The sequence below is a fragment of the Microcoleus sp. B4-D4 genome, assembly GCF_036705185.1.
Classification (GTDB): Bacteria; Cyanobacteriota; Cyanobacteriia; order Cyanobacteriales; family Microcoleaceae; genus Microcoleus.
In genome coordinates this window covers 4,715-62,385 of the sequence record NZ_JAUBTX010000012.1, presented here as the reverse complement: position 1 = coordinate 62,385, position 57,671 = coordinate 4,715, and the positions used below count along the sequence as shown (strand labels likewise).

Genomic DNA, 57,671 nt, shown 5'->3' with positions numbered 1-57,671 from the left:
AACATGAGAGTAAAAGTTGAACCCTTGCCAAACTCGCTATTCACCGTAATTTCTCCCCCCAATATCTCAGAGTATTTCTGTGCTATTGCCAAACCCAAACCCGTACCTCCGTACTTGCGAGTAGTCGAAGCATCAGCTTGTGTAAAAGGTTGAAATAACTTTTGTAGCTGTTCGGGAGTTATCCCAATTCCCGTATCCGTACACTTAAAAATAAACCGTTCAGCATCCCAACTATTCTCATCATTTTTAATTTTTTCCACGCTGAGTGTAATTGTCCCTTTTTCGGTAAACTTAGCGGCGTTGCTGAGCAAGTTAAACAAAATTTGAGTAAATTTAATTTTATCGGATTGCAATTCGCCAATATCATTAGGGCACTCAATATTCAAACGATTGGTGTTTCGTAAAAATAGCGGTTGAACAGTTTTGGCGATATCTTGAACTGCGTCGAACAGGTCAAAAGTTGTCAATTCAAGTTCCGCGTGACCGGCTTCTATTTTCGATAAATCCAGAATATCATTAATCAATCCCAGTAAATGATTGCCTGCATTATGAATTCTTGTTAAATCAGAAATAAAATTTTCTTCGCCCAAATCTAAAGCATCTTCTTGCAAAATTTCGCTGTAACCGATAATTGCATTTAGAGGAGTTCGCAGTTCGTGGCTCATGTTAGCTAAAAACTGACTTTTCGCCAAATTAGCTGCTTCTGCTGCTTCCTTTGCCTTGTACAGTTCTGCCTCGGCTTGCAAGCGGTCGGTCACGTCGTGAGCCATGACTAATTCAGCATTTTTGCTATCAAATATCAAGGCATAAGAAGTAATTTCTACGTCAATAATTGTGCCGTCTTTTTTCTGGTGCTGCCACAGGCTGGTAAAGTCAATATCGGCATCTACTTGGGATATATTTTGTAGCAATCTTGGCAGTTCTTGGGGAGGATAAATGTCGGCAACGGTCATGTCGAGAAATTCTTCGCGAGTGTAGCCGTAGTGGTGGATAGCTGCTTGATTGACGGCTATAAATTCGAGGGTTTCTAAGTCGTAAACCCACATGGGATGGGGGTTGTATCTAAACAAAAGTTTGTAGCGTTCTTCGGAGGCTCGCAGTTCGGCTTCGGCTTGTTTGCGCTCGGTAATGTCGCGGACAACAGTGCAAATAATCTCGCGGCCTCCGTAGGAAATCACGCTGGCGCTGACTTCTACGTCCACGCAGGAACCGTCTCGGCGCTGGTAGAGAACTTCGCCCATTTTGAATTTTTTGTCGGTCAGCAGGGACTCGATATTGCTGTCAATTAAATCTTGGGAGTAGGCGGTGATATCGTAAATAGTCAGTTGCGATATTGCTTCCAGGCTGTAATCGAGCAAGTTTCTAAATGCTGTATTGGCTTCTAAAAGCCGTTTGGTTTGAGCGTCCCACAGGAAAATACAATCTGTAGCTTGCTCGACTACGGCTCGGTAGCGGGCTTTTTCTTCTAGTTGTTCGTTTTCGGCACTGGCGATCGCCCCGAGCATTCCATTGATAGTATGGGCAAGGTCGGACAACTCGTCTTCGCCCGTCACCTGCAGCCGCATCGAGAGGTCTTGGCTGCTGCTGACACGGTTCACTGATGAAGCCAAACCGCTCAACCGAGACAGCACCAGATACTCTAGCAACAGCAGAGTGCAGCCGACAAACCCAATGCCCGCTAACGTTACAGACACCAGCAGGTACAACAAACTAATTTGACCTTGGCGGTAGATTTCTCTGGGTATATCAACTCGCAGCAGCAGTGCGGGTCGATCGTAAATATCCCGGATCAGGGCGTAACCTGCCATCAAATCTTCGCTGACACGGCGCACCAAAATCGGTTTTTTCCCCGACAGTTTCTCCCGCGCTTCCACAAAGTCAGCAGGTAACTGAGCCTCATTAACGGTGCGTACAATCAGAGGCAAGCGAGTAATTTTAGAAATCCTGGCAATTGCCGCAGCATCCAAATTGCGCCCGAATATCAGCGTGCCTCGAATCGGGCCAGTGTTTTTTGTAGTGACAATTGGTCGGGAAGCAATCAGTATCGGCCCTGACGGTAGCAGCAGAATACCAGTGAGGCTGCTTTTGATGTTGGGGTGCTGCAACAGCGGGTCGCTGAGAGAAATGCGCTTTTTTAATGCTTCTGGAACAGGGGTTAGTTTCACCTTTTGGCTGTCGAAACCCGTACCGTAAACTATTTTGCCCGAAGTATTGACAAATAGGGCTATATTAACTCTCACATTAGCCAGTCCTTCGGGAATCAAATTGGAGGCGATAAATTCTTTGTTACCGTTTTGGATGAAAGCGTAGTTGTCGTCCCAGGCTGACCAGTCGGCAAAGCGCAAGTTGAAATCATCGGCGGTTTGGCCGAACACGTTGAGCGCTCCCTTGACAACTTGTGTGGCTTCTTGTTCTTCTGCTTTGACAAGGCTGCTCAAAAGGATGCTTGAGGAGGCGGCATATAGAATGCTAGTCAGCCCAGCGATGGTAATGCCAACTATTGATAGTGTTTTTCGACGCAGTTTCATCTTGCCGAGTGTGTGGTGTCTGTCTAAAATTCAGGGTTCGGGAGCAATTTTCTTGCTGTTTCCTGAACCCTGACGGATGGCGCGGTGCAGTCTGCCGTCCAAGAGTGTTGTAGTTTGACTGTGCGTCAGACGCCTACATTTTCTCCGGTATTTCCTGTTTTTTGTCTGACGCACCCTAGCAATGCCTTCTTAAGCAGTATACAGCTAACATCCGCTGACTTCCGGCATGGCGATCGAGCCTGGTTTGTCGCGAAACAATATCTTAGCCAAACGGGAAAATATTCTCAGAAAAAAGGTTGGGTTTAGGTTCTGGCCTTCAAAAAATGCGCCTTATTTCGCTTCGCTGTAGTCAATGGAGCAAAAAAATTGCGCTTGGATTCGTTAAATAAGCCTGATTTCTGACAAAAATAACAGGTTCGATCGCGAAGCATTTAGGAATAAACTGGGTTTCGAGATTGTTTTTGCTGCAGGCAGATTGGTGCTTCGTTCTAGTTTTAATAGCACTTCCTCAAACAATGCAACAAATCGATACCGCGATCCAAATCTTTAGAAAAATAGTATTATTTTCCCCACACTTGCTGTTTGTGAGCTTTCTTGCAAATACCCAAAATTCGCCGGTCGTTGTCGCTAGGGGCGGAAAGTTGCTGATAATGTTGCAGGTTGACGGAGTAGGGAGAGCTAGTGCCGTCGTAACTGTCCACTACTGTTAAATTTAACCGAGTTCGGTCTACATTGCCGTAAAAACAGTAAAAATCAGACTGAGGCAGGTAAAAAGCCCCAATTACTTTACTCTGTCTCATTTCAAAGACAAAATATTCTTTTTTAATTTCATCTGGCTTGTTGGACTGGCCGTAGAGGTAAACACCGTCTGCTAAACCTGTGAATGCTGTATCTGGGTGGGGATTGGCGGGGGATTGCGAGATGGAAACGCCGGATTTGATTTCCCAGTGTCGGAATTCGCGCAGGGCGAATCCGATGCTGAAGTTACCGGGCGAGAGGGCCAGGGCGATCGCCAGACCTTGTACACCGCTTGTTAATATAAAATAAGTTAAAACCACTGGCTAGCCCCAAATTTTTAAATAAGTAATTGGACAGAATTAATTACACACTGATTTTTTGCTGATTCTTTACTAGGCAAGGCTTGTAGCCCAGAGTTTTGTGTAATTAATTGTGTCTTACTACTTAGCTGCCTCGAAGCAAGTCTTGTAACAGTTTCAAAAGCTGGTATAGAAACCGGGTATTTGGCTTAACGCGGGCTATTAACTTGAAGTCTCGATCGCCCGCCCGGTTCCTGAACTCTCATCTAAAATTAGTTTTAATAAATTTTGTTTGCGATCGCCCGATCGGGCGATCGACCTTTCAAATAAAAACATCATTACCAGCAGCACCAATACGAAAAAAGAGTTGAGATTTTGGTAAAATTCTCAACTCTTTAAGTCACTAACTAGCCAAATATTCTCTGACTTGAGATTGGCGCCGCCGCAGGTGGGCGAGGGCTTGATGTTCTAGCTGCCGCACCCGTTCCCGGCTGAGATTGAGCCGTTCTCCCACTTTTGCCAGCGACATTTCGGTGCCGTCTTCCAAACCGAAGCGCAGAACGATCACATCTCGCTGCTGCGGGGTAAGTTCTGAGATCAATGTATTCAGGTCTTGCCGCAGCAATTCCGAGGTAATGTAGTTGTCTGGAGATGCAGTTTCGTCTTCTAATAGTTCTTGCAGTTCTGTATCTTGGTTGTCTCCAACCCGCAAGTCCAAAGAGACTGGATGTCTTGCCATCAGCAGGTATTCCCGAATTTGGGAAGGGTGCAGTTCCAAGGCGGAGGCAATTTCTGCAGGGGAAGGAGAACGACCCAACTGCTGGGTGAGTTCCCGCTGCACTTTTTTAATTTTGTTGAGTTTTTCGGTGATGTGAATTGGTAATCGAATGGTGCGGGCGTGTTGGGCGATCGCGCGGGTGATTGCTTGGCGAATCCACCAGTAGGCGTAGGTAGAAAATTTGTATCCCCGCATCGGGTCAAATTTTTCTACTCCTCGTTCTAAACCGAGGGTGCCTTCTTGAATTAAATCCAAGAATTCCATGTTACGTTTCTGGTATTTTTTGGCGATCGCCACTACTAAGCGCAAATTCGCTTCAATCATCTTTTGCTTGGCGCGCCGCCCCGACTGCAAGATCCTGTTCAGTTCAGCTTCTGTCAACTCAATTTCGGCAGCCCACTCTTGCTGAGTGAGTTCCCGCTGCCATTCTTTAGCCAGTGCTTGTTTGGCTTCGATTAATTTCATCATTTGCTGTACCTGCTTGCCGAAAATAATCTCTTCTTCTCGGGTTAGCAGGGGTACTCGACCGATCTCGTGCAGATAGGTACGAACCGTATCCGTTGAGGAGTATGGCCGACTGCTTGTGCGATCGGCTTTCACTGTTTTGGTTTTAGGGGTTGTAGTGGACATGGGTGAGTTTTGCACTCCTTGTAACAACAGATAAAAAGTTGGTGATACCCTGTCCCACTCTTGTAAGTGGGATCGAGACTGCTACAGAGGGGATATTACCCCCTCCTGTTTATCGGTGACGATCGGTAGAAGCTTGTTGTTTGGGATTAATTTTGTGCTTGATTGTCTAGTAATCCCCGTCGATTTTCCGTAAATTGCTAGCTTTAACAGCTTGTTCCGGCGAAGTGAATTTAAGTTTACTTTACTCAATATTATTCCAAATTTTGAGAGTCGTAAAGGGTAAAAACCTCTGTCTTAAGGTCAAGATTCTACATTTTTCCTTAAGGTTTTCAATTCCTTGCTAGTTTTAACTGCAACTCAACTTCACAATACTCATGCAAACCTACTCATACAAACAGACTCATGCAATTCGAGGGCTTTTTTTGCTCTCTGTTCTATCATCGCTTGAATTTTTCTCCCTGCCTAGATGCTGGGATGCGAGATAACCGAACCCGATCGCCGTATTCGCTGCACTTACCATTTAAAATATTTCTTGACATTTATTATAAAGCATGATATGCAAATTATGCTGTGAGCGAGTAAGATGTGTGACATGACTCCGACTAGAAAAAGTGGCTGTTGGGCATTTAAATTGTAAATTTCAATGCCATATTCCCCTCTCCCAATCTCCCTCTCTCCCAATCTCCCCCTCTCCCCCTCTCCCAATCTCCCCCTCTCCCCCTCTCCCCCTCTCCCCCTCATAGGCACATAATTCTTGAGGGCGATCGCAGCTTAAAAGCTGGCTTGGATCCCACCAGCCCTATTTTTTTGCTTCAAGGGAATTTCAATGCAAAACTCCGCTCCCTCTCCCGGTACACCAACAGGGCGAATCAACCCCTGATGTTTCAAAACAATAATCTGGTAACTGATCGAGAGCCCCAAGCCTGTACCCTGACCTACAGGTTTTGTGGTAAAAAAGGGGTCAAACATTCGATCGCCAACTTCTTTACTAAATCCCGGCCCGTTATCGGAAATTAACACTCTGGCGCGATCGTCCGCCGGCAAAAGTTCCGTGCGAATCCGAATCTGAGGGCCCTCCTGCTTCTGGCTTTCTAAAGCATCTACCGCATTGCCAAGTAGATTGACAAACACCTGATTGAGCTGTCCTGGATAACATTCTATAAGTGGCAGAGGGCCATATTCTTTAATCACTTCAATTTCCGAGCGGCCATTATTTGCCTTGAGGCGATGTTGCAGTATTAGCAGGGTACTATCTAGCCCTTCGTGAATATCGACAAACTTCATTTCCGCTTCGTCTAGGCGAGAAAAATTACGCAGCGACAGCACGATATTATGAATTCTGTCACCACCCACCCGCATGGAAGAACAAAGCTTAGGCAAGTCTTCATCTAAAAAATCCAATTCAATTTCATCTGCATAAGCTTCAATTTCCGGTGCAGGATTGGGATTGTATTTTTGATACAGCTTGATCAGTTGCAACAATTCTTGAATGCGATCGCTAGCGTAGTCGAGATTACCGACAATAAAGTTGATGGGATTGTTAATTTCATGAGCTACACCAGCCACAAGTTCACCCAAGCTAGACATTTTAGCGCTTTGGATCAGTTGCGCTTGGGTTTGCTGCAATTCTTGGAGAGTTTTTTTGAGTTGTTGAGTTTGAGCCATAGCATTCGCCGCCTGTTCTGCTTCCTGTAATGCCGATCGCAATTGAGCTCGCTGTTTAGTTAATTTATCAGTGAGTTTTTTAGCATCCGCTAAGGCAGTTTTCTTTCCTTGCAACAATAAAAGCAAATCCACTACCCGATCGTGAAGAGCAAAATCGTTAATTGTCAGCCCCAGCGGGGTTAGATCCGCTAAGTCTTCGATCCAAGGAGAACCGAGGAAAAAGATAATTTCTGGATTTTCCGCCGGCACCATCTGCCCTTTGAGTAAGATTTTGCTGTGCAGGTATTCGATCAGAAACATCGACTCACACTTTTCTCGAATCACGTCAAATTCTACGGGAATCTTGGGGCGTTCGATCCGAAAGTGTTCCTTCAGGGAACTTCCTAAAGATAATTCCGGGCAAATCCTAGCTAAAACATCTCCCAAATGGATAATTTCAGTCTCCCGTTTCCGAAATACTAAATGAAATGGAAAAGCCTTTGCAAATATCAAAGGAGGAGAACTGAATGCAGGGGGAACCATAATATAGCTTTTCGAGGGAAAGATGAGGTAAGATTGGAGATTTTAGATTGGGGGATTGGGGGATTGAGGGATTGAGGGCTCTATCTGTCAATACCTCATTTTTGTGAAAACTGCTATAGCTCTTCGAGGAAAAGATGAGGTATGAGTGGAGATTTTAGATTGGGGAATTGGAGGATTGGGGGATTGGGGAATTGAGCAATTGTTAATTAATTCATGAATATCTCATGCTTGCGATCGAGGCTATAGCTTCAGTTAGATTTGTAGTGGATGGAGAACACGTCGCTATCTGCACCCTGAGTGCGATCGCTTGTTTGCTCAATTTCTACCTCTGTTTGGAATCGGCACGCCAAGCCTTTCAACAGCCCCTTCACCATTGGTGCCAACCCTTGCCGGTGAGAGTAATAGTGAAGTTCCATACTATTTTCGGAGTTGTCAGTACACCGAAACGAAGGCGGTTGAAGCTGGGGAAAATTCAACCCGACGCGGGCGTGGAGATTGTCGAGGTTGCCCAGAAACTCCCGCAGGTTATCTCCCGCGAGATCGAGGATTTGGGCGTAGCCTTCGGAAGCGGTATAGATTACCCAATATTCCCCGAAAGCCTGTAAAACCTCGTCTGGGCTCATTCCTAGCACTTCGCTTGCGGAGTGTACGAGTCGGTGAGTCAGATCGTCTGGATAAGCTTCCATTGTCATGAAAAAGTCAATGTCTACATCTGCTTTCTCTTTGATGGTTTCCCAAGTCTCTTCTCCGAAGCGAGAGCAAACCATTTCTTCGATCGCTTTGTTAACTAAACCGTACATTCACTGATCCTGCTCGTTATAGTTGTGTTTGTTTATACTGGGAATTCAACAGACTGGAATTTGAATATTTGCTACTTTCAAACTTGCGATCGCGCCGCAAAGCCACCCTATATTGTATCAAAAAATATATGGAATGTTGCAAAATTCCCTGACAATCGATTGTGACAGCCGAGAATGTCACAAGCCACTAATATAACTTAAACTCTGATTTGGGGTTTTCGTAAAGTTAGAGACGATCGCTCTTTCCTAATCCTAGCTGCTAAAAAATATTCAAATCCTTAGAACTTGCGTTTAAATGCCTAAATTTTATCTATCTTAAATTGTGGAAATTGAGGAGCGAGGATAGGAGGGGTGTAGATACGGGCTTCCTAGATGAGGGCTAATGTTATTGAACTGTCGATCGCCACACTTTCTCATTGATAATTCAATAGGCTTGGATTAAGATTGTCATTGCGAAGTACGAAGCAAATAAGAATGTCTTTTGTTCAGGGATTTTCCCTGTTGGAATCTCTTATACCAAGCCTATGGATTTATAATTCAGGCAAAAACTAGCTATTTCCTTCATGATTAGCGGGAGCCAATTTTTAGCGATTGGGATTAATTTACACTAAAAGTTACGTAATTCCTCCAATTAATCTAGGAGTTGTCAACCTAAAATCCCAGATCCATTTTAGCAGATTCCGCCTCTGCAAACACCTGTTCGTCCGGCATTTCTTGCCAGTCAATATCCCCGATTTCCCTGTAGAATTGCTCGTCGTAAGGACGAGTCTGCACGACTACGGGCATGGGTACGGCGTGCCCCAAAACTAATGCTTGCTGTTTCGAGTCTAGTTTCGACAAAACCGATCGCAAACTTTGGCCTCCTGAAACGCCGGTAAAGATAGCATCGATGTCTTTATCGTCGTTTAGCAAAGCTGTGATCCGGGTGCCGACTTGCGACATCACCTCGCCGTCGATACCGGAGGGACGCTGGTCTACAATTAGCAGGGTGACGAAGTATTTTCGCATTTCGCGGGCGATCGTACCGAAAATAGTCGATCGCACGATCGCCGGATCGAGAAAGCGGTGAGCCTCCTCAATAGTAATCACCAACGGCTGCGGGCGATCGCACGGATTCTTACTCTGCAAAAACTTCTCTGCTTTCTTCACGTAAGATGCGTGAATGCGGCGAGTAATCACATTTGCCGCCAACATATACGACAGCAAATCCGAGTGCGAACCAAACTCAATTACTACATTTTTCCCACTATCCAAACACTGCAAAACTTCAGTTACATAATTTTTAGGACAGCGTTGGCGAATGTATTTCAAATCATTTAAACGTTCTAATTTGCGCTGCAAAGCCATAATCGAAGATTTATTTCCCCGCTTTTCTTCGCAAAACATTTGGATGTCTTCATTCGTCATGTCCAACAACTTATTTATCCAGCCGCTTCCCAATTCGTTACGCAAAATAATTGCATTTTCGATACTAGCTTCCGACAAATTTAACTCCCGCTGCACCAGCGAGATATCTTCCACTTCAATTTGATCGAAACTCAAAAACAACTCTTGAGCGTCACGAACTCCCCGACGTTTTGTAGATTCTGGATCTAGCGTATAAATCTGAATTTTATCGGGAAACAACTGCCGCAAACCTTTAACAGTGCTAAATTGTTTTCCTTCGGAAACCGCTTCCCACCCGTACTCCGAGTGCATATCAAAAATTAGATTGACAGCAGCTTGCTTGCGAATAATTCCCGACAAAACCAAGCGCGTCAGAAAAGATTTACCCGTTCCCGACTTCCCAAAAACTCCGTTGCTGCGTTCCACAAATCGGTCTAAATCCAAGCACACAGGAACGTCCATGTCAATCGGTTTGCCGATCGCAAAATTGCGGCGGTACGGGTCATCTTCCCAGCCAAAAACCGCTCTAAAATCGCTTTCTTTGGCATCAAACACCTGGGAAAAGTGGCTGGGAATAGTTTTGACCGGCAGCAGTTCCATATCTGCCCCGCTTTGCGCCTCAAAAGAACCCAAATTGCCTAACGCCGCCGCCTTTTCAGGGAATCCCTTGCTTTTGGGATCGAAGATTGCTTGAGATTTTTCTTTTTCTGCACTCAGCATTAACATCGGCGAAAGCTCGATCGTACCGTAGGTGCTGCTACCTGCGAGCACTGCGATCAAAAAATCGTCGTTGGGGTTAGGAGGGTTGGATAAAATGCGTCCGCTGGATGTTCCCAGAGACACGTCAGTTAGCATACAGAAAAAGTGCGATCGCACCCCCCGCACTACTAAAAATTTCCCCACCCTCATATCTTCCACCGAAACATCAGCGTGCAGTCGCACTTCTAATCCCTTACTGAGGGAACCTTGAATCACAGAGCCTAACGGTTTGTCATTAGTCATTAGTTATTAGTTATTAGTTATTAGTTATTAGTTATTGGTTATTGTTTATTGGTTATTGGTTATTGGTTATTGGTTATTAGCTGATGTTATTTGGCGGCAGTTTTTGTCTTACAATAATTACTGGTTAAGTGTTACATGATGTTTTTTGTCCGCCTTTTTGAATTTACAGCTATTAGTTGTTAACTGCTAAGGCTAAGGAGCGAAAACTTAATAACTTAAGCACCTCCTACAGTCCTCCCGAAGCCGCGAGATAGAAGGAGGCAGAGCCTCCGCACCTGCATTACCAGGCAGAGCCTGGTAACGAGCAATACGAGCAATTAAGTTATTAAATTTTCATTCCTAACTAATGACCAATGACTAACAACTAACAACTAACAACTAACAACTAATGACTACTGACTAATGACTACTGACTACTGACTGCTGACTAATTACCATTCCGATTCTAATGACGGTTCAAAACAACTCGGACTCAGCTCTACATCGGTCAAATCTGTTTCGCTCAAATAAGCGTCGGTCAAAGATACGCCCTTCAAATGTGCACCTTTGAGGTTAGCACCTTTCAGGTTAGCACCTCTGAGATTAACTCGGAATAAATGAGCGTCGCTCAAGTCTACCTCAGTTAAATCTGCTCCCTCCAAATTTACTCTCATCAAATCTGCTTTTCTGAGGTCTGCTTCGTTTAACTTAGCGCCGCTGAGGTCGGCTTTTGTTAAGTCTACACCTCTCAAGTCTGCCCCGCTCAAATTAGCGAACAGCAAAGTAGCTCCGGTGAAATCTGTCCCCCTCAAATCGGCGTCGCTTAAATTAGCGCCGCTGAGGTCTGCCCTTGTTAAGTCTACACCCCGGAGGTCTGCAGAACTCAAGTTTACTTGGTGCAAAATGGCGCTGCTTAAATCGGCTCCTCTTAAATCTGTTCCCTCCAAGTTGGCACCTTTGAGGTAAGCTTTTTTTAAGCTGGCTCTGCTGAGGTCTGTATTTTTGAGATTGACCGAACTTAAGTTAGAATTGCTCAAATTAGCTCCGCTTAAATCCGATCCGTTTAAGTCGGCTCCGGTTAAGTTTACCCCTTGCAGCGATACATTGGGAGCAATTAAATAAGCTCCGCCGAGACGGAGGTCAATTCCTTCTGAAAACAATGTTTGGTTGCTGTAAACAGCTTTTTCTAAAATGGTAGAGATCAAACTGGCTTCCCTCAAATCTGCTCCGCTGAGGTTGGCTCCTGCTAAGTTTGCCCGATCAAGCTTTGCTCCAAATAAAATAGCTTTGTATAAGTTTGTCCGCCGCAAATCGGCTCCCTTTAAATCCGCTTCAGTCAAATCTACCATAATCAGATTTAATCCTGGGAGCGACGCATTGGGAGCCAGCAAAAATGCTCCCATTGCGGCTGGATTGATATCGTCAGGAAAAATTGTCCGGTTGTTGTATACGGCTTTGTCTAAAATCGCGCCGGTCATCTGAGCACCGCGCAAATCGGCTCCGCTGAGGTTGGTTCTGGTTAAGTTGGCTTGGAGGAGATTTGCTCCAACTAAATTGGCCTTGATCAAACTTGCGCCTTTGAGGTTGGCTTGATGGAGTTCGGCTCCTACCAGAGTAGCTTCTCGGAGGACAGCACCGGTCAAATCGGCTTTGGTGAGGTTGGCTACATTGAGCAGTGACTCAGTTAAATCGGCCCCACTGAGATTTGCGCCGGTCATATCTGCTTCGATCAGGTCTGCATACCTGAGAATAGCGCCTTTGAGGTTGGTTTCTCGGAGGTCAGTGCCTCTAAGGTTGGCTCCTCGGAATTCCGCACCGCTAAGGTTGGTGCCTTTAAGCGCTTGTCCCCGGAGGTCGAGCCGGTGCAGAAAGTCACCAACGTTCATGTCCATCTCAAATTCGCTCTCTTTAAATGCTGAACCTAGCTTGACATTCCCAGGCCTGAATCGGGAATAGCCGAAAAACTATAAATTGTTTGGGGTTGAAGCTTGGCGCAGGCGGACGCGACTTGTGCTAGGGGGAAGGTTTCTCGATCGATCCCTACTTGCAGGGTTTTGAGCGGGTCTCCACCGGAGGAAACCAGGAATTCTAATGTTTGCAAATTGGGATCTTTGCTGATGGATTGAAGAATTTGCCCGATCGCCTTGACATAAGGATGGTTTTGGTCTTTGTACCAGTCCGGGGCTGCGAGTCCGGCTTGATCGAAGCCGAGGTGAACGATCAGAGAGCCTTCTCCAAACAAAGCTACGCCCACCGGCCGCGCTTCTTCTTTCAGCACCAAATCTTGGCTGGCCGCCAATTCCCGTAGTTTTTCCAAGTGTCCGTACCGATTTTGGATGGCAGAATCTTCCTCTTTTCCATCTTCCCTCGAACCTCTTCCTTCTTCCTTCTTCCTTCTTCCTTCTTCCCTCGAACCTCTTCCTTCTTCCTTCGCTTCGTTCCACTGAATCGCCACTGTTACTAAATAAGTTTGCAGCAGCATATGACCGAGTTTTTCGGCTTTTGTTGCCAAATAAATCGAGTTGTAATCTGTGGCTTCTATCAGTAACGGGACGCGATCGGCTACTTCTATGCCGTAACCTTTCAAACCAGCAATTTTGCGAGGGTTGTTGGTAATCAATCGAATTTTTTTCACCCCCAAATCGTTGAGCATTTGCGCTCCAATGCCGTAGTTGCGAAGATCGGCAGGAAAGCCCAACCGCTCGTTAGCTTCTACGGTATCGTATCCCAAATCTTGCAGCGAGTAAGCTTTTAGTTTATTGACCAATCCAATGCCCCTACCTTCTTGGCGCAAGTAAACTACGACACCAGAACCAACATTTTCGATCATTTTCAGCGCTGCTTGTAGCTGCATCCGACAGTCGCAGCGCAGTGAACCCAAAGCATCGCCGGTCAGACATTCCGAATGCACTCGCACCATCACGGGTTTGTCCTTAAATTCTGCGGGGTCGCCCTTGACAATAGCAACGTGTTCTGAATCGTCTTGAGTGTCGCGGTAGGCATAAATCATGAAATTGCCGAATTCTGTGGGCAATTTGGCGACTGTTTCGCGGCGGACAAACCGATCGTACTTGAGTCGGTAGCTAATTAAGTCAGCAATGCTGATGATTTTGAGGTTGTAGGTTTTAGCGTACTCGATTAATTCCGGCAACCTCGCCATCGAACCGTCGGGGTTTTGAATTTCGCAGATGACGCCGCTGGGATAGAGGCCCGCGAGTCTGGCGAGGTCAACCGAGGCCTCGGTGTGGCCGGCGCGTTTGAGAACGCCACCGTCGATCGCCCGCAGCGGGAAAATGTGACCGGGACGGCGCAAGTCTTGAGGTTTAGTGTCCGGGTGAATCGCAACTTGGATGGTGCGGGCGCGGTCTTCGGCGGAGATGCCGGTACTGACGCCGTTAACTGCATCGATGCTGACAGTGAAGGCTGTTTGATTGTTGTCCGTGTTTTTGCTGACCATCAGGGGCAGTTCCAGGCGATCGAGCCTGTCGCCGCTCAAGGCCAGACAAATCAAACCCCGGGCGTTCACTGCCATAAAATTGATATTGTCGGGAGTGGCGAATTGGGCGGCACAAATCACGTCGCCTTCGTTTTCGCGATTTTCGTCATCGACTACTACCACCATCCGGCCTGCTTTCATGTCTGCGAGGGCGCTGTCGATTGAATCAAATTGAAATTGAGTTGAGGTGTTGTTGTAGGACACTGAGAGTTCAAGCTATAAACAGTATTGTTATCGAAATAGAATGTATGTTTGATTGTAACCTTTTGTTTCCGGCGCGGTCGTTGCCGGAGCTAAATTAATTTAGCACCATTTTATCGCTTACATACTATAAACATTGCTATTTGTCAATCAAAAAATGACCCAAGTATTTCATCAGGTCAACTAATATCGCGAAGATTTTAGACAAACCGTACTTGCAAGCTCCTAATTGCCTAATTTGCAATACACCTTTTTCACTCACAAATTATCTAAAATTATTTGCGTCGATCGGGGTCAATCTGCCTTTAATCGGCGCTTGATGTATTAATCGAGGACTTATGCAATACAAATTTAATATCGATTGTCTTGATGCTAAAACCGCAGATAATTGCAGATAAACACAGATAACTTTGAGATTGTTTTTGACTGAATGGAAAAAAACTAATGTTTCCCGACACAACCCTAGCGGTGGGAAGATTTAACGCTATAGCAGTTCGATCGCGTGGTGAGGTATGCCCTATGCCCTGTTTGGCCAATCCCTCCGCTTCGCTCCGCCCAATGCCCTGTTTGGCCAATGCCCAATCCCGGATAGTACCTCATACCAGAGCACAGAAAGACTATAAATCAATTGCCGCAGGTCAAGTGTAGTGGGACAATATTGAAATCCGTTCCCATTGTCGCCATCATGAATAACTGGCCCAAGTTTCTTCCCTATCCTGCATCATGGGCAAAAGGGTTTGCCTTAAGCATTGGCTTTTGGCTGATTATTTGGGTGCTGCTGCCTAGATATTATTACTACTACTACAGATTTAACACAGCGTACTGGCGCAGCATCAGCAATTCTGATTTTGAAGGTGCGATCGCCTTTGCTTGGTTGTGTCAGATACCGTTATTTGCTTTCTACCATTGGGGCTTAAGTAAATTTGCTGAGTGGGTGGAAATCCGCCGCCACAGTCACTCGCCGACAGCAACAGTATCGGCTTGGCTGCACTGGAGGGAAGGCATTATCGCATTTGCTACGCTGCCTGCTGCTATTGTTATGGGAATTCCGGCGATCGCCCTTTTCATGGTGCCGATGGGAAATTCTTCGGGCGCGCTGGTTGCTTTAATTCTAGGAAGCGCGATCGCATCTACTTATTTGTATCACTTTCGCTTTGCCAATCGAATCAAAATTCTGGTCAAATTCCTCGGAATTTTCTATAGCTATTTGCTAAAGATATTGGAAATCCTGTTTGTGCCAATTCTGACTGGTACTCCGTTTTTTTTACTAACTATTGTCACGGCCGAAATGGTGCCAATAAAGCTACTGCCGCTGACAACTTTTCTGTTAGTTGTTTGCGTATTTTGGAGCGGTATAGTTGGATATGCAGTTTGGCATCATTGGTCGGCGCATTTGCTTAATTGGGCTGCGACATGGTGGCCCGCTGACTCTCCCGGTTACAGTCACATTCAAGCTAGAAAAAGTTGGAAACACAATCAAACAGCAGCGATTCAATCTTTTGTTCGCCATACAACGAGTTGGCATTTAGCTGCTAATGATGCTACCTATCTAATTTATTTCAATCTGATCGCGATCGTATTTGGTGCGATCGGTTATCGGATGTTTGGAGAACCTTCAGAATGGTTAAAAGCAGAAGAACAGATTTTAGGATATATCGTGGCGCTAGTTTGGGTTGTGCTGTGGCATTTCTGGGGTTCGCGTCGCGAAGTAGACATTGCTAGGGGTCAGCCATCAGTTAAAACTTCAGCTAAAAGCCGATCGTCCAATGCTAATTTATCCGATCCAGATCCAGTTGAAGTCGAACTCAACCAGCTTGCAGCCGAGTTGGGCAATACTCGGATGAGGCCTGTCAGAAAGTCAACTTCACCACCTCAAAAGCGATCGTCACCAACGAAAAAGCCCAAACCAGAACAGGCTCAATGGTACGTATTCCGCAGCGGTAAAGCCGAGGGGCCTTATACGAAAAAGCAATTGCGAGATGTGCAGAAGATTACCGATCGCACCAAAGTACGGCTGGGCGCAGCCGAGTGGCAGCGCGCGGGTGAACTTCCAGAATTAGCGACATATCTCACTCTAAAATAAAGCGCGTGACAGTTCGTAGTGCGGACTTCAGTCCGCTCCATTTCGCGGACTAAAGTCCAATACGGTTCACTTAAGAAAGATCCCCCCTAACCCCCCTTAAAAAGGGGAGTAGGGGGTGGGACAAGAATACCCTCAAAGTCCCCCTTCTTAAGGGGGATGCGAGGGGGATCTCCGGGGCATAAATATGTTAAGTGAACCGTATTGGACTAAAGTCCGCACTACGAACCAATCTGAAGAAATATCCTTGATTGCGAGTAATTAACCAAATTTGGTATAACAAAAAAAACTAATCAGCGATGACCGACGAGAATTAATTAGAATTGGGAGTTGAGTCATAACCAACAGCGCATTTCCCCTGTTGAGTGGGGTTGGGAGTTGGGTTAATTGCTACTTTAGAAACGGCATCTTTTTCCTGAATCCATCCGATTTCTCCCGCTTGCAGTTTGGCGGTTTCTACTGCAACTGTTGGCTTAATATCCGGCGAAGGCGAGGGACTGGCCGCAGCGGGAGATGGACTGATTGTTGGTTGGGAAACAGTAGAGAAATCTTTATTTGATTTTGGTTTGGGAGAGTTCGACGGCACTATTGCAGGAAGCGAACAAACTTTTAATTCCAGCCAATTACCTTGAGGCGTAAGCTGTTTGTTTGTCACCTGCAAAACGCTGCCTGCAGGGACTGTTCCTTTGACAGTCAACTCACCGATTGCCGATCGCAAATCCAAGCGATCGCCCGAAGCGCCCAATTCCCCACTACCAGAATTTTTGAGTTCTACAAAGGAGCCTTTTTCTAAATAATTGAGTTCAGAAGATACTGGTTGAACAGTTTTCTCCGGCTCGCTTCGAGCATTAATTAAACCGCGTTTACCGAAAATCGACTCCCCGGCAGTATCGATCGCCCGACCCACCGGAGGAATGAAAAAATAAGCAAATACACCTCCCAAACCTAACAAAAAAACTATTTTTACTAACAGCGAAAATAGACTTTTGCCTCTGTCTGGCGGCTGTATTAACTGCGTTTTTAGTTGAGAATTAGCCTCGATCAGGGCTGTGCTGCCGGTCAAATCGGTTGGCATATCTTCGGCGTCGGGCATTAGTTCGATCGGCACATCTAAAGGTGCGACAGACAATTCTGTCAAAGTATTGCCATTGTCCTTCAAATGTGCTTGACAGTGAATTAAAGCCACGGTGACGTTATCGTGACCGTTTTTGGTATTAGCAATCTCGATCAGTCGATCGCGCGCCTTCGCCACATTAATGCTACCGTCGAGAATTGGCAAAATTTCCGCTTCCCAACATTCCTCAACCCGGTCTTTATCGCTCAAACCGTCGGAGCACAGCAGAAAAACGCAATCCTCATCCACCGGAAATCGCTGCACTGTCGGGTGCAGAGTGTTGGAGGAAGTAATGCCCAAAGCTTGAATCAGAGCGCCGGCGGCGACTTGTTCCAAAGCATCGCGGTATAGCGAGTAACCCAAACGCACCTCACGACAAGCTACATCGTCATCGAGAGTAACTTGATAGCAGCCGGTGCGGGTAATCCAGTAAGCCCGACTGTCTCCGACGTGGGCGACGTAGACTTCGTGAATGTGAGCTAAACCCATGACTAGGGTAGTGCCCATTCGCTGGCGGCCTTGGCGGTTTTCGCTGTCGTTGCGACTGGCTATCTTGTCGTTAGCGGCACAGGCGGCCCGTTCGAGCTTGGAAGTCAGGCTCAGCGGGTCCCAATTAGCTTGATGCAGGGGAAGAAGCTGCAATTTTTCCTGAAGTACAGCAATCGCCAATTCCGAAGCGACTTCGCCGCCGTCTTGTCCGCCGATACCGTCGCAGACGATCGCGCAAGCCGACACGCCCGGGAGTCCGGCAAATACCGTACCGTCCGGCGGATAGCAAGCATCTTCGTTATGAGCCCGGGCTCGGCCCACATCTGTGCCCGTAGCAATCTCAATGTGACGATCGTAAAATCGGCCGGATTTTGCCAGAGCTTTATCCAACTGGCCCATGAGTTGTTCGCCTTGGCGCACTTGACCGGCGACCATTTGCTGGCAAAGTTGCCTCAAAAAATTGGCAATCGTGGGGTCAGCATCATCGATCCACTGCTGCCACAATTTGCCCAACTGCGACAAATTAGGCGGTTTGCGATCGGGCTGCAATTCCAGAAACCTGACTAACTGGCCCGACACCAGCAACAGTTCGGGAGTCAGCAGGGTGGAAGCCACGCCCTGAGCCATACAAGGCTGCCACAACTTGGCAATTTGCCACAGCCAATTGAGCTGTCGCATGGCGGAGGCTCCTTTCCAGGAGTCTGCCAATTCCGGCATTAAAGATTCCGTCACCTTCACAATAGGCGCGTTTTCCAGCAGCCAGATATCTCCTGAGAGTTTGCTCGTCTGGGACGATATCAGCCCGTATACTTGAGGTACGTGCAACTGATAGGCAAACAATCTCAAATAAGGAACGATCGCGCTCGGAATCTCTTCGGGCAGTTCCGGCAACTGTTCGGGTTGAGTATCGACAAGAAGCCGATCGCGCTTGACCAAATAGCGACCTCCGATTAGATCGCCTGGTTTACACGCTTTGATCCCTTCACCTACAGCCCACAGGTAGTGTTTTGGCATAGAGTTTTGCATAAGGGTTCCTGACGCCTTTGGGCCGTGCCGATCTGAACTATTTTAGCCCTTGAATCTCGACAGGTTGATATGTGGCGATTATATGACACTCCCGTTTTTTGTGCAGAGGGAGATTCTTAAGACTTTGCAGTCCTAATTTCTTGGTTTTTTTGGTTCCCAGGCTCATCACTTTTGCACTTTTGTGTGCGCGGCGATATTTTCTGAAAATTTTTTAGTTTTGACTTTCGCTTTGTACTCAAAGCAACAGTCTACCATTTTGTTGACCCCCGGATAAATCTGGCGATCGGCTTTCAGGAATCGACGCTGGCGCGACACCAGCCCAGGTCAGGATATTGCTGAGACTGACAGCCGACGAAGCAATCGCAGCCCTCAAGCTAACTGAGATTTTAGACGAACTCTGATGCTAGGATGCAGATATAGGCTTTTGAAATCTCATATGAGTTACTATGCGGCAAACCGGGCATTGGCCAAACAGGGCATACCTCACTACGCGATCGAACCGCTATACGTAGAAATACCCTGAGCTTTTAGGTATAAATAAACATATATTCTCGGTTTGGTCGATCGGGCGATCGGTGCCTTGTAGCCGAGCGCGGGCAAGTCAAGTTAAATTTAACCTGAGCCTGAGACGCATACAATCCCGCCCAGATTCATCCGTGGAATCAATTTCTAAGCGAAAATCTAAAATCTAAAATCTAAAATCTAAAATCAACTGACCGACAATCAGTAAGCTGTTAAATTTTTAACCATGCCCCTACATGAGTCCAGCGCCTTTGGCGATAATTTACGCGATCCGAAGCTGCTACCTCCTGTTGAGGTAGACGAAATGCTGACTAGGATTCAGCATTCTCACGGTTTTTATTACAAAGTGATGAATCTTGAAGTTTGGGCGCTGGTGGAAACCTTGGATCAGATGTTTCCCGGCGCTTGGGGTCAGTTTATGACTAACCGCCAACTTGCAGTAAAGCAGTTTTTGGCTCGCGATCCCAATTGTGCGATCGATCCGAATGACAGTGGGAAAGACGCAGAAACCAAGGGAACTGAAGAATAAGGATCGGGAAATTCGGCGTAATCGCAGCAGTGCGGGAATGGGATTGTCAAGAATTTAACGGCTCAATGTTGAGGTTCGAGGGGAGAAAGAAGAGGAAATAGGGATGATTTTTCCGATCGGACTCTCTCCCACTCTTCCCTCTCCCCCAATCGCTATTGCACCCTTTCCCCCTCTCCGACTTTCCCCTTAGAGGTGAATTTTGGCATCAACACGGGGAAGTCCCATGCTGTAGTTGACAGCGCGGCTGTTGAGGTTGTAGCTGATTTGGCCTTTCTGTAAGAACGATCGCACCAAATGCTCCAATTCCGAACCAATCCGGCGGAGGTTGTACTCTGTCAAGTCTTCGCCCTCGTAAGCATCTACGAGTTGGTCGAATTTGGCATATACCTGCTTGACTGACTCGTCGTTCCAGTTTAGTTCGTTGTCCGGGTCAATGTCGATCGTCAAAAGGTCATTGCTGGGTACGAGTTCGTTGTCTTCGAGGATGGCGGTATAAATGCGAATATGGCGGGTTGTGGACTTGAGCTGCATGAGTTCTTATGTGTAAAGATTTTTTCCTGAACTTATTGTAATGGCTAGGAGAGACGCGGGGAACTGGGGAAAAGGAAGAGTAAACCGCGAAGAGGCGTAGGGCGCGTTAGGAAGTAAGGGAAAAATGGGCGAAGGGCGATCATCAATTTCTCGGAATCCCGAAATCTTTGAGTTGTTCCGCCGTCCAATTCTTGTAATATTCAGTGTTTTCTAAAGCATCAGAAGCTGGCTTCAGCTTAGAATTTACTTGCACAGTGAAGCCGGGATACGGCATCCTCCTAGTATAAAGCCCATCAATATTAAAATCTTCTTCGGGATGAGTGTGAAAAGCTAGCAATCCCAACTCAGAAATCTGAGTGTTTAATTTGTCCATCAATTCTTGAGTTTGTGGCGCAGTAATCGCAGTTTTATCGGGATTAATCACTACCATTATTTCAAATTCGGAATTAGCAAATTCATGAATCGATTTCATGATAGTAGAATCTGTATCAAACTGAATCAGCGCTGAAAACCGCTCGATTTTGAATAAAATTTGATTGGCCAAGCGTGCTTTTTTAGCGAAGGGACAAATCGGTAAATCGCTGAAAACTGGATGCGGTAACTCGACAAACTCCGTCATCCATCTGAGGGTAGATTCTATAATTTCCGTGTCAGATTCATTCATCTCAAATCTATAATATTGGACATTTAACCCTAATTATACTCAAACTCACAGCGCTTAAATTTAGTACGCACCAGGCCAGAAACCGGGTTTTTTCGAGATATTGCGTTTGGGCGCGCCGATGCGGGCAAAAACCCGGTTTCTCCGAGTCGCAGCCCTTAAATCCAGTACGCGCTGGGCCAGAAACCGGGTTTTTTGCGACAATATTTGGTTTCCTTGCGCGATCGATAAAAAACCCGGTTTCTCGGAATCACAGCGCTTAAATCCAGAAATATAAGGACTGAAGTCCTTAGTACAAAAATCGCACTTCCATTTATTCGTGAGTTGTGCCGTCTGGCATAATTGCACCTGCGAGTTTAGCACTTGTCATATTTGCTCCAACCCAGTTGGCATCTTTCAGGTTAGCTTTCTCTAAGTTTGCATAACTCAAATTTGCTCCGCACAGGTTTGCTGAAGTTAAGTTTACTCCACTCAAGTTAGCATTTTGAAAGCTAACTCCAGACAGGTTTAAGCCTGCCAAGTTTTGACCGCTCAGATTAGCTTGAGCAAGACTAGATCCGATCAAGCTTACCGCTTTCAAATTTACGTTTTTCAGGTTTGCTCCATCAAGGTTTACAGCAACTAAACTTACCCCATTCAGCTTGACACCCCTTAGATCAGCATAAGATAGGTTAACTTTAGTTACTTTGGCTTGACTTAAATCTGCTCCTATCAAATTAGCGTTATTTAAATTTGCCTGAGTTAGGTTGGCACTGCTTAAATTGGCTGTAGTCAAGTTCGCACTATGCAATTGTGTCTCGCTCAATTTTGCTTGACTTAAATTTGCTTGAATGAGTCTTGCATAATTCAAATTTGCCTTAGTTAAGTTTGCACCACTAAAATTAGCTTGAATTAAATCGGCTTGTTGCAGGTTTGTGGATTTCAAGTTTGCCCCTTGCAGGTTAGCTCCAATCAAGTTTGCCTTCACTAGGTTGGCATTACTAAGGTTGGCATTGCTCAGGTTTGCTTGACTGAAACTAATGGGATATTCCAAAGTTTTGCCGCTCAAATCCACTCCTGCTAAGTTGATTCCTGTAAAATCCCGTTCTCCCTGGTTATACCGCCGTAAAAATTCCTCAGCAGTGATAGCAAATTCCTGATTCTTTGAAACAGAATCATCAACATTTTTAACAGAATCATCAACATCCTTATTAGCTTCCAAGTTATCCGCATTTACAGGATTAGCCACAGACTCTCTCGCTGCTTTTTCCCGCAATTGGTTGTCCACCCGATCGCTAAAGCGCCTCAAAACCTCAGCATCATCAACCTTCTCACCACCATTCGAGCTTTTATCAACCGCATTCTCAACATGATACTTGTCCACAAAACTTTGCAACCCAGCATTATATCCCTGTCCTACAGCCTGAAACCTCCATTCGCCATTCTTCCTGTACAAACGTCCAAATTCTAAAGCCGTTTCTTGAGAAAATATCTGATTTAAATTGTACCGAACCAATTCGTTTCCAGTTTCCGAATTGTAAAGCCGGATAAAAGCATTTGTAACTTGACTAAAACTTTGATTCTTTTCCTGTCCCTCGTGAAGAGTCACAACAAACACTATTTCCTGAATCGCCGAATTGATTTTACTCAAATCCAGATAAACCGTCTCATCATCTCCCTCAACTTGTCCATTCCTGCTGTCACCTGAATGTCGCACCGCACCGTCCGGCGATGTCAGATTGTTGTAAAATACAAAATACTTTTCATCGGGAATCCGACCGTCAGCCCCTAACATAAACACAGATGCGTCAATGTCGCAGTTTTGTGCTGTCTGGCTGACTTGCCACCCCAGGGCGATCGCAATTTTACTGAAATCAGGAGCTTCTTTAGAAAGATTAAATCTGTCACCCTTTGTTAATTCAATAGTCATGTTTGATAATTACCTGATATTTTAAATTAGCGCTTTCCACATTTTAAGGGATTAGTTAAAGTAATAGACTTATTAAGAAGATATATAGCCTTTCTCAGAAAGATGAGGTACTATCTGGGATTGGGCATCGGGCATTGGGCAAGGGGCATTGGGCATTGGGAATTGGGCATTGGGAATTGGGCATTGGGAATTGGGAATTGGGCATTGGGCATTGGGCATTGGGCGGAGCGAAGCGGAGGGATGGGGCATTGGGCTATCCTCGCTTTTTTGATAACCGCTATATTTCGACGATCGCTCAAAAATCTTCTCCCTCTCTCCCCCTCTCTCCCCCTCTCCCTCTTTCCCCCTCTCCCCCTCTCCCCCTCTCCCCCTCTCTCAAGTTAGATACAAGCTTCTACAGGCGCGGATAAAAATTTGACATAAAAAAAACCTCAAGCTGTTGTTTGGCAACATTTTGAGGATTTCAAGGCTCGATGCGATCGCAGAATCAACTATCTATTCTCAACAAATCATGATTGTTGACTCCGTTTTCGATCGGGCAAACACACGATCGAGCTAAAAATTTAGCTCTAAATGGTTTAGTAGCGACGAGAGGAGCGGTCGTTGTTGCCCCAGTTACCGCTGTTAGAAGAACCACGTTCTTCGCGGGGTTTTGCCTTATTGACTTTGAGGTCGCGACCCATCCACTCAGCACCGTCAAGAGCTTCAATGGCGGCAGTTTCTTCTGCTTCAGTAGACATTTCTACGAAAGCGAAACCGCGCATCCGACCTGTTTCACGGTCAGCAGGCACTTGAATGCGCTTGACTGTGCCGTACTCACCAAAAGTTTGGCTGAGGTGCTCCTGCGTTACTTCGTAGGATAAATTGCCGACATAGATTGACATTGAACATTCTCCAGAATCGAGGTTGTAGAGATTTAAATCCGGAGGAACGCCGATCGAACGAACTGTACTGCCGAAAATAAAGCTTTGTGAAAACAATCATAGCACCTATACCTGCAAACTGCAATTTTTTGAGCCGATCGATCCAAAAGAATGCCGCAAGCTTTTGGGCGAGACGAAAAACCGCGAATCAAACAGGAAAAGCTGACCATAAATTAATTGAATTATCCTGGTTTGCCAGGAGTTCCCGATAACGCCGTTCTTTCGGTGCGTCTGGGTCACAATTGCTGGGGCGAGAGAAGTTTTGACGAAAATAGAGCAACCGGGGATTGTGCCGTACTTGACTGCCTTGAAACCCGGTTCCTTAACAAAAAATTACGATTTTGCCGGAGTCTGTGGGACGAAACCCAGGTAATGAGATCGATCCGGCTAGGTGAGTATGTCAAATCCCAAAGTCACAGGCCAGATAGAGAAGTAACGGCGACAGTGGATTTGGCCCAATTAAATTCCTCAACCCCTGCGGCAACTTCTGCCACAGCCGGCGCTGCTGTTTCGGCCCCCACCAACACCAATTGCACGGCGCAAGCTTTTAACTCTGGCTGTTTGGAATCGGGACAACTTGCCGAATGAGTCATAGCATTGGCTTCAGCTTCTTCGGCCCACAGAGCGCCCCAGTGCATCGGTACAAATAGCGTACCAGGGGCGATCGCCTTAGTAACTTTTGCCGGAAACCGAGCCTTACCGCGGCGCGATCGAACTTCCAACAAATCCCCCTCATTAATCTGCAATTTCGCAGCATCGCGCGGGTGAATTTCCAAAAACGGATCGGGGTGCAATTGATTAATTTTCTCAGTTCTACCCGTGCGCGTCATCGTGTGCCAGTGTCCGTAAAGTCTCCCCGTCGTCAACACAAACGGATAGTTAGGATCTGGAGGTTCAGCGAGTCCCCGGGAGTGATAAGCCGAAAATTTTGCCCGCCCGTCGGGAGTGTGAAAACGCCTGTCAGTATACAGCCGTTTCGCTTCGTTGGCTGGATGCGGAGGCTCGTTTTCGGGACAGGGCCACTGCTGGGGGCCTTGGAGGCGCAAATATTCGTGACTCAGGCCAGTTACATCGCAAGGCCTGCCCCTTGTCAACTGCACGAACTCTTGATATACGTCAGCGCTGCTGTCGAAAGCAAAATGTTCCGCAAAACCCAAGCGGCGGCCGACTTCAGCAAAAATGCTCCAGTCATCGCGCGCTTCACCTGAAGGAATGTCGAAACCCGGGCCGAGAGTAACGCGGCGTTCGGAATTTGTCATCACTCCGGTTTTTTCGCTCCACTGGGTTGCCGGCAGCAGGATGTGAGCGTAGGCTGAGGTTTCCGTGGGATAGTAAGCTTCTTGATAAATCGTAAAGGGCGATCGCAGCAAAGCAGCCTTTGTCCGTTCCAAATCCGGCATACTCACTACCGGATTAGTAGCTGCAATCCACAGCAACTCGACATCGCCAGTTTCCAATCCCAAAATCATCTCCCAAGCAGTGCGGCCGGGATTTGGGGAAATGCTTCCCGGTGCAATTCCCCAAAACTCCTCGACTTGGGTTCTGTGTTCGGCATTTTTCACAAATCTGTAACCGGGGAGTAGGTGAGAGAGTCCTCCGGCTTCCCGCCCTCCCATCGCGTTTGGCTGGCCGGTGAGGGAAAACGGGCCGCATCCCGGTTTGCCGATTTGACCGGTCATCAAGTGCAAATTAATTAGCGATCGCACCTTGGCCGTACCTTCGGAGGACTGGTTGATGCCCATCGACCACAGCGACAAAACCCGCTGCGACTGTTCCCAATAACGGGCAGCCGTTTCTAAATCGCTGACACTAATACCGCAGCGCGAGGCGACAAAATCCGGCGTGTAGCTGCTAATAACTTCCGCAAAAGCTGAAAAATTTTCCGTGCAGTCTTGAATAAATTCAGGGTCTATTGCCCGTTTTCGCAACAGTAAATATGCAATTCCATTGAACAAATCTATATCCGTACCGGGCTTAATTGCTAAGTGCAAATCTGCCGCTTCAGCAGTCGGAGTCCGCCTCGGATCTACCACAATCATCTTGACATTGGGATTTTTTTTGTGATATTTGGCCAAGCGGTTGAACACAATTGGATGGCATTCCGCTGTATTGCTACCGACAATAAAAGCACAATCTGTTAATTCTAAATCGTCGTAACAGCAAGGCGGCCCGTCCGAACCAAAGCTTTGAACGTATCCCGAAACTGCTGAAGACATACACAAGCGAGAATTCGCATCAAAATTATTTGTACCCAGACAACCTTTCATGAGTTTCTGAGCAACATAATAATCTTCTGTTACGAATTGACCCGAACCGTAAACGCACAAAGCATCGGGGCCAGTGGTGCTGCGAATTTTTTGGATGCGGTTAACAATGGCATCGAGAGCTTCGTCCCAACTAGCGCGGCGGAAGGGTTGGTCGAGAGTGTCTCGCATCATCGGATAAAGTAGCCGATCGCTCCGAATGGACTCTGCTACCGTTGCTCCCTTAATACAAACCATACCCTGACTTGATGGGTGATTGCGATCGCCTCGAACTTTCCAACTTTGTTTTTTGTCGGGAACAACTTCTAGACCGCAACCTACACCGCAGTAAGGGCAAAGAGTTTTTATAGTTTCCATCTGGTGATTTTAGATGCTAATTTTTGAAAGCTCATGGATAATAGGTAATTTGTCATTATAATCAGAACAAATTGTTCCCAACAATGTATCAATTATTACAAAGTTACCCCAAAAACGCTTCACAGCAGCGGAAAATACCCTGATTTAAAATTAACCGCTGTCTTACTAAAACTCGCGATCGCTCTTATTTGCAGCCAGTTTATGACAGTTTATAACTCCCCTGTAAAACAGTGGGCGAATACACTAATTACCAAAAACGGAAACCAGACAGTCCTGATTCGATATCCCAAATTTTACACTTCCGCTAAAGCTGCCAGATTTATCTGTGAAATAAATTTTTAAGCTCAAATTTTGAATGCGAAAATCGACTGACTTGGTTGTTCATAGCAATCTAAGAGCCGCGTGCGGGAAGCTTTCGCCTACTTGGCTGTTTTAACTTCTAATACGCCGCTGGGGCTAAAATTTACTTGAAATTCAGCCGTTGTTCGATCGCCTGCGACGACACCTGCTGGAGTTTGCAAAACCGGCAGAGGCGTTTCTTTGACAAAATCTTTAGCTGCTTGATTTGTGGGATCGAACTGTAGGATATCGCCGTTTTGTTTCACTTTGACCCGATAAGTCAAACTTTCGGTAAATGTCGGAGTTGTTCTCCAATTTTGGTCAATTTTTGCATATAACTGGTTTGCGATCGTATCGAGTTCGGCTTTGTCAGAAATCCCCGATCCGGTGCTGTTAGTCGCAGCAATCGGCGCAGGACTCGCAACAGGCGCAGGACTCGCAGCAATCATCGGCGCAGGGCTAACCGCAACAGGCGCAGGACTCGCAGCAATCATCGGCGCAGGGCTAACCGCAACAGGCGCAGGACTCGCAGCAATCATCGGCGCAGGGCTAACCGCAACAGGCGCAGGGCTGGGGGGAGAACTCACAACTGCGGCCACAGTCGGCGCTTGCAGTGCAGTTTCTGCTAGTTTCGCTTGCTTTAGCTGGCTGGAAACCGCAGACATATTGACTGCTGCTAAAGTAGCCATTGCTGCCAACCACGACACTGCGAAGATAGCTCCTTTGAGCGGTGAAGCTTCTACGGGTTCAGTAGCGTGAGGCATAAAAGATACCTCTGGCCTTGGCTTGTCAGCAACTGCAGGCTTTTTGCCAGCAGGTACTGGCAGGGGTATCGCGACGGTTTCTGTTTCCGAGTCCGTTGCTTCATCTTCTTCGTGGTGGGCGTAGCGAGAAAACAGGAACTCCAAAGCAAAGTTCCGCAGTTCGTAATATCTGGGGTCTTCCATTACCCGCGTGCGGTTGCGGGGACGGCTGAAGGGAATGTGCATATCTTCGCCGATGGAAGCGGCGGGGCCGTTGGTCATCATCACGATGCGATCGGCTAAAAACAAAGCTTCATCAATATCGTGAGTGATCATGATGACAGTAATTTTGTGCTCGCGCCAGATTTTGAGCAATTCTTCCTGCAATTCTTCCCGCGTAATCGGGTCTAGAGCTCCGAAAGGTTCGTCCAAAATCAATAGTTTGGGGCGAGTTGCTAGAGCTCGGGCGATCGCCACCCGCTGTTTCATCCCCCCGGACAATTGGCCCGGTCTTTTATTACCAGCTTCGGTCAGCCCCACTAATTCTAAGTTTTGTTTGACGATCGCATTGTGTTCCTCTGCGGACTTGTCAGCATAAACACTTTCAACACCGAGGTGGATGTTTTCAGTAGCAGTCAGCCAAGGTAGTAGGGAGTAGTTTTGAAACACCACCATGCGATCGGGGCCGGGTTCAGTAATCGGCGAACCTTCCAGAGCAACTTCTCCGCTGGTCGGCCCGTTGAATCCCGCAATCATGTTCAGCAAAGTTGATTTGCCGCAGCCGGAGTGACCGATCAAACAAATAAATTCGCCTTCATTAATAGTCAGGTTTACACCGTCGAGAATGACAAAAGGTTTGTCAGGTTCTTTCTGATTGTTGTAGACTTTGGATACGTTTTTTATCGTTAAAAAACCGGGTTTTCCTGTCTGAAGATTAGTAGTTTCGGGAGTTGTTAGAGTTTGCATATTTTCAGAAATTGGCTTGTGTTTTTGAGGATTAGACATGAAGCTTTTAGATTAAGAGGGATTTTGGGAGTTGTGGAAATCGGAAAATGTGGAGTCTTGTTTCCTAATTCCTTACTCCTCATTTCCTCTTCCTATTTACTGGTTATGCAGGGATTTTGATAGAACACTGACTGCCTATTTGTTCAATTAAGATTTCTTCAATGCGGAGTCCGCGCTTGATTTTGACATTCTGGAGATAGTCGATCGGGTCGTCTAGATTAAAGACAGTGCCGTCAAATAGCTCGATCGTCCGACGAACTCTCGAAATATCCGGCAAACCCAACTCGCGAACTGCTTGACCGAAGACATCGGGCCGCAACACTCGATCGACCACTTCCACCCAGTTTTTCGGGAACGGAATCAGACCCCAGCGGGCCATCTGCGCCATCACCCACACCATTTCTAGGCGGTCTGGACAATTGGTTTGGTCAACGTAGAACTGGTTGAAGTTGTAGAGCATTTCGGGTTCGGCCTCGGTGCCGCAGTTGTACGGATCGAGGAATCCCGGGCGGATGTTTTTGGAGTCTGCGCCGATGTATTGTTCTTGACAAATCAACCCCAGCACTTCTTCGCGGTTGCGGCGATCGTCGCAGTAGTCGCAGGCTTCCAAAAGCGCTTTGACGAGGGCGACGTGGGTTTGAGGATATTTCTGAGCCCAATCTTCGGTAACACCGAGAACTTTTTCGATGTGTCCGGGCAGAATATCGAGGGAACGGGCGATGACAAAACCACTACCGTCGTTGACTGCGTGGGAGTTCCAGGGGTCGCCGGCGCAGTAGCCGTCAATGTTACCTGCTTTTAAATTCGATACCATCTGCGGGGGCGGAATCACGGTCAAGCCCACGTCCAAGTCGGGGTCGATGCCGCCGGCGGCCAGCCAGTAGCGGAACAGCAGATTGTGCATGGAGGCGGAGTGTACCATCCCCAAGGTGTGAGCTTTGTCGGGGGTGCTGGCGATCTCCGCTTTGAAATCCTCTAATGTCCGAATACCTTGTTTGTAAAGGTGTTTGCTCAAAACAATCGAATTGCCGTTGCGAGACAGAGTGAGGGCGCTACAGACTGGCACCGGTTGCTCGCCGTCCAATCCCAACAACATGGCGATCGGCATTCCTGCGACCATTTGTGCCGCGTCCAGCCGTCCTTCGGCGACTCCTTTGGCAATTGCTTTCCAGCCAGGTTCGCGCACGAGGGTAACTTCTTCCAAGCCGTGGGCTTTGAAAAATCCTTTTTCTTTGGCTACGACTAGGGGCGCGCAGTCGGTGAGGGGAATAAACCCGATGTCTAGGTTGACTTTTTCCAGGCCGTTGCGGGCGATCGCAGGTAGTTGTTGTTGGGCCCGGCGTTGTTTGACGCGCTTTTGCTGGTTGAGGAAGTAAACAATTTCGTTGCGTAGCGCGTAGTAACTCGGATGGTTGACAACTTCCATGCGCTTGCGGGGGCGGGGAATGTCCACTTCGAGGATTTGTCCGATTTGCGCTTCCGGGCCGTTGGTAAGCATGACAATGCGATCGCTCAACAACAAAGCCTCGTCAACGTCGTGAGTTACCATCACGCTGGTGACTTTGCTTTCCTGGCAAATTTTCATCAACTGGTCTTGCAAACCGCCGCGAGTTAAAGCATCAAGAGCACCAAAGGGTTCGTCTAACAGCAGCAATTTCGGGCGAATCGCGAGGGCGCGGGCGATCGCAACTCTTTGTTTCATCCCCCCAGAAATTTCCCCAGGCCGTTTTTTGGCAGCTTGTCCGAGTCCTACTAATTTAATATGGTGTTCTATGACTAATTCGCGCTCTTCTTGAGTGTTACCGCTGTAGATTTCATCCACTGCGAGGGCGATATTTTCGCGAACAGTCAGCCAAGGAAGCAGCGAATAATTTTGAAACACCACCATCCGATCCGGGCCTGGATCGCGGACTTCGCGCCCTTCTAAAATAACCCCACCCTGACTTGCTGTATCCAGGCCAGCAATGATATTTAGCAGTGTAGATTTGCCGCAACCAGAGTGTCCGATTAAGGAGATAAATTCTCCCTTTTTAATTTTAAGTTCGATATTTTTAAGAGCGATGTATTGCTCTCCATTTGGCAGATCAAATACGCGGTCAACGTGGTCTACTTCAACAAATACTGACATGATTTTTTTAGGTAGTTTTTACTTGGTAGATGCTAAATCTTAATTGGGAATTGGGAATGGGGAATGGGGCATGGGGAATGGGGCATGGGGAATGGGGCATTGGGAATGGGGCATTGGGAATGGGGCATCTTGTCCGCTCGCGAAGTCGAAGGGTGGGAATGTGGCAAACAGGGCATTTACTCGTTACCAGGCTCTGCCTGGTAATGCAGATCCGGAGGCTCTGCCTCCTTCGATCTGGCAACTTACAGGAAAGAGGACTGTAGGAGGTGTTTAAGTTATTAAATTTTAGATCCTAACTAATCACCCATTCCCCATTCCCCATTCCCAATTCCCAATCACCCATTCCCCATTCCCCATTCCCAAATCCTATTTGCTTTCTTCGGGAACCACTTTAGAACCGATAAAACCAACTATTCTGTCTAATAGCAAGCCGACAATACCTACATAAAGCACTGCTAGAATCACGGAGCTGAGTCTAGAACTGTTGTAAGCGTCCCAGATGAAGAAACCGATGCCAACACCGCCGACTAACATTTCCGCTGCTACGATCGCCAGCCAAGACAAACCGATACCAATTCTCAAGCCTGTGAAGATGTAAGGAACTGAAGATGGAATCAGGATTTTCCAGAAGTATTTTCGGTTGGGTAGGCGCAAGACGCGGGCGACGTTTCTGTAGTCTTGGGGTATTTGTTGAACGCCTACTGTGGTATTGATGATAATCGGCCAAATTGCTGTAGCCAAGATTACAAAAAGTGCTGCTACTTCGTTGGTTTTTAGCCCGATACCTTCAAAGGGATTGAACTGTTGAAATACTGCCAGGGCGATCGGCAACCAAGCTAGAGGCGGGATAGTTCTAAATACTTGAAACAGCGGGTCTAAAGCATCGTACATTAAAGGATTTGTGCCGATCAATATCCCTAAACTTATGCCGAGAATTGCTGATAAAGTAAAGCCGATCGCCACTCGCTGCAAACTCGCTAAAATTTGCCAAAATAAACCTTTGTCGATACCGCCGTTGTCGAAGAAGGGATCGACAATCAAAGTCCAGGTTTCTTGAACCACTTTAACCGGGCCCGGCAAGGAGGAACCCTCACCGTGGCAAAGGATTTGCCAGATTGTGAGCAAAACTGCGATCGCGACTAAAGGTCGAATGATTTTTCGGCGATTTTTTTGCACCAAATCCAGAACGAAATTTACCGGATTTTTGCTTTTTAAAACAGAGAGGTTTGTTGCCATTTTTCTATTTACTCTGAGGAATTAGCAGTGAATGGATAATTGCTTGTAGATGCTTTGATATCGCGTCAGGTTCGTAGTGCGGACTTCAGTCCGCTCTTAAACTGCGGACTGAAGTCCGCACTACGAACCAACCATTTTTTTTGGTAATTGACCGGACGCGAGATGACCTGTTGAGTTGAAATTTAAGATTTGATATCTTCATTCTTTGACGCATTTAGTACAAATAAACTTGGTTTTTACCTAATTGTATGGCTGTTAGAAACAATGTTCGTAAAAAAACCGGCTTTTAATCCCGTGCGTAACTCCGAATTTTGGAATCATCTCCTAATTTCAAGGATAATTATTAATTGCAAACTCCCAATTTTGAATCTAATCCAATTTCTTAGCAAATGGTTTATTTCTTATTATCAACCATGAGCGAATAGTAGGGAATTTATGCTTTTTTGATTGCCAGACTCTTCAGATATTCTTCTGGTTTTTCGGGGTCAAACTTTATGCCGTCAAAGAAGGTTTCGACACCGCGAGAAGTCGTAGCAGGAATTTGGGCTGCGGGAACACCAATTGCTGTGGCTGCTGCTTTCCAAATATCCTCGCGGTTAACTTTATCGACGGTTGCTTTGATGTCGGTATTAGCCGGGATATAACCCCAGCGAATATTTTCAGTGATGAACCAAGCATCGTGGCTCTTGTAGGGATAGGAAGCATTGTCAGCCCAGAATTTCATCGCTACTGGACTAGAAGCTTCAACGCGACCAGTACCGTAGTCAATTTGACCTTTAGAGCGAGCGACAATATCGGCTACTGGAACTTTTAACCATCTATCTTTACCGATGATTTCACACATCTCTTGTTTGTTTTCTGCCTTTTCGCACCACTGCTGGGATTCGAGAACAGCCATTGTAAGTGCTTTAGCAGCTTTGGGATTTTTGGCTACCCAATCTGCTCTTAAAGTTAAAGCTTTTTCTGGGTGATCTTTCCAAAGTTCTCCAGTGATTAAGGCGCTGTATCCTACTTTTTGAGCAATTAGCTGAGCGTTCCAAGGTTCGCCTACGCAAAAGGCTTCCATGCTGCCGGATTTCATGTTAGCTACCATCTGGGGCGGCGGTACGGGAATCACGGAAACATCTGTATCTGGATTGATACCGCCTGCTGCTAGCCAATACCGTATCCACAAATCGTGGGTGCCTCCGGGAAATGTCATAGCAATCGGAACTTTCTGATTGGCGAGGGCTGCTTTAAAAGGTTTGCTATCGGTACCGATTTTTAAATCTAGGTATTTTTTGCCGAGGGAAATACCTTGACCGTTAGTATTTAACCGCGCCAGAATGTTCATCGGCACTGGCAGATTGCCTTTGGTAATTGTGCCTAATGTCATCTGGTGAGCCATCGGGGATAGGAGGTGCGCGCCGTCAATGCCGCCTTTGTCGGAACCGAGTTCTAGGTTATCGCGCGTCACCGGCCAAGATGCTTGTTTGGCAATTTGCACGTCTTTCATGCCGTATTTGGCAAAGTAGCCTTTTTCTAGGGCGATGATTAAGGGTGCTGCGTCGGTGAGGGCGATGAATCCGAGTTTGGCTGCGGTAACTTCGGGGGCGTCGGCAGGGTTGATGTTGACTGCTGGGGCGGCGGTGGGTGAGGTTCCGCTGGGAGTTGCGTTAGATGTGGTGGAACCGGAACTGCAACCGTGGGCTAGGAGGGTGCCGGCGGCTGTGACTCCGGCGGTGATGATGAATTTTCTGCGGGAAAGGTTGCTCATTTGTCTTGAATTCTTGTTGTACTTTGAGATCGTTGGAATGTGAGATGGCAGATGTGAGATCAGGCGTCGATCGACACTTGGCCGATCGCCCGCGCGCTGCAAGTTAAAATGAACCCTGGTTCTAAATCGGCAGCCGCGTCGGGTTGGCTGTCGTAAACTGTCTTCCCTTCTAGAAGTTTCTGCTTGCAAGTGCCGCAGGTTCCCGAACGACAACTGCTGTCGAGTTCGACTCCTGCCCGTTCGGCAACGTCGAGAATAAATTCATCTTCGGTGCAAGCAACTGTTTTGCCCGATCGAGCGAAAATGACAGTAGATGTCTGAGGTTTCGTCGCCAAGAGAGTCGTTTCGTCTCTCTCAACCGTCAGTTGCAGTTGTCGGTTGAGCGAATCTACATCTCCTTGATGGGGAACAGCACCGAAGTTATCGACTAAAAGTTGATGCAGCACCGGTTTAAGGTCTTCACAAGGGATGCCTTTTTGGACGCAAGTACCCAAATGAGCATCTTTGCCGACTGTACCTCCCATGTAAATGTCTACACCTTCGAGGGTTTTGCCGTTCTTGCGAACTTTTGTCCCCATCAAACCGATGTCTGCTACTTGCGGTTGGCCGCAGGAATTGGGGCAACCCGTCCAGTGAATTCTGACCGGTTTGGGAACGGAGAGTTCGGCTTCGAGTTCCCCAATCATTGCGACGGCGCGGGCTTTGGTTTCAATTAGGGCGAAGTTGCAAAACTTGGAGCCGGTGCAGGAAACTAAGGCTCGCGTCAGGGGTGCGGGGTCAATGGAAAAACGCTGCAACAGCGGTTCTTTGAGCAGCGACTCAATCCGCGATTCGGGAACGTTGGGCACAATGACGTTTTCTTCGACAGTGAGCCTGAGCTCGCCGCTGCCGTACACCTCGGCGATTCTGGCTAAATCGAACAAATCCGATGCGCTCAGCCGTCCGACGGGAACGTGCAGCCCTACATACTTGAGCCCTGCTTGTTTTTGGTCGTAGATGCCGATGTGGTCGCGTTTGTCCCAGACGATTTCATCTTTGAGGGCGGCGGCGGGCAATGTGCGGCCTAATTCTTGTTCGACGGCGGCGCGGAATTGTTCGATGCCCAGTTCGTCAATCAGCCACATCAAGCGGGATTTTTGGCGATTTGCTCTCGGGCCTCGATCGCGGTACACATTTAATATGGCTTTGCACAAATCCACAACGTCGCTGGGACTTGCCCAAGCGTTGAGGGGAATGGCAGCTTCGCAGCGTTTGGCGGAGAAGAATCCGCCGACTAAAACATTAAACCCGATGTTGCCGTCCAAGTAAGCGGGTACGAAGGCGATGTCGTTAATTTCGGCGTGGACTGAATTGTCGCGGCAGCCTGCGATCGCAATATTAAACTTTCTCGGCAAATTGGAAAACGCGGGGTTGCCTTCGCCGCTGTTGGTAATCATGTCTTGGACTTGGTTCGCCAGTTCCCGCGTATCTATCAGTTCGTCGGCATCCAAGCCTGCGACTGGGGAACCGGTGATGTTGCGAACGTTGTCCATGCCGGACTGAACGCTGGTCATCCCCGCTGCTTTGAGGCGGCTGAAGATGTCGGGCACATCTTCTATGCGAATTCCGCGCAGTTGCAGGTTTTGTCTGGTGGTGATGTCGGCGCTGCCGTCGTCGCCGTAGCGCTGTACAATTTCTGCGATGGTTCTGGTTTGATTGCTGGTAATGATGCCGTTGGGCAACCGCATCCGCATCATGAATTTCCCAGGAGTTACTGGCCGAAAGAAGATGCCGAACCATTTGAGGCGGTAGTCGCGATCGATTTCGTCCATTGCTTCCCAGCCGATTTGGGCGAAGCGATCGAATTCGGCTTTGACTGCTAAGCCATCTTTTTCGGATTTGAGTTTTTCAAATTTGTTCTGGCTGGTTTTTGGTTCTACTGTTTGGGTCATTGATTTACCCTCGCGGCTGGCTTGTTCGGGAAAAGTATTGACTTGGAGCATAAAGTGTGTTTCCTGCTAACCTTAGTGACTGTATGAATTTAAAACTGTATATTTAGTTACTCGATAGAATTTCTTTTAAGCATGGTTGGTCTTTTGTATACTTGAGCTTTTCTGGACGCTGCCTCGAATGCCGCCAACCTATTTATGGTTGTTATGGTTGCTACCGATTGTTCGATCGCTGCGTTTCGATGCGCCTTTGTTACGAACAAATGTAAAACCCACCACCGTAAAGATTCGTAGCTATTTTTACAAAATATTGAGTTTTATGAAGATTTTGCATACTGACAATGCGTTTTATACATGAGTAGTCGGTAAAAACACCCACAGAGCCTAAAAATCTTTGTAAATCTTTAGATTTGGGAGGGGAGAGAGGGAAATTGGCAAATAATAAAATAATGTTGTGACGCCGATCGCATACTTAAAACGCCGCTAGTCACACAATTAGATGCGTCACGATCGCACAATTAGCGTCAAAAAATCACATTCTCTACTCTGTCAGCGTCACTGTTGATTTTGGGAGAATGATAGATGATATAACTATCGAATTCAGAGAAGGTCTTATGCTTTTTATTCAACTTATCCCCGGCGCTATTTCTGAAATACTGGCCTCTGTTACCGATACAGGCTGTTTGACATTGGCCGATCGCTACGGTTTGATGGCTGCTGTTTTGGATGACTCTCTCGACGAGCAAGATATATATTCGCTCAACCGACTGCTGCGCTACGTGCTTAAGGGAAGAGTCAAGATAGTTAATGAATTGTCGGCGATCGGTTAACAGCATTCAGAAATTTGATGCAGCGCTTCCAGTGCAGAAACTACCGCCAGAGTCTCCAGGAACCCGCGATGCTCGCTACGGATATGTTGCAGGCAGTTTCTTGGCTTTTCTCAAAACGATCGCTCCTCGCCGTCAGTCGATTTTAGATTTTAGATTTTAGATTTTAGATTTTAGATTTTTAGATTTACTTACATCATTAGTAGGGTGCGTCGAGGAGCGATGAATCCCTAATATCATCTTCGGTAGATTGCCATAACAAAAAAAGGTTCGTGCGTGCAGTTAATCGAGCGGGCGCGATCTAATATCGTTTCCGGCTGCATCGTCAGGTGATAAATTAGAGAACAATTCATGAATGATTTTTACAAGTCACCACCTATCTCGGTGCAATTTTCAGTTATTCGATTCATAGTGAACAGTTAACAGTCAACAGTCAACAGTCAACATCATGAGGAGTGCAACCGGAATTGATATAACTTGCAAATCGACTGTTTAGAGCGGCGCACCTGTGCCGAAAGGCTTGAGGAAACAATTTTTTATAAATGGTATAATTTTGGGCGATCGACCTTTGAGGAATTTGAGGACTCAAGTCCTCACTACCAACCTAATTATAATTATTGAACTGGGCTAGAGATAATAGGCAACCTATGAAAATCATCAATCAAACAATCGAAATACTCACAGAATCAGGTATTAATATTTATAACATCACTCCTCAAATTGTCCACATTCTTGATAGCAGTGCAGTGAAAAATGGACAAGTTATAGTATTTTCCCGACACACTACTACAGCTTTAGTAATTAATGAAGACGAAGAAAGATTGCTAGCAGATATTAAAGTATACTTGCAAAAATTAGCGCCTCCCGGCGACAAATACCTGCACAACGACCTGCATTTAAGAATAGTTCCAGCCGACGAACCGATCAACGCTCACTCTCACCTGATGGCCATGACGCTCAGTACCAGCGAAGTAATTCCAGTTGCAGAAGGTAAATTAGCACTAGGGACTTGGCAATCTGTTTTGTTTTTTGACTTAGACGGGCCGCGAAACAGAAGTGTAAGTATTCAAATTATGGGCGAATAAGTTGTGGTGTATTTAAATTACATCTAGCGGTTTTCAAGTTAATGAAATATTTACCAATTAATCCCTCAATCCCTCAATTTTATGGACTAACTCTGCGCGGGTGATGCGTTTGAGTAGCAATGTGCTGGTAGTGGCGAAAGTTTGCTGTTTAATTACGGACACTAGCTGTTTTTTTGAATGTAGTTGATATTAGGCGATCGCCTACAAAATCGGGAGCAGATCGGTTTTGCAAAAAGCATTTTTTTTATTAAGCGTGCGAGAAGCCCCGATCGCGTATTGTACTCGCTCTTCGGGGACGCTCGAACTATAAATGCAAAACTGAGATGCTCTCACAAAATCTTTACCAAAACTTTAATAAAATTTGCCGGAATCTGTGATTTACTAAAAATTAAAGAGTCCCTACGAGGCGGTAGCATCTCCGGCTTTGTAAAAATATTTTTTTGTGCGAGTGCGATCGATAAAATCTCCCACGCATTAAAACAAAAGCGATCGATAGGATCTCCCACGCATTCAAGCAAAACACAGATGCTACCGAGCGATCGACTTGATTTTTTATCACTCATTCCCCGGAGAATTTTATGAATTATACTAATAAAAACAGTATTTACAGCACTTGCTCAGTGGCTGTTTTCTGTGCAATTATCGCGATACAGCCACAAAAAGCTACAGCAGCAACGCTATCTAACGGTTGGAATTATGCGATCGATTCCTTCAGCGACGGCGTGACAGGGCCGCAAATCGGCGGCGGCGAATTTGAATTTTACGGTATCGCTGTCAAAGAAACATCAGATACAGCTTTCATCGCCATTAACTCCAATCTAAGTTTAGCGGGATATGCAGACAGCGCCGCTCAAAGAGGCAACATCAACTACGGCGATTTGTTCTTCAATTTTTCCGGTCAAAACTTCAACACAGCTAACGCAAACGGCAGCTTATTTGGTATCCGCTTTGCCGAGGGAAACGACTCAGGCGTTGCGACAACAGGCGTTTACAGCAATGTCAGCGCTAAAAACGTCACCCAAACGAACTCCGGCTTTAGCAATTTAAATCAATTCAACACCGTAGTTGCATCTCAAGGCGGTACCCCATCAATGGGCGATTTAGCTGCCACAGACCCCTATTTTGAACAAACAGGAAACTGGACAGTTCTCAACTCAATTGCTACAGGTACAAAAGTAGGAGAAATTAACTTTTTAACTCCCGCCACTTTGACTGCCCTCGGTCTGAATTTTGGTCAATTTAATGCAGTAGGTTCTCAAACAATCGGATTCAGTTTCAACAAATCCTCAATGCCTTCGGGGAGCTATATTGCTAATTTTTTGGCCGAGTGCGCTAATGATGCGATCGCCATTAAAAGCTCCTTTGAAGCAAGCTCTCCTGAAGCCGTACCCGAACCTTCTACTTGGTTCGCTACTTTACTAGGATTGAGCTTTTTAGGTATGGGTGCGGCGAAACGCAAAATTAAGGGCAAGATTGCCTAAGTTATGGGTGCGCTGCGGCGCACCTTACGCATCACTAACTCGACTTCCAAATAGGTGTAGGGTGCGCGGCGGCGCACCTTACGACTTGCTGTAATTATCGAGCAATAAAATGCGCCCAAACATTCCCATCAGGCCCCGCAACTTGATTGACGTAACTGTAGGGATACATCAACTTTCTTCCCTCAGTATTGCTGTAGCCCGTGAGTGCATCTCCCCAAGGATCTTGCACGATATAACCCTGGGAATTGTAGCCAATTAAAGTGATAATGTGACCGGCCGCCGTAAAATCTCCCGCTAAAACTACCGGCCGCCGATTCAACAATTGGGATCGCACATCCACCCATGTACGAGTCGTACTAAAACTCGTCTTAAACCCGTAAGCCTGAATCAGCGCCGTCAGCACGTTGTGATCCGTTTGAGAACCCTGGCCGGCATAGTCAAAACACCACTGCAACAACTCATCCTCCAACTGTCCTCCCCACTTAGAGCGAACGCCGTAGTAATAAAATACCATTGCGATCGCAGTTACATTGCAAGTAGACCAGTCAAAGCGCGGATTGTCCCGCTGCGAAAAATACGGCACGTTCAATTCCACATTGTTCGGAACTGGATCGAAAATTTTATCTCCCCGTTTGAACTGAACAAAGCTCGGAAAAACATAACCTGTATTGCCAAAATTCGGCAGTTCTTCAGTCAGGGAAACTTTTAGGTGACTGCCTTCCAAACCGTAGCTTTCCACGCCGTAAACTCTACCTAAAGGCAGTGTAGTTCTTTCAGTAGCACTTAGTTGGCTAGCATCTAACGGGCGTTTTTTCAATACCGTTGGTTGCAGCATTGTCATTGTCAAAGCATCGGGGTCAAAGGGAACTTCTTTGCCGTTTTTCTTGATTTTAACGGACTGCCAATAAATAAATCCGACATTCCCGAAACCGGGAATAGATTCGGCGAGAGTTACTCGGAAATGACCCAAAACGCACGCATAGCCAGTGATGGTGTAGGTGCTACCTAAAATTACAGGGGCAACTCGATCGGCCGGCAGTTTTGATGAATCTACTGGTTGGCTTTTAATCACAGTTGTTTGAGTTACCAACACTTCAGCGCCTCCGCTGTTGTTGGGTACGTCGGCGAGGTCAAACTTCAAGGTTTTTGTACCTTTGGCTAACTGAACGTCTGGTTCGTAAAAATAGCCAAAACTGCCGATCGGCGAAATTGCCGAATCCAGCACCACCTTGAGATGCCCGTCAACAAATCCGTACTTGCTCAACGTAAAAATCTGACCTGCTTTGACAAAAACTTTTTGCTGATTTTCTAGTCGCGAAGAATCAACCGGAGCTACTTTAAAGAAAGTAGCAGAAACTATCTTTAAGGTCAAACCTTTTCCGACAGTCAGGGGATCGGAACTAACTGTAATGTAAATTACTTGGCTGGCGGTAACATTGCGTTTGCTGTCAGTTGCGCGCAACCTCAGCCAACGAGCTCCTGCTACGCTAAATCCTTTAGGCATATTCACTTGCCAAGTGCCGGCTTTTTGGTTTAGCGTAACGGTTAGCGGAAATTTATCTTCAGCTATTACATCAACTTTTACCGCTTCCTGCTTGTCAAAAGTACCCTGCAGGACGATCGCCTGATTTACCAAAACTTCTGTCGGGCCTTGATAAGTTAAATTAGGGGCAGGATTGAAAGATTTACCACCGCGACTGAATTGCACGAAATCGGGAAAAATAAAACCCGTATTGCCAAAGGAAGGCAAATTTTCAGTCAGCGAGACTTTGACATCACCTTGTTCTATAGAGAATCCTGCAACTCCGTAAATCATGCCCGCCGGCAAATTAATTTTTTCTTGCGGTTGCAGGCTTGCTGGATTGATCGGCCGCTTTTTAAGCACAGCAGTTTTGATAACAGTCATCGTCACAGCATTTCTATCACACTGAATTCCTATCCCGTTTTGCAAAATTTGGACGTGTTGCGAGTACAAAAATCCTGACTTGACAAAGTTGGGAATCTGGTTATTTAGGGTGACACGAAAATGATTGTCTACGCAAGCATAGCCGAGAATATTGAAAGTTTCTCCCTGGTAAAATCTGACTTTCTGATTTTCTGCTAAAGTAGCAGAATCTGCGGGATTGCGCTTTAACCAGGTTTTTTTGTTTACCCACAGCAACATCATTCCAGGCGGCGGGGTGGGTAATTCGGCGCGATCGAATATCATGATTTTTGCGCCGTTTGTGATGATTGCGTGCTTTTCGTAAAAAAAGCCGGACTTCCCCACCGGATTGATGGGATTCCTTAGTTGAACATTTAGGTGTCCGTCTTCTAACTCGTAGTCGGTAATTTGATAAGTTGTTCCGGCTGGTACGTCCGCTTTTTGTCGATCGTTGAGACTGCTACTAGGCAATGTTCCGGCTTTGAATCTGGTAAATTGGAGAATAATTAACGTAAAAGAGCGATCGGGTAAGTTAGAAGCAGGATTAACTTTGATGTTAATTTTTTGTTCGCCGATAACTTTACCAGCCTTATTACTTGCCTTCACCTGCACACTGCGAGTTCCAGTGCTATCGAATCCTTTCTCTAAACTGATGTTCCAGATGCCCGTAGATAAATTCATCTCAGCATTCAGGGCATTTGAGCCTTCTGTTGCTGAAATCGCCGCCACTTGATTTTTGTCAAAACTGCCCACTAAGACGGCGCCTAGATTTGCCTCAACTTCTTGTGGGCCTAAGTAACTCAAAATACTGTCGTTGCTTGTCATTCTCTATCTGCCTACCTACTTAATTATTCAGCTACAGCAAGGATAACTTCTGATTTTATGAAACACAATGACTCAATCTAGGACAAAACCGCCCCTCGACTGAATCTAGGGGCGGTGAAAGCCTTTTAAAGCATGAATTTTGAATGGTTGACAGGATTTGCACGCAAAATCTAACTGTAGGCTGTGCACCGCGCACCTGACGACAATCTAGGCTGCTCGATCGCATTTGTCGTGCAAGTTTTGGGGGAACAAATATAGTTAGAGTAGGTTGTTAACCCCCGTACCCGTGACCCCTCACTAAACTATGGTGACAAGAATATCTTGAGCGTGAGAGTCAACTTTCAGATTGTCTCCTTCATAAACCTGAATAATTTTGCCGGTGCCATCGATAACAAAGGTGACGCGCTTGGCATAATCGCCTTTCTCGACATCGTAAGCTTTGGTAATTGCGCCATCAACATCTGCTAATAGTTGAAAAGGCAAACCGTACTTTTCTGTGAATTTTTGGTGCGATTCTTCGTTGTCGCGGCTGACACCGAGAACTACTATATCTTTGCCTTTGTATTCTTCATGGGCTGCTTTGAAGCTTTGGGCTTGTCTGGTGCAGCCGGGGGTGTCATCTTTGGGGTAGAAATACAAGATTACGGTTTTACCGGTGAAGTCGGAGAGGGAGACTGTTTTGCCGTTTGTGTCTTTGGCGCTGAATTGAGGAGCCGCGCACCCTACTGGTAATGTCATAGTTGTGTTTCTCTTGGAATTTATAAATGTATTTTAATTCATTTTGGGCGGGTTTTAAATTCTGGGGGCGGGCTAGGAGCAACGCCCCACAATAAAATTTACTGTTTGTGGAACAGGCATCTTGCCTGTTCATCATATTTATTTAAACTTCAGCCGCTTGTTTTTCCGATTCTAGCTCCTTGGTTGGTTGTTTCAACATTTGGAGTAGTCGTCTTTGCAACTCAAAAAAGCGATCGCCTAAAATTGCTTTTACAGCCAAACTCGTCTAGCCTGTTCTAAAATATAAGACATATCTTATATTAATTCCTTACCATGTCGATCGCCGTCATTAAAGAACATATCGAAATTACTCCCGGAATATGTGGGGGAAAACCCCGGATCGCCGGACATCGCATCCGAGTTCAGGATATAGTTGTTTGGCACGAACAAATGGGAATGTCACCAGACGAAATTCTGTATCACTCTCCAAGTATTACTTTATCTGATATCTATGCAGCTTTAGCCTATTATCACGATCGTCGAGATGAAATTCGCTCTGCAATCGCAGCCGATGCAGAATTTGCCAGCCAATTGAAAGCTCAAACCCCATCGCTATTGCAAGAAAAATTAAAAAATCGTCTGTAATTAATTGACTGGGATTTTATACAACAGGCCGCAAACAGGGAGCGACAACCGGTAATCCCTCAGTTTCTCGCTGTGCAACTTCAAAATTTAATTCTAATAGAAAGTTTAAGGGGTCTTGGTTGGTTTTGATACCGTAGGCTTTGCAAACGAGTTGGTCTAATTGGGCGTGGAGTTTGGCGAGTTGGCTGGCAGGTTCATTAAAAAACTCGTTGTATAATTGGGTAATACCACACTGTTTGCGCTCCATATACTCGGTGCGGTAGTCATGGAGAACCTGCATGGCTGCTCGAATTTCAGTTTTGGTTTTTTCGTGGCAATTTTGGGGAAAGGGAAAGGTTTCAAAACAGGTGTTGTGAGTGTAACGTGTATCGGCTTTAAGGGTTGAGCTTTGTGCTTTGACCCACTGACGATGCAGATTTGAAGTTAGGATGCCAAGAACATAGAAGTCATCTGAAGCCACAGGATGGCAGCTATTTCCATGCAAGTAATTACAATCAGAAATTAAAAATATCGACCACTTTGAAGTTTCTGGGACGGCGAAACAAAAGGGTAAAGTTGCTAGAGCTTTTCGCATTGCTTCATTCGTGCGCTTGAATCGCCACCATTTTTCCCGCATGACGGCTTCTCGATTAGATTCTCGTTGAGGCTTGACGTACTTTTTAACATGAGCGAACGGTAGCTGGTAATCACTAACCTCTTCTAAACTGCGATTTTCAAAATCAATAATCCAACGCTCTGGCTTTCCCTGGGGGTTCTTTGCCAGATTCGCACCCGTTGAAAAGAGCTTGAGAACATCTTGATTTTTAGGATCGGCTTTAATCCATTGCTTTACCTCTCTTTCAGTTACAATAAAACCCTTATCATTAGGTTGCACTCCTACGAAACATTGATTTAAGTTGGCCTTGATCTTTACAGATTGAGAAGCATCGACTTCTGCCTTGAGAGAAGAATTGATATGAGAAACAACTTTATAATCAATACGGCAGGTTAATTCTTTACTCTCAGAGGTCTTGAGCCAATTGACAATACTAATGTGTACTTTCGCTTCACCAGACCAAGGCTGAGTAGAAATTGCATCATAAATATAACCACCATTTTGAATGATGTAGTCTAAAGTAGCTTGACGAGTTTGACCTTGAGAGATGGTGTTTGTGGCGACTAAACCAGCCCGGAAATCTTCCCTTAAGTGATTATGAGCAAGGCGAAACCAGTAGGAACAAATATCTACTTTACCTTTTACATCAGGAAATTTAGCAAAAATACGATCGACATAATCATCACCAAGGGTTAGTCGCAGACGATTACCACCCAAAAAGGGAGGATTTCCAATAATTACATTAACTTGTTCCCACTCGCAAAACAGAGCATCATCACAGCGGATATTGCGATCGAGATTATCCAAAGGTAACGCCCGATCGAGTTCCAGTGGCAGGTTCATTTGTACGATATTAAGCAACTGGTTTTCTTCATCTAAAGCTAACTTTTTGGCAAGCATCAGCGTCACTTTTGCCAATTCCACGGCAAACGGTTTGATGTCAATCCCGTAAAACTGGCTTGTCTTCACCAGGGACATCGTACCTATCGCATTAGCAGCACGAGAGAAATTATCATGGATTTTGGTTAGCAATTGTGCCTCTAACCGCTTCAGTTCCCGATAAGCAACATAGAGAAAATTACCGCTGCCGCAAGCTGGATCGAGAACTTTGAAATCAAGTAATTCTTGTCGCAGTGCTAACAAATCTTTCAGCGTCTTTGCCGCTTCAATCCGTTCTCGCCACGGGCGGATAATCGTAGGCAAAACCACTTTTTGAATGTCTGCCTCGCTGGTATAGTGCGCTCCCAACGCATGACGTTCCTCTTTGCCCATACTGGACTCAAACAACGCACCAAAAATCGCAGGTTCTACCTTTGACCACCGTTCCTTTGCTGCCTCCAATAGCAGATCGATTTCGCTGCGAGTCAGGGCGATGGGTTCCACAACTGAGAATATACCGCCATTAAAATAGGATACATCCCGATAGCGGCTGTCTTTAGGTGCGGGGCGATCGCTCCCCATTTGCCGAAATAATCCCCCAATCAAATCGTAGGAACTAACTCGATTCATCTGGCAATCACCTAAAAATTCGGTGAATAAACCGCGCGGCAACAAATCGATATCTTCAGCAAATAATGCTACTACACACTGAAGGATAAACCTTTGAGCGGTTTCTACTTTTTCGCCGCGCTCTACTAAGCGATTAAAAACTAGAGCAACTTTGTCAGCCGCTGTTCGCGTTACATCAATTTGGTTGTTATTGAATAAAGGCTGGCGATTTTCGGGGAAAAGAAAGTTTAAGGCAGTGAAGCGATGGGGTAACTCTTCCAGATTTACTCGGTCTACAGGTTCCCGCAGTTGCAGATCGAAGTCATAAATCCAAAATTCATCAAAGTTGCAAAGAACTACATATTTAGGACGTTGTGGCACTAGCTCCAGCCAATATTCAAAGGCTTGTTGATAGTGTTTTTCCAGTTTTTCGCCCCGTTTTTTCATTTCCAGCAACAACCGGGTTCGCCACAGCAAATCGGCGAATTTCGTAGTTTTGCCTTTCGCCTTTACTCGAAATTCTAGTTCGGCTCCCGCTTCCTTGTAGCCTGGATGACCGAAGGCTTGAAACAGGCGATCGCAAAATACCTGAGCCTCGCCTTTTTCGTCTCCCTTCAAAGTACGGGTGTAATCAACAAACTTCTTGATATTATTCAGTGTATCGGTCATAATAAGTAAACTAAATAAATTGTGTAATTCTTGTAGGGGCAAACCCCCCGTGGTTGCCCCGATCGGTCGGGGGTAGGCACGGGGGCACTACCCCTACGAATCTCTAAATCTGTAACAATTAAAAATATAGTACCTATTCAAAAATTCTCTCAATGACTTTTATCCCATCCGAAGCGTTTAAATCTATTAGTTATCCCGATCGCACTGTCAAAAGAGCCGATCGCGCCGTCCGCTGTTCCCCTTTTCAATTACACTTCTTCCAGACCATCCGCGATAACAGTGTTTTCCTAAGTGCGATCGCCTCAAACGCGGGTGTCGAAAGCGGTTACACCCGATCGCCCGTATCCGAACTCGCAGCCGAAAACTCCCTGCTGTGGCTGATTCAAGTCGGCGTACTGCGGCGGGAAGTAGACGGACAAGGGATTACCGACAGTTTTCGCCTCACGCCCCTGGGCCGCCAACTCGTGGAAAAATGGGAACAGGAAGGAGATAAAGTGCCGGATGCTTCATTGTGCGATCGTCTGGGAAATGCTTTTAGCCGCGGGTTGGGACTGTTTCTTTAAGCGTTTATTGCTTGTCCCAGTCCGACAGTCCGACAGGGAATGATATCAATTCCGGTTGCACTCTTGGAGATGATAGGGGAGACGGCAGTGCCCTGTCCCTACCCAAAATAATATTGTAGGGACACGGCATTGCCGTCTCCTCATTTAGGCTTAAATCAAATTAAACTTAAATCGAATAAAAATAATGGTTCAAACCGCTTCTAAACCTTTGACTCTAGACGAATTTCTCCAACTCGCGGAAACCAAACCCGCCAGCGAATTCATCGACGGTCAAATTATCCAGAAACCTATGCCCCAGGGAAAACACAGCACGATTCAAAGCGATTTGGGTGGTGACATCAACCGGGTACTAAAACCCCAACGCATCGCCCGCGCCTATCCAGAATTGCGCTGCACCTTTGGCGGTCGATCGACTGTTCCCGATGTTACAGTGTTCACTTGGGAACGGATTCCCCGCGACGAGAACGGCGAAGTCGCCAACACCTTCGCCATCGCCCCAGACTGGACAATCGAAATTATTTCCCCAGACCAAAGCCAAACCAAAGTTGTCCGCAACATTCTCCACAGTCTCGCCCACGGAACTCAGATGGGCTGGTTGATTGACCCGGAAGAAGAACTGGTATTTGTCTATTTTGCCGATCGCACCATAGCATTTTTTGAAGAACCGGGCGATCGCCTCCCCGTTCCACCCTTCGCTGAATCCTTGAATCTGACTGTTGGTGAAATGTTCGGTTGGCTGAGTCAGTAGCGCCACCTCGATTTATGAATGATTTTTTAACCGCAGAGGCCGCAGAGGGCGCGGAGAGAAGAGAGGGTTCTCTACGGATTTGGTTCGATCTAATGTGCGGTCGATCGCCTATACTGGAATATCTGGTTGTCAGCTCTTCAAGGACGAGAGAGGACTAAATTCCTTGCTAAAAATTAATTATGATTATTTCACCGGACTTGATAAGTAAGTCCACCTAACTAAAAATAAGATATTGATGGCTGAAAAAAATGCTGTACAAGCATTCTTTCTTCCTTCTTCCTTCTTCCTTCTTCCTTCTTCCTTCTTCCTTCTTCCTTCTTCCTTCTTCTAACAACTAACTAGATAAAACGTTTCTCAAAAATGGAAGCTAAATCCTACAAAGACACCGTAAATCTGCCCAAAACCAAGTTTGATATGCGGGCTAACGCCGCCCGTCGCGAACCGGAATTGCAACAATTTTGGGCAGATCAAGAAATCTACGATCGCCTTTCCCACAATAACCCAGGCGATTTGTTCATCCTCCACGACGGCCCGCCCTACGCCAACGGACAACTTCACATCGGCCACGCCCTCAACAAAATCCTTAAAGATTTTATCAACCGCTACCAAATGCTGCGCGGCAAAAAAGTTCGCTACGTGCCCGGTTGGGATTGTCACGGATTGCCGATCGAACTTAAAGTATTGCAGAACATGAAATCGGACGATCGGCTAAATCTTACCCCGATCGACCTCCGCCACAAAGCCGCCGCCTTCGCGCAGCAAACAATGGAACAGCAGCGCGATTCCTTCCAGCGCTACGGGGTTTGGGGCGACTGGGAACACCCGTATTTAACCATGAAACCCGAATACGAAGCCGCTCAAATCGGCGTTTTCGGTCAAATGGTGCTCAAAGGCTACATCTATCGCGGCTTTAAACCCGTGCACTGGAGTCCGAGTTCGAAAACAGCCCTCGCCGAAGCAGAATTGGAATATCCCGAAGGTCACGTCTCGCGCAGCATCTACGTCGGCTTTCATGTCAGAAACTTGTCAAAATCTTTGCAAGCGAAGCTCAAGCGCTATATGCCGAGCCTCTGGGCCGCGATTTGGACGACTACCCCTTGGACAATTCCGGCAAACTTGGCGATCGCCGTCAATCCCGAACTGATGTATGCAGTGGTGGAACCGCCGGCAAATTCCCACATCGCACAACAATTTATGTTAGTCGCTGTCGATGCGGTCGATCGGCTTTCGGCAACTTTCAATACTGAATTAAAAATCCTGGCTACCTTCCCAGGTAAAGAATTAGAAGGCTGCACCTACAAACACCCGTTGTTCGATCGCGAAAGCCCGATCGTGGCCGGCGGCGACTACATTACCGCTGACTCAGGAACCGGATTGGTGCACACCGCACCAGGCCACGGACAAGAAGACTTTATCGTCGGAAAACGCTGCGGTTTGCCAGTTTTAACGCCCGTAGACGAAAACGGAAATTTCACCGCAGAAGCCGGAGAGTTTGCAGGTTTAAATGTCCTCGGAAACGGCAATAGCGCGGTAATTGAGGCATTGGAAAAGGCAAATTGTTTGATTAAAGAGGAAGCTTATCCTCACTCCTATCCTTACGATTGGCGCACTAAAAAGCCGACGATTTTTCGGGCGACGGAACAGTGGTTTGCGTCCGTTGAAGGGTTCCGAGATGAAGCGTTAAAAGCCATTTCTAATGTGAATTGGATTCCCGCCCAAGGCGAAAATAGAATTACTGCAATGGTGGGCGATCGAGCAGATTGGTGCATTTCTCGCCAGCGGACTTGGGGCGTTCCCATTCCGGTATTCTACGACGAAGAAACCAACGAACCGCTGTTAAATGAAGAAACGATCGCCCGCGTACAAGCCATCTTTGCCGAGAAGGGTTCCGATGCTTGGTGGGAATTGCCGATCGCCGAATTACTGCCAGAATCTTACCGCAACAATGGCCGCACTTACCGCAAGGGTACGGACACGATGGATGTGTGGTTTGACTCCGGTTCTTCCTGGGCTGCTGTGGCGCAAGGGCGATCGGAATTAAACTATCCTGCTGATATTTATTTGGAAGGTTCAGACCAACATCGGGGCTGGTTTCAATCCAGCTTGCTAACCAGTGTAGCAACCAACGGCATTGCTCCTTACAAAACAGTTTTGACTCACGGTTTTGTACTGGATGAAAAAGGCCGCAAGATGAGCAAATCTGAAGGCAATGTCGTCGATCCGGCCGTCGTAATTAAGGAATACGGGGCAGATGTTTTGCGGTTGTGGGTGTCTTCGGTAGACTATTCTGCCGATGTGCCGTTGGGCAAAAACATTCTCAAACAGCAATCGGATGTTTACCGCAAAATTCGCAATACAGCTAAGTTTTTGCTGGGGAATTTGCACGACTTCGATCCGGCAAAAGATGCTGTAGCTTACGAGGATTTGCCAGAACTCGATCGCTATATGCTGCACAGAATGGGCGAAGTTTTTGCGGAAGTTCAAGATGCTTTTGAAAACTTCCAATTTTCCCGATTCTTCCAAACAGTGCAGAATTTCTGCACGGTGGATTTGTCTAATTTCTATCTGGATATTGCCAAGGATCGACTTTATATCAGCGCGACAGATGCCCAGCGCCGCCGCAGTTGTCAGACGGTAATTGCGATCGCTGTGGAGAATTTGGCAAGGGCGATCGCACCTGTGTTGTGTCACATGGCTGAGGATATTTGGCAGTACCTTCCCTATCCAACTCCCTACAAGTCAGTATTTGAGGCTGGTTGGGTGCAACTTGACGCTTCGTGGCACAATCCAGAATTGGCTGCGCGCTGGCAATATTTGCGACAAGTACGCGGTGAAGTTAACAAGGTTTTGGAAAAAGCCAGGACTGAAAAGGCGATCGGTTCTTCTTTGGAAGCTAAGGTTTTATTGTACGTTCCCGATGTCGAAAAAAGACAGCAACTACAAGCTTTGAATCCTAGCAGCGAAGAATTGGTGGATTATGTGCGATCGCAAAATTCAGCGATCGAACTAACCGCAGAGGAGAAAGCAAAAGCAGTACAAGATCGACAGGAAGAAAAAGCTGCAAGTGTTGCAAAAAACTTGACAATAAAGACTGTTAGTGTTGAGCAACAAACAGTCGCTAAGCGCGATGCAGATTCTGAAATTGTAGAGTATTCTACCCCAGAAGAATCGGCTTTAGACTTGCAGCAAGTGTTAGATCGCAGCGCCCAGTTTATTGCTGATTTGCCTGAATACGCGGGCAACTTTATCACAGAATACCAAAAAGTTCTGGTAACGCTAGGGCTGTTAGCTTCTGTATTGGTAACGGGTAGAGTAACCCTGGCAGTTTTGGATACGATGAATCAAATTCCTCTCTTGGAAGTCTTCTTTAAAGTCATCGGTATCTTATTTACAATCTGGTTTGCTTTCCGTCACTTGCTGTTTGCAGAAAACCGTCAAGAAATTGGACAAACAATTGATTCTCTGACAGCCGATGTGCTGGGACAAACAACTGCGCTTATGCTTGTAGAAACACAGGCGATCGTACTAGCGCCCGTAGTAGAGACAGCGCTTGTACCAATACAGGCGCAAACATCCGCAGCCCAACAAAGTTTTGCAGAAATACCTGCAATCCCGAAAGCAGAATTAAGTGCGGCACCCAAAGCAAAAACTCCTGCTGAAGTAGCTGTACACCATCATTCTGCAAGTGGTAGCAACGGTGTAGACGAATTGCGCTATTTGTTCATCACCTCAGAAGTTGAACTGATCGAATCGAATGCAGCAATGCCAGAATTGCCGTACAGTTACCAATCTCCAGAGTTGGCGATTGGTGTAGTCAAAGCAGACGGCCAAAAGTGCGATCGCTGCTGGAACTACTCAACCCACGTCGGAGAGTCGATCGAACATCCGGCAATTTGCGAACGCTGCGTCTCAGCAGTAGACGGCAAATTTTAACGCAGGATGTGTAATAAATAGTTTGTCATTGCCAGTGAAACGAAGCAATCGCTTAATTTCCGCCATTGCTTCGCTTCATCTCTCTCCTCTCTTCTCTTCCTCTGCGTGCTCTGCGTTCTCTGCGGTTAAATCATTCCGATTATCCAAATTAAAAAAGCAATGGTTGACGCAGAATGTTTTTAGACAGAGGTGTAAATCCCCATCTTAAAAACGTCGCGCGACCTATGCCAACTGTTTAAGGTATGTGTATGGTGCGGATCTGTGAGATTTCCCAGCTTTCTGGGCAGATTGTCGGTGATATCGTTTCCGGTTGAATCGGAATGATTTAACCTTACTAGAACACAGAGAACACAGAGAACACAGAGAGAAATGAATACAGGACGATGAAGAGAGGAATTGATATGAATCCGCACCCTACGGGGATTTTCTAGCTTTCCCAGCAGATGTTGAATAGTGACATACTTGCGATATGTTGTATGGTAAGTCGCACGAGTCATTTCCCTCTCAGTACGCTTTGTGACCGATTTTCCTACTTACCGAATGTTTTTATGAAAATTTTAGTAACTGGTGCAGCAGGCTTTATCGGCTATCATTTAGCCCAAAGATTGCTATCCCAAGGGCAACAAGTTTACGGCATCGATAACTTAAATGACTATTACGATGTCAACCTCAAAAAAGCGCGTTTAGCTCAACTCCAGACGCATTCGCAATTTACTTTTCAATATTTAGATTTGAGCGATCGCCCTAGCATATCCCAACTTTTCCAAGACCAAAAATTTGACCGTGTTGTTCACCTCGCCGGTCAACCGGGCGTTCGCTACTCGCTGGAAAATCCTCACGCCTACGCAGACAGCAACCTGACAGGATTTATCAACATTTTAGAAGGCTGTCGCCACAGCAAAATCGAGCATTTAGTTTTTGCTTCTTCCAGTTCTGTTTACGGTGCTAATACTAAAGTTCCCTTTGCAGTTAGCGATAACGTCGATCATCCGATTTCCCTTTACGCCGCCACCAAAAAAGCTAACGAACTGATGGCTCATTCCTACAGCCATTTGTACGGTTTGCCGATTACGGGATTGCGCTTTTTTACAGTATACGGCCCTTGGGGAAGACCGGATATGGCTTATTTCAAATTCGTCAAGGCGATCGCCGAAAACAAGCCCATCGACGTTTACAACTTCGGCAAAATGCAGCGCGATTTCACTTACATTGACGATGTAATTGAAGGAGTTGTGCGAGTCATGGCAAAACCGCCTCAATCGATCGCCCAAAATTCTGCCACCACGGCTCCCTACAAGATTTATAATATTGGCAATCATTCCCCTGTGGAATTGTTGACTTTTATCGAAGTCATTGAAAAAGCAACGGGGAAAACAGCCGTTAAGAATTTTTTGCCAATGCAGCCCGGTGACGTACTTTCTACCTATGCAGATGTAAGTGATTTGATGCAGGATGTAGGATTTAAGCCCAGTACGCCGATCGCCCAAGGTATCCAAAAGTTTGTAGAATGGTATCGAGACTATTACGGCGCTGCGGGCGAGAACTCTTACAGTCAAGAGGCTGCTGAGATAGAACATCTTCCCAATGGCGATCGTGTGGCCAAAGTTTAAGCGCCAAAAATATTCACTAATGTGCCTAAAAACGCATTAGTGTTCCCGCTATTGGTTCGTAGTGCGGACTGAAGTTTGCACTGCGAACTAATATTATAGATCCATACGGTTTACTTAAGACGATCCCCCCTAACCCCCCTTAAAAAGCAGGGTGGTTTTATTGTGGGGAGAAGAAATCTGAAACGACAGAAAGCACCGCTCAAAGCTCGCGTCTGGGACGCAAGTGTTATATTAATAAAGGTACGTAGTTGGGCTTTAGCCCTCTTTATATATACGTCTAAAGAGGGCTAAAGCCCAATTACGTACCTATTTCTAGGATGACAATTAATCCACCCTGCCTAACCCCCCTTAAAAAGGGGAGTAGGGGGTGGGACAAGAATGCTCTCAAAGTCCCCCTTCTTAAGGGGGATGCGAGGGGGATCTCCGGGGCATAAATATGTTAAGTGAACCCTATTGTATTATAGATACTCCCGATTATAGGAACACGAGATCAATCAATTAGCAAAACTATTTTCGGTCAAAAAAACTGCAGACAATTTCACCAGGGTTGTTTTGTCCAAACGCCAAAACACGGCCATCTTTCTTAACCGTAGTGCGATCGCGGCAATTGTAGACTTCCAGAGGCTGTTTAACTCGATCCACACTCAGAGTTACCCTGTACTCCCAATAATTTTTCGCACTGCGTTTGATATCGACAATGCAAATCTCGTGCCCTTGATAATTTCGGCAAACAGATGCCTCAGCCGGCAGCGCGACCGAGAAAATAGATATTAATAGCAACCAGCAGCAAAAATATTTCATCATCCGCTTAACAACAAAGCACGCCCTCAAGCCGCCACATCATAAGATAGCTGAACCATACCAGAACTATATGTCTGACATCCAGTTAACTGCAAAGTTGTAGTATTTATGGGATTAGTAAATAAAGGAATTCCCTCGCCCAAAATAATCGGGTGCACCGATAGAATCACTTCGTTGACAAAGTTTTGATTCAGGAAATCGCGAATCAGCAGAGCACCTCCCACCAACCAAATATTTTTGCCCTCAAGCAAGCGCAAGTCATTGACAAAACTCTCTAAATCTGTTACCACTTCGACATCTGAAGTGGCTTGAAAATCTAGATTTTTCGTAAAAACATAACTTTTTTTTTCTTGGTAGGGATACTCGCCAAAAGTTAGAACTTGTTCGTAGGTTTTGCGCCCCATTAGGACTGTATCGATGCTATCTAAGAATTTAGTATAACCGTAATTTTGGTCTGTAAACAGCCAGTCAATATCGCCATTCGATCGCGCGATATAACCGTCCAAACTCGATGCAATGAAGAGTACAATTTTTCGCATGGCAATACCGGGATTTTGGCTGTGGGGGCGATCGCCCGAATCACCTTAATTTTAAATGATTTAGTGTCCTGACGGTAGCTGGATTTCGATACCCACTTTCTCGCCTAAATCGATCGCCTTGTGAGCAAAGTCAACAGCACCTGAGATACCAACTCCGATCGCAGTACCCGCCGCTACAAGAGCTGTTAAGCTTTTCTTTAATCGAGTTTTATTCCATTGGTTTTCCGGTTTCTTAATTTCCGCTTCGACATCTTCAATATCAATAATTATCTCATCGCGGATGTCTTCGGGAAACTGATCGGCGGTGTCACGCATTGATGAAATCAGTTTCAGGATTTCTGCCGTATTGGCGTTATTGTTTTGGTTAAATTGGCTATTACTAACTTGGGCGTTGTCGCGGCCGATAACACCGGAAACCTTAGCGTTTTCTAGGTTGTTGGCTTGCGAGTTATCAACTTTATCACCTCCAACTTTATCACCTCCAACTTTATCACCGCCAACATTATCGCCTTGACCGTATTGATGAATAGTATTAGACATGGGGGTATTTTCTGCTGTAGACTTATATTTTAGTTGTAACAGTTGACTGCTGTGTAGTGGCAACATCGCATAAGTTTGCCCGTCGTCGTCGCTGAATTCGACTTCGTAAACTTCTGGAGCTAAAACCTCGACGATCGTACCCACTTGACCTGCGAGTAAATTAGCATCGGGTAAATCTTCTTTGATGGCAACAACATCGAGTAATTCTAACTTGACGATCGCCTTTACCATAATTTACCTCCGAATGTAACAGCTAGTAAGTCGGGGGAACGTTTCTGTAGAACGGACAATCCAAGTGCTGCGAATTGTTGCGGTGTTTCCATTGCGGGTTAGGGGGAAATCGACCAGATAGCGTTGACCGTATTCATCTTGGCTGGAGGAGATGGCATCGTAGATTTGAATCGCTTCTAACAGGATAAATTCCAGTTCTTCGGCATCTTCAGCACTTAACCCTAGGATAGCAAGAAATAACCGAGCTTTGTGTTTTCCCCGATCGTGCTGGATGTTCAAGCTATAGTCCCGAAGTTTGTGAATATCAATAAACGCAGCTTCAGCATTAGGGAGTTTCATCGGAATTGCCCATTATCTTGTCGCCTTGAATTCGATCACCCCCAAAGTTATCGCCGCGCCCGTTTTGATGAGTTGTTTTAGAACTGCGATCGAGATTGTTTTGATGAACGTGAATGTTAATTCCAGGATAACCGTCTTCTGTATAGTCTAAATCTCGATCGCCCTTTTGCTTTCTGCGCCGAAGTTCGATCGACTCATACCCATCCAGCAACTGCCGCAAATCGCGTTTGAGTTTAAGTTTGCCGATCCGAACCTTAGTCTCGCCCATATCCTCCAGCCCTAGCAATTCATCATAATCCAGCGGTTCAGCATCGGGATAACCGGGAACTGGCACCCATTGACTGATTTCCAGATTGGCAAAAGAATTGTGGATTTTGGTAAACGTATCGCGAATCATGCTGAGGAAAGAACGCCGCGTCGATTCCCGCCCGCTAACGGCAATAAAGATTTTCTTATCTTCCGGGTCAGATTTGATCCGGGCGATGTTGTACACCTCAGCGCCTTGCCTGTACTCCAGCATAACCCCCGTGCGCCAGTGGGTGCGGTTGTGGATTTTCTCGTGGGTGAGGACGATGAAGCGCGAGAGGATGCTGTCGGGGAGGATGCGATAGTGATATTGAAATTCCAGGGTTTCGCCTTGGAGTTTGGTGTTTTGCGGTTCCTCTTTGGGCAAGATGCCGGGGATGAGGAAAGTCGGCGGGCAATTGCTGACGGGGAAGCAGAGTTCAAATTCCTCCATCAACCCAGTGAGGCAGTGGTAGCGGTGGCTGGGATATTTATTTGAGTCGAGGATGCGGCTGAGGTCGGCGTAGGTGAGAATGCCTTTAGTTTTGACTTTGAGTGCCTCGTCGCTGAGGAGGGCATAGATGCCTTCTGTCACCCAGTGGGGATTGAGGATGTTGGTGGATTGCAGGATCGGGTGTTCGCGGAAGTTGAGGACAATGCCCAGGTTGTGCAGCAGTCCGATGAGTTGGGTTTGGTCGGTTTCTTCAAAGATGTTTTCTTTGGCGCAGATGGTGGCGTATTCGCTGATGCTGATGATGTCTTTGTCGAGGTTTTCCAGGCGCTGCTTGACTTGGAACCAGCTTAGCGGCAAAAGATCGTAGACTTCTTTGAGTTGGGAGATTTCGGTGTGGATGGCGCTGCGGAGTTCGTCGATTCCGGTTCCGCTTTCGCAGGAGGTTTCGAGAATCGCTTTGATGTTGGGATATTTGTCGCGCAAGGCTTTGCGGTTGAGATCCAGGGGTTGTTCGTCGCACTTGTTGCCGACTAGGATGACGGGGGATGCGTCGCCGAAGCTTTCGATCAGTTTCAGCCAGTATTCGAGGCGGTTTTCGTCTTCGCTGGTGCGGCAGTTGCACACCAGGAGGTAGAGGCTGCGTTTGGTAAGGAAAAATTGGTGGGTGGCGTGGTAGATTTCTTGTCCGCCGAAGTCCCAGACGTTGAGTTTGACGGGTTTGGTGTTGACTGTAATTTTCCAGTCTGTGATGTTGAGTCCGTCGGTTTGGGGTTCGTTGGGGTTGTATTGGTTGTGGGTGAGGCGGTTGATGAGGGAGGTTTTGCCGACGCTTCCTTGTCCGACGAGGAGGACTTTGGCTTCGTTGAGGGGGAGGACTTCGCCACTGCGGAGTTGGCGTAGGTAGTTGAAGATGGCGGCGGGAGTACCGGGGGATTTTCTCTGGTTGGCAGGCCCCAGAACTTCTGGAGAAATGGGCAGGGGATTGCAGCGGAGATCGAGTGTTTTAAGTTTTGGCAGTGTTTCCAAACATTCAGGAATAGTTTCAATCTGATTGTTACTAAGGTCAAGTTCTGTCAGATTCGACAGTTGGGCGATAGCATCTGGGATTTGGGTAATCTGATTGTCACTAAGGCGAAGCTGTGTCAGATTGGACAGTTGGGCGATCGCATCTGGGATTTCTGTAATCTGATTCTCATTGAGTTGAAGCCATGTCAGATTGGACAGTTGGCTGATCGCTTCTGGGATTTGGGTAATCTGATTATTAATGAGTTGAAGCCATGTCAGATTGGATAGTTGGCCGATCGCTTCTGGGATTTGGGTAATCTGATTGTAACTGAGGGAAAGTTCTGTCAGATTCGGCATTTGGGCGATCGCTTCTGGGATTTTGGTAATCTGATTGCGATTGAGGAAAAGCATTGTCAGATTCGACATTTGGCTGATCGCTTCTGGGATTTCGGTAATCTGATTGCCATAGAGTACAAGTTCTGTCAGATTCGGCATTTGGGCGATCGCTTCTGGGATTTCGCTTATCTGACTCTCACTAAGGTCAAGCCGTTTTAGATTGGGCAGTTGGACGAGTGCTTCGCACAGCTTTGCTAACGCATCTGGGATTTTGGTAATCTGAATATTGTTACGGAGGTTAAGCTCTGTCAGATTGGGCAGTTGGACGAGTGCTTCGCACAGCTTTGCTAACGCATCTGGGATTTTGGTAATCTGATTGTCACTAAGGTCAAGCTCTGTCAGATTGGGCAGTTGGACGAGTGCTTCGCACAGCTTTGCTAACGCATCTGGGATTTTGGTAATCTGAT

The 57,671-nt window shown here is 46.4% G+C and carries 39 protein-coding genes (1 of these 39 cut by a window edge); 13 read left to right on the top strand and 26 right to left on the bottom strand.

What is annotated here, in order from left to right:
* The 8 genes from QUB13_RS12300 to ribBA form a co-directional block, all read right to left on the bottom strand.
* On the bottom strand, nt 1-2,528 hold the 5' portion of the coding sequence (locus QUB13_RS12300; protein ID WP_333380995.1) for a sensor histidine kinase. 10 nt of this gene lie to the left of the window's left edge; the window shows 2,528 of its 2,538 coding nt (coding positions 1-2,528); its start codon is at nt 2,526-2,528; its stop codon lies off the left edge, out of view.
* A 560-nt stretch (nt 2,529-3,088) separates the two neighbouring features.
* Nucleotides 3,089-3,586 (bottom strand): hypothetical protein, encoded by a 498-nt coding sequence (locus tag QUB13_RS12295; RefSeq protein WP_333380993.1) that lies wholly within the window; start codon nt 3,584-3,586, stop codon nt 3,089-3,091.
* Between the two features lie 382 nt (nt 3,587-3,968).
* Complete coding sequence (locus tag QUB13_RS12290; protein ID WP_333380991.1) at nt 3,969-4,973, bottom strand: RNA polymerase sigma factor, RpoD/SigA family; 1,005 nt, start codon at nt 4,971-4,973, stop codon at nt 3,969-3,971.
* 771 nt (nt 4,974-5,744) lie between these two features.
* Nucleotides 5,745-7,160, bottom strand: a complete 1,416-nt coding sequence (locus QUB13_RS12285; RefSeq protein ID WP_333380989.1) for a sensor histidine kinase — start codon at nt 7,158-7,160, stop codon at nt 5,745-5,747.
* Between the two features lie 248 nt (nt 7,161-7,408).
* Nucleotides 7,409-7,960 carry a heme NO-binding domain-containing protein gene (locus tag QUB13_RS12280; RefSeq protein WP_333380987.1) on the bottom strand — a complete coding sequence of 184 codons (552 nt, stop codon included), beginning with the start codon at nt 7,958-7,960 and terminating at the stop codon, nt 7,409-7,411.
* Between the two features lie 651 nt (nt 7,961-8,611).
* The gene (locus QUB13_RS12275; RefSeq protein WP_333380985.1) at nt 8,612-10,348 is read right to left on the bottom strand and encodes an ATP-binding protein; all 1,737 of its coding nucleotides are present in this window, start codon (nt 10,346-10,348) and stop codon (nt 8,612-8,614) included.
* Nucleotides 10,349-10,779: 431 nt separating this feature from the next.
* Nucleotides 10,780-12,219: a pentapeptide repeat-containing protein gene (locus QUB13_RS12270; RefSeq protein ID WP_333380983.1), complete on the bottom strand. Its 1,440-nt coding sequence runs from the start codon at nt 12,217-12,219 to the stop codon at nt 10,780-10,782.
* A 29-nt stretch (nt 12,220-12,248) separates the two neighbouring features.
* A complete protein-coding gene (gene ribBA, locus QUB13_RS12265) occupies nt 12,249-13,964 on the bottom strand; it encodes a bifunctional 3,4-dihydroxy-2-butanone-4-phosphate synthase/GTP cyclohydrolase II (RefSeq protein WP_442922162.1) in 1,716 nt (571 codons plus the stop codon).
* Between the two features lie 718 nt (nt 13,965-14,682).
* On the opposite strand from ribBA, the gene QUB13_RS12260 reads away from it, so the two are divergent.
* Complete coding sequence (locus QUB13_RS12260; protein ID WP_333380979.1) at nt 14,683-16,107, top strand: DUF4339 domain-containing protein; 1,425 nt, start codon at nt 14,683-14,685, stop codon at nt 16,105-16,107.
* 310 nt (nt 16,108-16,417) lie between these two features.
* Here the strand turns inward: QUB13_RS12260 and QUB13_RS12255 are convergent, their stop codons facing one another.
* Nucleotides 16,418-18,721 carry a PP2C family protein-serine/threonine phosphatase gene (locus tag QUB13_RS12255; RefSeq protein ID WP_333380976.1) on the bottom strand — a complete coding sequence of 768 codons (2,304 nt, stop codon included), beginning with the start codon at nt 18,719-18,721 and terminating at the stop codon, nt 16,418-16,420.
* A gap of 760 nt (nt 18,722-19,481) precedes the next feature.
* Here QUB13_RS12255 and QUB13_RS12250 point away from each other — a divergent pair.
* Nucleotides 19,482-19,784 (top strand): hypothetical protein, encoded by a 303-nt coding sequence (locus QUB13_RS12250; RefSeq protein ID WP_194011901.1) that lies wholly within the window; start codon nt 19,482-19,484, stop codon nt 19,782-19,784.
* A gap of 186 nt (nt 19,785-19,970) precedes the next feature.
* Here the strand turns inward: QUB13_RS12250 and QUB13_RS12245 are convergent, their stop codons facing one another.
* The 3 genes from QUB13_RS12245 to QUB13_RS12235 all read right to left on the bottom strand — a co-directional run bounded on the left by QUB13_RS12245 (nt 19,971) and on the right by QUB13_RS12235 (nt 22,885).
* A complete protein-coding gene (locus QUB13_RS12245) occupies nt 19,971-20,315 on the bottom strand; it encodes an NAD(P)H-quinone oxidoreductase subunit M (protein ID WP_332991772.1) in 345 nt (114 codons plus the stop codon).
* Nucleotides 20,316-20,457: 142 nt separating this feature from the next.
* Nucleotides 20,458-20,979 (bottom strand): hypothetical protein, encoded by a 522-nt coding sequence (locus QUB13_RS12240; RefSeq protein ID WP_333380974.1) that lies wholly within the window; start codon nt 20,977-20,979, stop codon nt 20,458-20,460.
* Nucleotides 20,980-21,289: 310 nt separating this feature from the next.
* Complete coding sequence (locus tag QUB13_RS12235; RefSeq protein WP_333380972.1) at nt 21,290-22,885, bottom strand: TerD family protein; 1,596 nt, start codon at nt 22,883-22,885, stop codon at nt 21,290-21,292.
* Between the two features lie 134 nt (nt 22,886-23,019).
* On the opposite strand from QUB13_RS12235, the gene QUB13_RS12230 reads away from it, so the two are divergent.
* Nucleotides 23,020-23,295: a hypothetical protein gene (locus tag QUB13_RS12230; RefSeq protein ID WP_333380970.1), complete on the top strand. Its 276-nt coding sequence runs from the start codon at nt 23,020-23,022 to the stop codon at nt 23,293-23,295.
* Between the two features lie 168 nt (nt 23,296-23,463).
* Here the strand turns inward: QUB13_RS12230 and QUB13_RS12225 are convergent, their stop codons facing one another.
* From QUB13_RS12225 to QUB13_RS12210, 4 genes are all read right to left on the bottom strand, one after another.
* Nucleotides 23,464-23,769: an RNA recognition motif domain-containing protein gene (locus QUB13_RS12225; protein ID WP_194012852.1), complete on the bottom strand. Its 306-nt coding sequence runs from the start codon at nt 23,767-23,769 to the stop codon at nt 23,464-23,466.
* A 452-nt stretch (nt 23,770-24,221) separates the two neighbouring features.
* Entirely contained in the window at nt 24,222-26,429 is a 2,208-nt protein-coding gene (locus QUB13_RS12220) for a molybdopterin oxidoreductase family protein (RefSeq protein ID WP_333380968.1), read from the bottom strand.
* Nucleotides 26,430-26,848: 419 nt separating this feature from the next.
* Nucleotides 26,849-28,516 (bottom strand): nitrate ABC transporter ATP-binding protein, encoded by a 1,668-nt coding sequence (locus QUB13_RS12215; protein WP_333380966.1) that lies wholly within the window; start codon nt 28,514-28,516, stop codon nt 26,849-26,851.
* Nucleotides 28,517-28,619: 103 nt separating this feature from the next.
* Nucleotides 28,620-30,644, bottom strand: coding sequence for an ABC transporter ATP-binding/substrate-binding protein (locus QUB13_RS12210; protein WP_333380964.1), 2,025 nt, complete (start codon nt 30,642-30,644; stop codon nt 28,620-28,622).
* A 63-nt stretch (nt 30,645-30,707) separates the two neighbouring features.
* Between QUB13_RS12210 and QUB13_RS12205 the strand changes: the two genes are divergently transcribed.
* Nucleotides 30,708-30,848: a hypothetical protein gene (locus QUB13_RS12205; protein ID WP_333380963.1), complete on the top strand. Its 141-nt coding sequence runs from the start codon at nt 30,708-30,710 to the stop codon at nt 30,846-30,848.
* Nucleotides 30,849-31,010: 162 nt separating this feature from the next.
* Here the strand turns inward: QUB13_RS12205 and ntrB are convergent, their stop codons facing one another.
* The 3 genes from ntrB to QUB13_RS12185 form a co-directional block, all read right to left on the bottom strand.
* Nucleotides 31,011-31,880, bottom strand: coding sequence for a nitrate ABC transporter permease (gene ntrB, locus QUB13_RS12200; RefSeq protein WP_333380961.1), 870 nt, complete (start codon nt 31,878-31,880; stop codon nt 31,011-31,013).
* 433 nt (nt 31,881-32,313) lie between these two features.
* A complete protein-coding gene (locus QUB13_RS12195; RefSeq protein ID WP_333380959.1) occupies nt 32,314-33,636 on the bottom strand; it encodes a CmpA/NrtA family ABC transporter substrate-binding protein in 1,323 nt (440 codons plus the stop codon).
* A 59-nt stretch (nt 33,637-33,695) separates the two neighbouring features.
* A complete protein-coding gene (locus QUB13_RS12185) occupies nt 33,696-35,618 on the bottom strand; it encodes a ferredoxin--nitrite reductase (RefSeq protein WP_442922158.1) in 1,923 nt (640 codons plus the stop codon).
* 560 nt (nt 35,619-36,178) lie between these two features.
* Here QUB13_RS12185 and QUB13_RS12180 point away from each other — a divergent pair.
* The 4 genes from QUB13_RS12180 (at nt 36,179) to QUB13_RS12165 (ending at nt 38,957) form a co-directional block, all read left to right on the top strand.
* Nucleotides 36,179-36,394, top strand: a complete 216-nt coding sequence (locus tag QUB13_RS12180) for a hypothetical protein (protein ID WP_194011692.1) — start codon at nt 36,179-36,181, stop codon at nt 36,392-36,394.
* Complete coding sequence (locus QUB13_RS12175; protein ID WP_333380957.1) at nt 36,372-36,554, top strand: hypothetical protein; 183 nt, start codon at nt 36,372-36,374, stop codon at nt 36,552-36,554. The genes QUB13_RS12180 and QUB13_RS12175 overlap by 23 nt, the downstream gene beginning before the upstream one ends.
* A gap of 484 nt (nt 36,555-37,038) precedes the next feature.
* A complete protein-coding gene (locus tag QUB13_RS12170; RefSeq protein WP_333380956.1) occupies nt 37,039-37,476 on the top strand; it encodes a secondary thiamine-phosphate synthase enzyme YjbQ in 438 nt (145 codons plus the stop codon).
* 578 nt (nt 37,477-38,054) lie between these two features.
* Nucleotides 38,055-38,957, top strand: a complete 903-nt coding sequence (locus QUB13_RS12165) for a PEP-CTERM sorting domain-containing protein (protein WP_333380953.1) — start codon at nt 38,055-38,057, stop codon at nt 38,955-38,957.
* Nucleotides 38,958-39,051: 94 nt separating this feature from the next.
* On the opposite strand, the gene QUB13_RS12160 is transcribed toward QUB13_RS12165, so the two are convergent.
* Both QUB13_RS12160 and QUB13_RS12155 read right to left on the bottom strand, forming a co-directional pair.
* Entirely contained in the window at nt 39,052-41,706 is a 2,655-nt protein-coding gene (locus QUB13_RS12160; RefSeq protein WP_333380951.1) for a C39 family peptidase, read from the bottom strand.
* Nucleotides 41,707-42,003: 297 nt separating this feature from the next.
* A complete protein-coding gene (locus QUB13_RS12155; protein WP_333113323.1) occupies nt 42,004-42,444 on the bottom strand; it encodes a peroxiredoxin in 441 nt (146 codons plus the stop codon).
* A 312-nt stretch (nt 42,445-42,756) separates the two neighbouring features.
* Between QUB13_RS12155 and QUB13_RS12150 the strand changes: the two genes are divergently transcribed.
* Entirely contained in the window at nt 42,757-43,068 is a 312-nt protein-coding gene (locus QUB13_RS12150) for a DUF433 domain-containing protein (protein ID WP_333380949.1), read from the top strand.
* Between the two features lie 16 nt (nt 43,069-43,084).
* Here QUB13_RS12150 and QUB13_RS12145 read toward each other — a convergent pair whose 3' ends face one another.
* Nucleotides 43,085-45,820 carry a class I SAM-dependent DNA methyltransferase gene (locus QUB13_RS12145; RefSeq protein ID WP_333380947.1) on the bottom strand — a complete coding sequence of 912 codons (2,736 nt, stop codon included), beginning with the start codon at nt 45,818-45,820 and terminating at the stop codon, nt 43,085-43,087.
* 152 nt (nt 45,821-45,972) lie between these two features.
* Between QUB13_RS12145 and QUB13_RS12140 the strand changes: the two genes are divergently transcribed.
* From QUB13_RS12140 to QUB13_RS12125, 4 genes are all read left to right on the top strand, one after another.
* Complete coding sequence (locus QUB13_RS12140) at nt 45,973-46,383, top strand: Npun_F0494 family protein (RefSeq protein ID WP_333380944.1); 411 nt, start codon at nt 45,973-45,975, stop codon at nt 46,381-46,383.
* A 184-nt stretch (nt 46,384-46,567) separates the two neighbouring features.
* Nucleotides 46,568-47,131 (top strand): Uma2 family endonuclease, encoded by a 564-nt coding sequence (locus QUB13_RS12135; protein WP_333380942.1) that lies wholly within the window; start codon nt 46,568-46,570, stop codon nt 47,129-47,131.
* A 360-nt stretch (nt 47,132-47,491) separates the two neighbouring features.
* On the top strand, nt 47,492-51,064 hold the full coding sequence (ileS, locus tag QUB13_RS12130; protein ID WP_333380940.1) for an isoleucine--tRNA ligase: 3,573 nt from the start codon (nt 47,492-47,494) through the stop codon (nt 51,062-51,064).
* 548 nt (nt 51,065-51,612) lie between these two features.
* On the top strand, nt 51,613-52,674 hold the full coding sequence (locus QUB13_RS12125; RefSeq protein ID WP_333380938.1) for an NAD-dependent epimerase: 1,062 nt from the start codon (nt 51,613-51,615) through the stop codon (nt 52,672-52,674).
* Between the two features lie 827 nt (nt 52,675-53,501).
* Here QUB13_RS12125 and QUB13_RS12120 read toward each other — a convergent pair.
* From QUB13_RS12120 to QUB13_RS12105, 4 genes are all read right to left on the bottom strand, one after another.
* Entirely contained in the window at nt 53,502-54,014 is a 513-nt protein-coding gene (locus QUB13_RS12120; protein ID WP_333380936.1) for a dihydrofolate reductase family protein, read from the bottom strand.
* Between the two features lie 60 nt (nt 54,015-54,074).
* On the bottom strand, nt 54,075-54,785 hold the full coding sequence (locus QUB13_RS12115; RefSeq protein ID WP_333380934.1) for a DUF4926 domain-containing protein: 711 nt from the start codon (nt 54,783-54,785) through the stop codon (nt 54,075-54,077).
* A 3-nt stretch (nt 54,786-54,788) separates the two neighbouring features.
* Complete coding sequence (locus QUB13_RS12110; protein WP_333347723.1) at nt 54,789-55,124, bottom strand: DUF6883 domain-containing protein; 336 nt, start codon at nt 55,122-55,124, stop codon at nt 54,789-54,791.
* The coding region (locus tag QUB13_RS12105) for a leucine-rich repeat domain-containing protein (protein ID WP_333380932.1) at nt 55,111-57,671 on the bottom strand (2,561 nt) is incomplete at its 5' end. The genes QUB13_RS12110 and QUB13_RS12105, both read right to left, overlap by 14 nt.

Coding starts and splice junctions, on each gene's coding strand:
- QUB13_RS12290 (WP_333380991.1), bottom strand. CDS start 4,973: ATGTCCACTACAACCCCTAAAACCAAAACAGTGAAAGCCGATCGCACA.
- QUB13_RS12285 (WP_333380989.1), bottom strand. CDS start 7,160: ATGGTTCCCCCTGCATTCAGTTCTCCTCCTTTGATATTTGCAAAGGCT.
- QUB13_RS12280 (WP_333380987.1), bottom strand. CDS start 7,960: ATGTACGGTTTAGTTAACAAAGCGATCGAAGAAATGGTTTGCTCTCGC.
- QUB13_RS12275 (WP_333380985.1), bottom strand. CDS start 10,348: ATGACTAATGACAAACCGTTAGGCTCTGTGATTCAAGGTTCCCTCAGT.
- QUB13_RS12270 (WP_333380983.1), bottom strand. CDS start 12,219: ATGGACATGAACGTTGGTGACTTTCTGCACCGGCTCGACCTCCGGGGA.
- ribBA (WP_442922162.1), bottom strand. CDS start 13,964: ATGAAAGCAGGCCGGATGGTGGTAGTAGTCGATGACGAAAATCGCGAA.
- QUB13_RS12255 (WP_333380976.1), bottom strand. CDS start 18,721: ATGCCAAAACACTACCTGTGGGCTGTAGGTGAAGGGATCAAAGCGTGT.
- QUB13_RS12250 (WP_194011901.1), top strand. CDS start 19,482: ATGCCCCTACATGAGTCCAGCGCCTTTGGCGATAATTTACGCGATCCG.
- QUB13_RS12245 (WP_332991772.1), bottom strand. CDS start 20,315: ATGCAGCTCAAGTCCACAACCCGCCATATTCGCATTTATACCGCCATC.
- QUB13_RS12240 (WP_333380974.1), bottom strand. CDS start 20,979: ATGAATGAATCTGACACGGAAATTATAGAATCTACCCTCAGATGGATG.
- QUB13_RS12235 (WP_333380972.1), bottom strand. CDS start 22,885: ATGACTATTGAATTAACAAAGGGTGACAGATTTAATCTTTCTAAAGAA.
- QUB13_RS12225 (WP_194012852.1), bottom strand. CDS start 23,769: ATGTCAATCTATGTCGGCAATTTATCCTACGAAGTAACGCAGGAGCAC.
- QUB13_RS12220 (WP_333380968.1), bottom strand. CDS start 26,429: ATGGAAACTATAAAAACTCTTTGCCCTTACTGCGGTGTAGGTTGCGGT.
- QUB13_RS12215 (WP_333380966.1), bottom strand. CDS start 28,516: ATGTCTAATCCTCAAAAACACAAGCCAATTTCTGAAAATATGCAAACT.
- QUB13_RS12210 (WP_333380964.1), bottom strand. CDS start 30,644: ATGTCAGTATTTGTTGAAGTAGACCACGTTGACCGCGTATTTGATCTG.
- QUB13_RS12205 (WP_333380963.1), top strand. CDS start 30,708: ATGGGGCATGGGGAATGGGGCATGGGGAATGGGGCATTGGGAATGGGG.
- ntrB (WP_333380961.1), bottom strand. CDS start 31,880: ATGGCAACAAACCTCTCTGTTTTAAAAAGCAAAAATCCGGTAAATTTC.
- QUB13_RS12195 (WP_333380959.1), bottom strand. CDS start 33,636: ATGAGCAACCTTTCCCGCAGAAAATTCATCATCACCGCCGGAGTCACA.
- QUB13_RS12185 (WP_442922158.1), bottom strand. CDS start 35,618: ATGCTCCAAGTCAATACTTTTCCCGAACAAGCCAGCCGCGAGGGTAAA.
- QUB13_RS12180 (WP_194011692.1), top strand. CDS start 36,179: ATGCTTTTTATTCAACTTATCCCCGGCGCTATTTCTGAAATACTGGCC.
- QUB13_RS12175 (WP_333380957.1), top strand. CDS start 36,372: ATGAATTGTCGGCGATCGGTTAACAGCATTCAGAAATTTGATGCAGCG.
- QUB13_RS12170 (WP_333380956.1), top strand. CDS start 37,039: ATGAAAATCATCAATCAAACAATCGAAATACTCACAGAATCAGGTATT.
- QUB13_RS12165 (WP_333380953.1), top strand. CDS start 38,055: ATGAATTATACTAATAAAAACAGTATTTACAGCACTTGCTCAGTGGCT.
- QUB13_RS12160 (WP_333380951.1), bottom strand. CDS start 41,706: ATGACAAGCAACGACAGTATTTTGAGTTACTTAGGCCCACAAGAAGTT.
- QUB13_RS12155 (WP_333113323.1), bottom strand. CDS start 42,444: ATGACATTACCAGTAGGGTGCGCGGCTCCTCAATTCAGCGCCAAAGAC.
- QUB13_RS12150 (WP_333380949.1), top strand. CDS start 42,757: ATGTCGATCGCCGTCATTAAAGAACATATCGAAATTACTCCCGGAATA.
- QUB13_RS12145 (WP_333380947.1), bottom strand. CDS start 45,820: ATGACCGATACACTGAATAATATCAAGAAGTTTGTTGATTACACCCGT.
- QUB13_RS12140 (WP_333380944.1), top strand. CDS start 45,973: ATGACTTTTATCCCATCCGAAGCGTTTAAATCTATTAGTTATCCCGAT.
- QUB13_RS12135 (WP_333380942.1), top strand. CDS start 46,568: ATGGTTCAAACCGCTTCTAAACCTTTGACTCTAGACGAATTTCTCCAA.
- ileS (WP_333380940.1), top strand. CDS start 47,492: ATGGAAGCTAAATCCTACAAAGACACCGTAAATCTGCCCAAAACCAAG.
- QUB13_RS12125 (WP_333380938.1), top strand. CDS start 51,613: ATGAAAATTTTAGTAACTGGTGCAGCAGGCTTTATCGGCTATCATTTA.
- QUB13_RS12120 (WP_333380936.1), bottom strand. CDS start 54,014: ATGCGAAAAATTGTACTCTTCATTGCATCGAGTTTGGACGGTTATATC.
- QUB13_RS12115 (WP_333380934.1), bottom strand. CDS start 54,785: ATGGTAAAGGCGATCGTCAAGTTAGAATTACTCGATGTTGTTGCCATC.
- QUB13_RS12110 (WP_333347723.1), bottom strand. CDS start 55,124: ATGAAACTCCCTAATGCTGAAGCTGCGTTTATTGATATTCACAAACTT.